Raw genomic sequence first — 57,671 nt, 5'->3', positions numbered from 1 at the left:
GGTAGAACTCGACGGTCGCGTCGAGGTCGAAGCAGGCGATCCCGATGTGGTCGATGCGTGTCAGCATGCGCACAGTTCACCGTACCGGCGGGCGGTCACGCAACGTGCGCGCCATCACACGTTCCGCCTCGTGACCCGGCGACTACCGGTCAGTACATTGACGGTAACCCTCGTTAACCTCTCTTCAGCCGAAGGGGCCGCACCATGACCAGTCAGGAAGCCCGCACCTCCGTGATCGTCGCCGGCGCCCGCACCCCGATGGGGCGGCTGCTCGGCAGCCTGCGCACCTTCTCCGGCGCCGACCTCGGCGGCGTCGCGATCAAGGCCGCGCTGGACCGGGCCGGCATCGCCGGCGACCAGGTCGAGTACGTGATCATGGGGCAGGTGCTCCAGGCCGGCGCCGGCCAGATCCCGGCCCGGCAGGCCGCGGTCAAGGCCGGCATCCCGATGAGCGTGCCCGCGCTCACCGTGAACAAGGTGTGCCTGTCCGGCCTCGACGCGATCGCCCTCGCCGACCAGCTGATCCGGGCCGGCGAGTTCGAGGTGGTGGTGGCCGGCGGCCAGGAGTCCATGACCAACGCGCCGCACCTGCTGCCCAAGTCCCGCGAGGGCCACAAGTACGGCGCGATCGAGATGCTCGACTCGATGGCGCACGACGGCCTGACCGACGCCTACGACGAGATCGCGATGGGCGCGTCCACCGAGCGGCACAACACCCGGCTCGGCATCGAGCGCGCCCCGCAGGACGAGTTCGCCGCGCTGTCCCACCAGCGCGCCGCGGCCGCCCGGAAGAACGGCCTGTTCGACGCCGAGATCACCCCGGTGGAGATCCCGCAGCGCAAGGGCGACCCGGTGGTCTTCGCCCAGGACGAGGGCATCCGCCCGGAGACCACCGTGGAGTCGCTCAGCCGGCTGCGGCCCGCCTTCGCCGACGCCACCGGGGCGGGCACCATCACCGCGGGCACCTCCTCGCAGATCTCCGACGGGGCCGCCGCGGTCGTCGTGATGAGCCGGGCCAAGGCGGAGGAGCTGGGCCTGTCCTGGATCGCCGAGATCGGCGCGCACGGCAACGTGGCCGGGCCGGACAACTCGCTCCAGTCGCAGCCGTCGAACGCGATCAACCACGCGCTGCGCAAGGAGGGGCTGACCGTCGGCGACCTCGACCTCATCGAGATCAACGAGGCGTTCGCCGCGGTCGCCGTGCAGTCGATGAAGGACCTGGGCGTGACACCGGAAAAGGTGAACGTCAACGGCGGCGCGATCGCCCTCGGCCACCCCATCGGGATGTCCGGCGCCCGTATCGTGCTGCACCTGGCCCTCGAGCTCAAGCGGCGCGGCGGCGGCACCGGAGCGGCCGCCCTGTGCGGCGGCGGCGGCCAGGGCGACGCCCTGATCCTCCGCGTCCCGGGCAACTGACGGGAAAAGGGTGCCTACGGTCGGCTGACGGCGGAACGGTGCCTACGGTCGGCTGACGGCGGAACGGCGCCCCCGGACCGGACCTGAGGGCGCCTCGCGGGCGCGGCTTCCGGGGCCCGGAGGCGAACCGAGGACCAGAGAGCGGAAAGAGGTCGAGGTGCAGGCGGACGTCGGGACGCTGGTGGAGCAGGCGCGGGAGGGGCGGCCGCGGGCGGTGGCGCGGCTGATCTCGCTCGTGGAGGGCGGTTCCCCGCAACTGCGCGAGGTGATGGCGACGCTCGCCCCGCTGACCGGCGGAGCCTACGTCGTCGGGCTGACCGGTTCACCCGGCGTCGGCAAGTCCACCTCTACCTCGGCGCTGGTCACGGCGTACCGCAGGTCCGGCCGCCGGGTCGGCGTGCTCGCGGTCGACCCGTCCTCACCGTTCTCCGGCGGAGCCCTCCTCGGCGACCGGGTCCGGATGTCCGAGCACGCTTCTGACCCGGGCGTCTACATCCGCTCGATGGCCACCCGCGGCCACCTCGGCGGCCTGGCCTGGGCCGCCCCGCAGGCCATCCGGGTGCTGGACGCCGCCGGGTGCGACGTGGTGCTGGTGGAGACCGTCGGCGTCGGCCAGTCCGAGGTGGAGATCGCCGCGCAGGCCGACACCTCGGTGGTGCTGCTCGCCCCCGGCATGGGCGACGGCATCCAGGCCGCGAAGGCCGGCATCCTGGAGATCGGCGACGTCTACGTGGTGAACAAGGCCGACCGCGACGGCGCCGACGCCACCGCCCGCGAGCTGAACCACATGCTCGGCCTCGGCGAGGCCCGCGCGGCCGGCGACTGGCGGCCGCCGATCGTCAAGACGGTCGCCAGCCGCGGCGAGGGCATCGACGAACTCCTCGACGCCCTCGACAAGCACCGCGGCTGGATGGAGGAGCACGGCGCCCTCGTCGAGCGGCGCCGTGCCCGTGCCGCCGGCGAGATCGAGACCATCGCCGTCACCGCGCTGCGCCGCCGTATCGGCAGCCTGCACGGCGACGCCCGGCTCTCCGCGCTGGCCGGAAAGGTGACCGACGGCACGCTCGACCCGTACGCGGCGGCGGACGAACTCGTCGCGGGCCTGACGGAGTCGTAGCGGCGCGGGTCCGGCCCGTTCGCGGCCCCACGCCGGCCCGCTCGCCGTGGCCGCGTCGCGCCGGGCGGTCGGGCCGCCGCGTAGGAGCCCTGCGCCGGTTCGTTCGCCCGCCGTGGCCGCGCCGACGCCCTACGCCGGCTCTCTACGCCGGCTCGCCCGTCGCTGCCGCCGCCTCGCGCGTGATGCCGGTCCTGCGCACCGACCTGAGCACCATGAACACCCCGGCCGTCCCCACCAGCCCGCCGCCGCCGACCACCGCGTACGGCGGGACCACCTCGGCGACCGCGCCGCCGGCCGTCAGGCCGACGCCCTGAAGCGTCATCAGGCCGGTGCCGAGCAGGGTCATCGCCCGGCCGCGCATGTCCAGCGGCACCGCCTGCACGAACCAGCGGTCCATGCCGAGCGCGTAGGCGCCGCACAGCCCGGTGAGCACCAGCAGCCCCACCGCCAGCGGCAGCGGGGGATGGACGAAGAACGCGAGCATCGGCAGCAGCGCGACGGCCGCCAGTGGCAGGGTGATCCGGTCCCTGGCCTCCGGACCGAGCAGCGACCCGGCCGCCATCTGACCGACGACGGTGCCGGCCGGCATCGCGGCCAGGAAGATGCCGTAGCCCACCGATCCGGCGCCGGCCTCGGCCGCGAACGGCACCGCCACCCCCTCGGCGACCCCGAAGAACATCGGCGGCACCCACCACATCAGCAGCAGCGCCCTGATCCGCGGCTGCGACAGCAACCGGCCGCTCGCCCCGAGCGACTCGCGCATCAGCGCCGCCCCCCGGGTGTCGCGGGCCGGCCGGGGCAGCGTGCCGAACCGCAGCAGCAGCGCCGAGCACAGGAACGTGCACACGGTGATGTAGAGGGTCTGGCGCGGGGTGAGCCAGGCGACCACCAGACCGGCCACGCCGAAGCCGATGATCTGCGAGGTCTGGGAGACCGTCGAGATCAGCGAGCGGCCCAGCACGTACAGGTCGCCGTCCAGGATCTCGGACAGGCTCGCGCCGCGGGTGCCGGTGAACAGCGGCGAGATGATCGAGACGCCCATCCGCAGCACCAGGAGCGCGGCGATCGGCATGTTCGGGATGACCATCAGGGCGACGCACGACGCCGACAGCAGGTCGCAGGTGACCAGCACCCGCCGGGCGGGGGCACGGTCGGTGATGCCGGACAGCAGCAGGCCGCTCAGCGCGTACGGCAGCGTGGTCAGCGCGAAGACCAGCGCGGTGAGCAGCGCGGAGCCGGTCTGCCGGAACACCATGACCGCCAGGGCGACTTCGCAGAACATCGTGCCGAGCATCGAGAGCACATGGGCGGCGAACATCGCCCGGAACTCCCGTACTGCGAACACCGCGCCGTATCCGGCGCTTCTCTTCTTCTCCCCCTGGGTGTCGGGGGAGTTGTCCGAGCCCGTCTGCGAGGAGTGGTTCCCCTCACGAGACGGGTGCTCGCTGTCCGTTGTCATGACATCACACTGGTGGCACTGGCCCCACCCGTCGTAGTCTTTCGGCTGCTGCCGAATCTTGGGGGGTGTGATGTCGCAGCGCATGCGCTTCACGGCCGAGGAACTGCTGCGCTGCCGCTTCGCGATCTCACCGTTGCGCGAGGCGCAGGGGGCGATCCGGACCCTCTCCCACCCGGACCGGCACGGCTATCACCTTCCGTGGCTGCGCCAGGTCCGTACGGTCGCCGCCGGCCTCGACCTGATCGCGTTCTGGTTGCTCGCTCCGGGCAACGGCCACGGCCCCGACTTCCTCCACCCCGTCCCCGCGGTGCCGTTGGCCGCGCTGGAGGACGAGACCGCCGCGATACGCGCCACCGATCCGGAGGTCGCCCGGCAGCAGATCGCGCAGGCGCTGGCCAAGACCCCGGGCGCGAGGGACTCCCGCCGCGGCCGCGCCATGCTCGCCGACCCGGCCGGCACCGTACGGCAGTTGGCCGGGCAGTACGAACACGTGTGGTCCGCGCTGCTCGCGCCGCACTGGCCGCGGTTGCGGGCGGTGCTGGAGGCGGATGTCGCCTATCACGCGCGGCGGTTGGCCGACGGCGGCATGCAGCGGCTGTTCACCGGGCTGCACCCGCTGCTCAACTGGTCGGAGGGGGCGCTGTCGGTCGGCGGCGGCCTGCCGGAGAAGGAGCGGCTGCCCTCGGCGAGCGGCGGCCTGGTGCTGGTGCCCAGCGTCTTCTTCTGGCCCGAGGCGAGCAGCGCCTTCGACCCGCCGTGGCAGCCGACCGTGGTCTACCCGGCCCGCGGGGTCGGCGGCCTGTGGGCGCGCACCGGGCCCAGCGCGTCCGACGCCCTGGTCCGGCTGCTGGGCGCCAACCGGGCCGCGATCCTCTCCGGCCTCGACGCGCCCACGACCACCACCGCCCTCGCGCACCGGCACGACCTGGCGATGTCCTCGGTCTCCGCCCACCTCGCGGTGCTGCGCGACGCCGGGCTGCTCAGGTCCCGCCGCTACGGCCACCAGGTGCTCTACGAACGCACCCCGCTGGGCATCGCGATGGCGACCGGCGGCCTGCTCTGAAACGTCCCGCGTCCCACGTCCCGCGTCCCGCGCTCATGACGTCCCGCGCTCATGACGTCCCGCGCTCATGACGTCATGCGCTCATGACGTCATGCCGTCATGCCCCTCATGCCGTCACTGCGCCAGGAACCGCTCCACCGTCTCGACCTTCGAGGTGAGCCCGTCCGTCACCGACGGCCGGATGTCGGCCTTGAGCACCAGGGACACCCGGGGCGCGCGGGCCTCGACGGCGGCCACCGCGCGCCGTACGACGTCCATCACCTCGTCCCACTCGCCCTCGATCGAGGTGAACATCGCGTCGGTGCGGTTCGGCAGCCCGGACTCGCGGACCACCCGCACCGCGTCCGCGACGTACTCACCGACGTCCTCGCCGACGCCCAGCGGGGTCACGGAGAAGGCGACGATCACGCGGAGGTCACCGCCTCGGCGTCCTGGTCAGAACCGGCCGGGCCCTCGGCCGCGGCCTGCTCCTGGGCCGCCCGCGCCGTCGCCACCGCGGTCTCGCACTCGCGCGCCAGCATCCGCTCCGCGAAGAAGCCGCCGGTGGGCAGCACCGACAGCACCAGGTAGAGCGCCGAGCGGCCGAGCGGCCAGCGCGCCCGGTTCCAGGCGTCCGCCCAGAAGAGCACGTAGATGATGAACAGGATGCCGTGCACCATGCCCATCACGGGCACGGCGTTGAAGTCCGTGGTGCTCTTCAGCACCACGCACACCAGCAGGATCACGAAGGACGCCGCCTCCGGGGCGGAGATCAGGCGCAGCCGGCGCAGAGCGGCGGCGGTCTTCAGTTCCACGGGGACCTCGCTGTCGAAAACGGTCGGGTGCGATGTGCGGACGGGCGGATGCGAAGCCTTTGTGAAGGCGATCACAAACTCTTCTCCATTATCACCGGACCGTATCGATGACCCGCGTCCGGGGTGGGCAACCGCGCGACGGGCGATAACGTCCCTCTCCACGGAGCGCCGTCCGGCCACGGGGCCGGCGCACCGCGTCACCACCTGTACCTTCCGTTTCCGAGCGACCACCACCCACGGGGACCGACACCGATGAGCAGAGACTGGGACCGCAGGCACTGCGCCAGCAAGGGCCACATCACCTACGCGCCCGACGAGCCGGGCCTGCGCGAGCGGCTCCAGGCCAGGACCGCCGTGGGCACCGTCTGGCGCTGCCTGCGCTGCGGGGACTTCGTGCTCGGCGAGCCGCACGGCTCGGGGCCGGCCGAGCAGGCGCCGCTGGTGCCGCGCGGCCGGGCGCTGCGCGACCTGTTCATCCTGCGCTTCCTCGCCGTGGAGCGGGTGCTGCGCGGGGTGCTGGTGATCCTGGCCGCCTGGGCGGTGTGGAAGTTCTCCAACTCCCAGGACGCGGTGCGCCGGCTCTTCGAGCAGGACCTCACCGTCTTCCGCCCGGTCGCCAACCACTTCGGCTACGACCTGGACCACTCCCCGGTCGTCGGCACCATCCAGAAGACCTTCGACTACAAGAAGTCGACCCTGCACGTGGTGGCGGGCGGCCTGCTCGGGTACGCCCTGATCGAGACGGTCGAGGGCGTCGGGCTGTGGTTCGGCAAGCGCTGGGCGGAGTACCTGGCGGTCATCGCCACCGCCGCGTTCCTGCCGATCGAGGTCTACGAGCTCACCGAGAAGATGAGCGGGTTCAAGGTCGGCACGCTCGCGCTGAACGTCGTCGCGGTGCTCTACATCCTCATCGGCAAGCGGCTGTTCGGGCTGCGCGGCGGCCACGCGGCGTTCGAGGCGGCCCGGCGCGGGGAGTCGCTGATCGAGGTCGAGGCGGCGGCGGGCGCGGCGGACACCGCGGGCACGCCGGTCGGCGGGCTGTTCGGCGGTCAGGACGACGCCGGCAAGGCGCCGCTTCCGGTCCGGCGCCGCCCGTCGGCCGATACCGTGTGACCCATGGCCAACTTCCGGTTGCAGGGCACCCGCGTGCTCGCCGTCGACCTGGCGGGCGACGCGGTCAAGGCGAAGAACGGCGCCATGGTCGCCTACGACGGCGAGATGACCTTCAAGAAGATGACCGGCGGCGGCGAGGGCCTGCGCGGCCTGATGACCCGCCGCATCACCGGTGAGTCGATGGCCGTCATGGAGGTCAAGGGCCACGGCACCTGCTACTTCGCCGACCGCGCCACCGAGATCAACCTGGTCCGGCTCAGCGGCGAGAAGCTCTACGTCGAGGCGTCGAACCTGCTGGTCACCGAGCCGTCGCTGCGCACCGGCACCACCTTCACCGGGCTGCGCGGCGCCTCCCAGGGCAACGGCCTGTTCACCACCACCGTCGAGGGCAGCGGCCAGGCCGCGATCATGTCCGACGGCCCGGCGATCGTGCTGCGGGTCAGCGCGCAGACCCCGCTCGTGGTCGACCCGGGCGCGTACATCGCGCACACCGGGGGCCTGCGCCAGCAGCTCCAGGCCGCGGTCGGCTGGCGCACCCTGATCGGCGAGGGCTCGGGCGAGAGCTTCCAGCTCCGCTTCGAGGGCGAGGGCCTGGTCTACGTCCAGCCCAGCGAGCGCGTCACGGTCGGGGGGCAGCTGTAGTGCCGTTCACCCGGATCAACTCGAAGATGGTCGAGGCGCACATCGCGCCCGGGCAGCGGGTGTTCAGCCAGCGCGGCGCCATGCTCGCCTACCGCGGCCCCGTCACCTTCACGCCCAGCATCACCGGCGGCCAGGGCGGGGTGATGTCCATGATCGGCCGCCGCGTGGCCAACGAGGCCACCCCGCTGATGACCGTGGAGGTGCCGGTCGGGCCCGGTGGCCCCGGCGGGACCCCGCCGGGCTCGGTGATGTTCGGCCACGGCGGCCACCACATCCACACCGTGGACCTCACCGGCGAGACGCTCTACGTGGAGGCCGACCGGCTGCTCGCCTTCGACGGCTCGCTCCGGCAGGGCACGATGTTCATGGGCTCGCAGGGCGGTGTGATGGGCGTGATCCGCGGCCAGGTCACCGGCCAGGGCCTGTTCACCACCACGCTGGCGGGAAAGGGCTCGGTCGCGTTCATGGCGCACGGCGGCGTCATCGAGCTGCCGATCACCGCCCGGGGCCCGGTCCATGTCGACCCGCAGGCGTATGTCGCGCACAGCGGCGACGTCCGCAACAAGCTGACCACCGCGCTCGGCTGGCGCGAGATGGTCGGCCGCGGCTCGGGCGAGGCGTTCCAGCTGGAGCTGTCCGGCAACGGCACGGTGTACGTACAGGCGTCGGAGGAGAAGCTGTGACGTCCCCGGAGTTCCACGGACACGCGGGCGCTTCCACGCCTCCGCCCCCGCCCTCGTCGCCGCCTTCCGTGCCGCCGCAGGCGCCGCCCGCGCCGCCGGGCGGGCCGGTGGTCCATGACGCGTGGACGCTGCCGTCGAACGACAACGTCAACCCGTACGCCTTCAGCGTGGACCTGGACGGCCAGTGGTTCCTGCAGAAGGGGAAGATGATCGCCTTCTTCGGGCAGATCGACTTCCAGGCGATCGGCGCGGGCCCGCTGGACCACCTCATCGCGGAGAACTTCCACTCGCCGATGCACGCCGCCGAGTGGGTGGTCGCGCAGGGCCGCGGCAAGATGCTGCTCGCCGACCGGTCGTACGACATCAACTCCTACGACCTCGACGAGGGCAACCTCACCATCCGCTCGGGCAACCTGCTCGCCTTCCAACCCGGCCTGTCGCTGAAGCAGTCGATCATCCCGGGCTTCCTCACCCTCATCGGCACCGGCAAGTTCGTGGCCGCCTCCAACGGCGCCGTGCACTTCGTGGAGCCGCCGATCCGGGTCGACCCGCAGGCGCTCGTCGGCTGGGCCGACTGCCCCTCGCCCTGCCACCACTACGACCACGCGTACCTGCGCGGCGTGCTCGGCGGTATCCGGGCGATGACCGGGATAGGGGGCGCGTCGGGCGAGGAGCACCAGTACGAGTTCGTCGGCGCCGGGCAGGTGCTGCTCCAGTCGACCGAGTCGGTGCTCGCCGAACGCGCCACCGGCGCGGGGCCCGAGCCGGGCACGTGACGACCTGACCGACGCCCGGGCGCACCCCGGGGCGTAACCCCCGCGTCCGCGCGCTCGTTCCTCAGGGTGACCACACGGCTACCCTGGTGATCGAACGAGGTGCAACTCCCGGTAGCATAGGGGCCATGGGGACCATGGAGACCGAGACCGCGGGTGACACGACCACCTGGCTCAACGAGGACGAACAGCGGGCCTGGCGCCTTCACTTGGACGTCAGCCGCCTGCTCATGTACCAACTCGAGCGCGACCTCCAGCCGTTCGGCCTGACCAACAACGACTACGAGATCCTGGTCAACCTCTCCGAGGCCGCCGACCGCCGGATGCGGATGAGCGATCTGGCGAAGTGCACGCTCCAGTCGAAGAGCCGGCTCTCCCACCAGATCACCCGGATGGAGACCGCCGGCCTGGTCCGCCGGGTGGACTGCGAGTCCGACCGCCGCGGGCTGTACGCGGTCCTCACCGACGAGGGCTGGGCCACCATGCGCCAGGTCGCCCCGCGCCATGTCGCCTCGGTCCGGGAGCACTTCATCGACCTGCTCGCCCCCGGCGCGCTCGCCGCCTACCGCGAGGCCCTGCAGCCGGTGGCCGATCAACTGCGCGCCGCACGCCTGCGGTAGTGCCCACACGGTGGACACCTGTGCCCGGTATGTGACCGGCGGGTAGGCTCGGGGGCGTGCCAAAGCCGTTGAGCCTGCCCTTCGACCCCATCGCCCGCGCCGACGAGCTGTGGACGCGGCACTGGGGCGGCGTGCCCTCGATGTCCGCCATCACCTCCATCATGCGCGCCCAGCAGATCCTGCTCGGCCAGGTCGACGCGGTGGTCAAGCCGTACGGCCTCACCTTCGCCCGGTACGAGGCGCTGGTGCTGCTCACCTTCTCCAAGGAGGGCGAGCTGCCGATGTCCAAGATCGGCGAGCGGCTGATGGTGCACCCCACCTCCGTGACCAACACCGTCGACCGGCTGGTCTCCGCCGGCCTCGTCGACAAGCGCCCCAACCCCAACGACGGGCGCGGCACCCTCGCCTCCATCACCGGCAAGGGCCGGGAGATCGTCGAGTCCGCGACCCGCGACCTGATGGCGATGGAGTTCGGCCTCGGCGTCTACGACCAGGAGGAGTGCGGCGAGATCTTCGCGCTGCTGCGCCCGCTGCGGATAGCGGCGGGCGACTTCCAGCCGGAGGGATGAGGGCCGGCGCCCGAGCGGTGAGGCGTGGGGGCGGGCGCCCGTGCACGCCGGGGTGGGGGCCCTGAGCAGCACGGGGTCTGCGGGGCCGCCCCGGAGTCGGGGGGAGTTTCCGGGCGGTTTACGCTCGTACCCATGAAATCCAGCGTGTTGACCCGCTACCGGGTGATGGCCTACGTGACGGGTGTGCTGCTGATCGTGCTCACCCTCAGCGTCATCGCCGAGTACGTGCTCCACATCGACGGCGCGAGCACCGCCACCGGCATCGTGGGCTTCGCCCACGGCTGGCTCTACGTGGTCTACCTCATCTTCGCCTTCGACCTGTGCACCAAGGCGAAGTGGCCGCTGGGCCGGATGGTCTGGGTGCTGCTGGCCGGCACCGTGCCGACCGCGGCCTTCTTCGTCGAGCGCCGCGTCAGCCGCGAGCTGGCCCCGAAGGTGATCGGCGCCGAGAAGGCCGCCGAGCCGGTCGAGGTCTGACCGGTATTTCACCCTGACCTGCCGCTCCGTCGCAGGTCAGGGGCGTATCCCTCGGCTTCACCCGAGTGCGGGTCGGCTTCCCGTCGACATTTAGTAGGACGTCCAAGTAAATTTGAGGCATGGACGCCCACGAGATCGAGACAGGCCGCCGGCGCTGGCAGGCGCGCTACGACTCAGCGCGCACCCGGGACGCCGACTTCACCACCCTCTCCGGTGACCCCGTGCAGCCGGTGTACGGGCCACCGCCCGGCGCCGACGTGCCGGGCTTCGACCGCATCGGCTGGCCGGGTGAGTACCCCTTCACCCGCGGCCTGCACGCCACCGGCTACCGCGGCCGGACCTGGACCATCCGCCAGTTCGCCGGCTTCGGCAACGCCGAGCAGACCAACGAGCGGTACAAGATGATCCTGGAGGCGGGCGGCGGCGGCCTGTCCGTCGCGTTCGACATGCCGACGCTGATGGGCCGCGACTCCGACGACCCGCGCTCGCTCGGCGAGGTCGGGCACTGCGGCGTGGCGATCGACTCCGCCGCCGACATGGAGGTGCTCTTCGGCGGCATCCCGCTCGGCGACGTCACCACCTCGATGACGATCTCCGGCCCGGCCGTGCCGGTCTTCTGCATGTACCTGGTCGCCGCCGAGCGTCAGGGCGTGGACCCCGGCGTGCTCAACGGAACTCTCCAGACCGACATCTTCAAGGAGTACATCGCGCAGAAGGAGTGGCTCTTCGCGCCCGACCCGCACCTGCGGCTGATCGGCGACCTGATGGAGCACTGCGCGCGCTCCGTCCCCGCGTACAAGCCGCTGTCGGTCTCCGGCTACCACATCCGCGAGGCGGGCTCCACGGCCGCGCAGGAGCTGGCGTACACCCTCGCCGACGGCTTCGGCTACGTGGAGCTCGGCCTCTCCCGCGGTCTGGACGTCAACACCTTCGCGCCCGGGCTCTCCTTCTTCTTCGACGCGCACCTGGACTTCTTCGAGGAGATCGCCAAGTTCCGGGCCGCCCGCCGGATCTGGGCCCGCTGGATGCGCGACGAGTACGGCGCCACCTCCGACAAGGCGCAGTGGCTGCGCTTCCACACCCAGACCGCGGGCGTCTCGCTCACCGCCCAGCAGCCGTACAACAACGTGGTGCGCACCGCGGTCGAGGCGCTGTCGGCGGTGCTCGGCGGCACCAACTCGCTGCACACCAACGCGCTGGACGAGACGCTGGCGCTGCCCAGCGCGCAGGCCGCCGAGATCGCGCTGCGCACCCAGCAGGTGCTGATGGAGGAGACCGGGGTGGCCAACGTGGCCGACCCGCTCGGCGGCTCCTGGTACGTGGAGGCGCTGACCGACCGGATCGAGGCGGACGCCGAGAAGATCTTCGAGCGGATCAGGGAGCTGGGCGCCAAGGCGGTGCCGAGCGGGCAGCACCCGATCGGCCCGATCACCTCGGGCATCCTGCGCGGCATCGAGGACGGCTACTTCACCGGGGAGACCGCCGAGTCCGCCTTCCGCTACCAGCGGGCGCTGGAGAAGGGCGAGAAGAAGGTGGTGGGCGTCAACTGCCACACCGGCTCGGTCACCGGCGACCTGGAGATCCTGCGGGTCAGCCACGAGGTGGAGCGCGAGCAGGTGCGGGCGCTGGCCGACCGCAAGGCGGCCCGCGACGACACGGCGGTGCGCGCCGCGCTCGACGCGATGCTCGCCGCCGCCCGCGACGGGTCCAACATGATCGAGCCGATGCTGACCGCGATCCGGGCCGAGGCCACGCTCGGTGAGGTCTGCGGCGTGCTGCGCGACGAGTGGGGATCGTACACGGAGCCGGCCCGATTCTGATCGGACGTCACCCGAACAGACCAACACCCCCTTCCTGAAGCCGAGTTGATCACGGGATGCTACGGGCTGCAACGCCCGTAACCTCGTACGCACTCAACCGGCATCTCCGAGGAAGGAACCTGGTGTCCCTCGAAGCGACCGTCGGTGACGACGGGTTGATCTACATCCGCGAGACAGAGCGGCCTGAGGTGGTGGCGGTGACCACGCCCGCGAAGTGGGAGGCTTTCGTGAAGGGCGTCAAGGCCGGCGAGTTCGACCACTTCGTCGCGGGTGTGGAGGCGGAGGCAGGCTGAGGCGGCGGCGGGCCGGGGTGGCACGGGCCGATGTGGCGCGGGCCGATGTGGAGGTGGACCGAGGGGAGGCGGGCCGGCGGGAGCGCGCGCCGGCCTGGACACCGGGCCGGCGCCGCATTGGCCCGGACGGGCGGTGGACCCGGCCTCAGCAGCCCGGGTTCGCGGTCAGGCCGCCCACCAGCAGCCGGGCCAGCCGGTCGGCCCACTCCTGGTCGACCGGCTCCGAGCTGACCATCACCCGGTGCACCACCGCGCCCGCCACCACGTCGAAGATCAGGTCGTCGCGGGCCGGGTCCGCGGCGCCCTCGTCGCCGGGCAGCTCGCCGCGCGACTGCGCGCGGGCCCGGCCCAGCAGCACCAGGTGCTTCTGCCGGTCGACGATCGCCTCCCGGATGCGCTCCCGCAGCGCCTCGTCGTGGCTCGCCTCGGAGACCACCGCCATCAACGAGGTCCGGGTCTCCGGGCGGTTGAGCAGTCCGGCGAAGCGCAGCACCACGCCCTCGATGTCGGCTCGCAGGCTGCCGCGGTCCGGCAGCTCCAACTGCTCCTCGAACAGCGCCGCGAGCGCGTCCACCACCAGCTCGTTCTTGCCCGCCCAGCGCCGGTACAAGGTGGTCTTCGCCACGCCCGCGCGGGCCGCCACGTCGCCGAGCGTCAACCCGCCGAAGCCCAACTCCACCAGCGCCGCGCGGGTCGCGTCCAGGATCGCGCGGTCCGCCTCGGCACTTCTGGGCCGGCCGGTTCGTTTGTGCGAGTGGGCCGGGGGAGTGGGGGGCATAGGCCGGACCATACCGGCCAGTAGCCTTCGTGGGTCGAGTGACGGTTGTCACAACGCCCGCCACCGCGCGGCCGGTGCCCGGCAGTTACGCTACGACTCGTAGCGAAAGGGTGGACCACGCGGCCCACCGACGCGACAGCCACACCGTACGGACGGGGATTCCGTACCCAGCACGTTCCGCGGCGGTCTCACCGCCGCGCCGGGGACCATCCTCGGTGCCCGCAAGCCGGCGGGTCCCGGGGTCTGTACACGCTTTGCTCCGCGAGGGGGGAGGATTGCCTCATGCAGCCACGGAACATGTCCATGAGCGGCGTGGTCGACCTCGCCGCGGTGAAGGCGGCCACTGAGGCCAAGGCGAAGGCCGAGCAGGCCAGGGCACAACGCCAGGAGGCCGGCCCGGGCGCCGCCCCCGCCTCCCCGCTCGTCATCGAGGTGACCGAGGCGACCTTCGAGAGCGATGTCCTGCAGCGCTCCGCCGAGGTCCCGGTCGTCATCAGCTTCTGGGCCGATCAGGCCGAGCAGAGCAAGCAGCTCAACACGGTGCTGGAGCGGCTGGCCGGCCAGTACCGGGGGCGCTTCGTCCTCGCCACGGCCGAGGTCTACGCCAACCAGATGCTCTTCCAGCAGTTCGGTGTCCAGGGGGTGCCGGCGGTCTTCGCGGTGCTGGCCGGGCAGGCGATGCCGCTCTTCCAGGGCGCCGCCCCCGAGGAGCAGATCACCGAGGTGCTCGACCAGGTGATCGCGGTCGCCGAGCAGCGGTTCGGCATCGTCGGCGCCGAGGTGGACCCCGGCGACGCGGCCGAGGAGCCCGCCGAGGAGGCCCCGCCCCGCCCCGCCACCCCGCAGGAGCTCGCGCTCGGAGCGGCGCACGAGGCGCTGGACGCGGGCGACCTGGCCGGCGCCGTCCAGGCGTACAAGAACGTGCTCGCCGACGAGCCGGCCAACGCCGAGGCCAAGTTGGGCCTGGCGCAGGCCGAGTTGTTGCAGCGGGTGGAGGGTGCCGACCCGCAGCAGGTGCGCCGGGCGGCGGCCGACGCGCCCGACGACATCGACGCCCAACTCGCCGCGTCCGACCTCGACCTGGTCGGCGGTCACGTCGAGGACGCCTTCGGGCGGCTGGTGGACACCGTGCGGCGCACCGCGGGCGAGGACCGCGACCGGGCGCGGCTGCGGCTGTTGGAGATGTTCGAGGTGATCGGCCCGGACGACCCGCGGGTGGCCGCGGCGCGTACCGCCCTTGCCAGGGTGCTGTTCTGACCGGCGCGGCGGGCTTCGCGTACTCAGGGATTTAGCGACACGGCGGCCGCACTTTATCAAACCGTGACAATGGGCGGCCGCTGTTACTTCCGGTAGGAAGCCCGCCCCCCTTTGCGAGTTGTTGTCCGGTGATGCCGGATTCGCTCCTCCCGAATTCGGTCACACAGCGTCATATAAAGCGCCCTGGCGATCATGTTGGTGACGCTCTGCCGTTACTCGCTGGTAACGAACCCCCTTGTGCACCGGCTCCGAATGGACCACGATCGGCCAAGCTCGGTCCCGTAACCGTGCGTCCGGCCGCCAGTCGGTACGACGGGTAACGGGTCCCCGCCGGGCGGGGTGTGCGGTGATCGCCGCCGCCCCGGGACAGGGGGGTCTCCGTCCACGGATGGAACCGGATGGAGCCTGTCCCGCAAGGTTGCGCGAGAGCGTGGCCAGTGGTTGTCGCTCGGGGGTGATCGCCGGCGTTCGGACACCGCCGTCCGTACTCCCCTGGGAGGGACGGCTCATCGACCACCGGCGCTCTCCTTTCCGAGGACGTAGCACTTCTCCCATCCCGGGCCGGGCCTGAACGATCCGGCCGGAGATGTACGTCCGAGAAGGAGGAAGTATGGAGTCGCTCGTTCGTGGCGGTACCAGATGGCGGCGGTTCGCCGTCGTCATGGTGCCGAGTATCGCGGCCTCGGCCGCGATAGGCGTGGCACTGGCGCAAGGGGCGCTGGCCGCGTCCTTCAGCGTGTCGGGCCAGGAGTTCAAGGTGCACGCCGACACCTTGAACGGCACCGGGTTCATCCAGTACGGCGCGGTCGACGTCCAGCACGACGGCAAGGCTCAGCCGGTCGCGGTGTCGGCCTTCAAGTCGGCCACCATCACCGGCCTTTGCCAGTCGGTGGTGCTGCCGAACGTCCCGCTGGTCGGCGATGTGACGTTGCGGCTCACCGCGGGAAACCACGGCAAGAAGGTCAAGGCCAGCAACCTCTACATCGACCTGAACCAGCTCAACGCGGATGCGACCTTCTACGACATCAACATCGGTGTCGCGGCGGGGGACAGCCACAAGGGCCCCGGGATCGCGTCGGGCGACAAGGCCGACCCGGGTTCGTTCGCGCAGGAGGCCGACCGGGCCGTCCTGACGGACGTGGATCAGACCGCTTGGGCGACCAGTGCCGGCACCTTCAAGCTCGCCGGTCTGAGCATGAGCGTGAAGAAGGGCTCCGGTTCCGGAGTCGAGTGCTACTAGGCGACCTGGCGAAAGCCGCGCCGAGTGGCCACGGGCGAGTCGCGCCGGTCGCGGCTCGCCCCGGCCGCCGAACGTATTTCCACCGCACCAAGCCAGTCCCAGGGAGCTGTTTTCGATGAGCGCCGAGTCGACAGGACTGAGTGCCCGGTTCCGCTACGGACGCCTGGCGTTCCGCCACTGGAGGTGGCAACGCCCCTTCTGGGCCGGACTGCTGACCCTCCTCGCGGGCCTGCCCATCGCGTACTTCCCGTACGCGGACCTCACGCTCGGCCAGTTGACCGTGCGGATGTCCACCACCACCGGGTCCGCCTCGCTGATCATCGGTGTCCTGCTGTTCGTGCTGGGCCTGACCATGTGGTTCCAGCCCGCGGTACGGATCTTCTCCGGCGTCGCCTCGATCCTGCTCGCCCTGGTGTCGCTGCCGAAGTCCAACGTCGGCGGCTTCCTGATGGGCTTCCTGCTCGCGCTGCTCGGCGGCGCGCTCGCCGTGTCCTGGGCGCCCGGCGTCCCGGCGACCGACGAGCCCGGTGAGAAGGCCGAGTTGCCCGACGGCGACCCGGGCCCGGCGGGCGAGGACCAGGGCACCCCGGACACCACGCGGCCGGACGAGCCGTTCGTGCCCGCGCAGGCGCGGGGCGACGAGCCGCAACGTGCCGAGGAGCCGGTGCTCGCCGGCGGCCGCGGCGACGAAGAGACCACCAAGGAGAACGGGAGGCACCGTGCTGGGTGACGACGCTCAGCCGGCCACGAGCGACGGGCCACGCGTCAGGGCGACCTCGGGGCCGCGCCACGCGGCTCCGCGCAAGTCGCTGCTGACCAAGCTGCATGTCCCCGCCGGGAAGGCGGTGGCGCTCGCCGCGATGCCGACGGCGGTGCTGATGGGCATGGGCCTGACTCCGCACCTCGCCCAGGCCGACGAGCCCTCGACCCCGTCCTTCGCACCCGGCGCCTGCGTCTCCCAGTCCGACACGCCGTCACCGACGGCGAGCGGGCAGGACACCAAGGACGCCAAGAAGGCGGACAAGAGCGGAAAGGACGCGAAGTCCGGGTCGACCGGCAAAGACGGCGCCAAGGACGGCTCGGGCACGCCCTCGCCGTCGGCCAGCCCGGAGGGCGACAAGCCGTCCCCGAGCGCCAGTCCGAGCGCCTCGGGCGACAGCGCGGCCAAGGACACCAAGTCCACGGCCACCACCGCCCCGACGCCCACGGCGAGCCCGACCTCGTCGTACAACCCGCTGGACCCGCTGGGCCTCGGCGACCTGCTCAACGGGCTGCTGGGCGGCGGCAAGAAGACCGACCCGACCCCCGCGCCCACCACGACGAGCCCGACCCCGGCGCCGACCACCTCCGCGCCGAAGCCGGACCCGTCGCCCAGCGGCGGCTCGGATGCGGGCGGCGCGAAGGACAGCGGCAAGAAGGCCGCCAAGGACGCGGGCAAGAGCACCACGGACGCCGCCAAGAAGGCCGCCAAGGCGCTCAAGGACGCCACCGCGACCCCGAAGCCGACGGCCAGCCCGTCGCCCTCGTCCACGGCCGGCTCCGACGGCAAGCAGGGCTACCCCTGCCCGACGTACGACGCCAAGGCGCTCGACGACGCGAAGACCGAAGGGGGCATCCCCCTTCTGCCGGACCAGCCCTGGGTGCTCAAGAGCAGCATCCTGACCCTGCACGGCCTCAGTTACGACGGCATCGTGCAGGTGAAGACGGCCAGCGGTGAGATCAAGGACGTCCTGAAGTTCACCACCAGCGGCATCGACATCGGCGACCTCGACCAGTTCGTGGTCGGCGCGAACGGCAAGGGCCACACCGAGGTCAAGGCCGCCAAGGGCTCCACGTCCACGATCACCGGCGGCACCACGACGCTCTACACGGAGTCGCTCAGCGGCAATCTGCTCGGCCTGATCCCGATCACCTTCACCCCGAAGGCGCCGCCGCCGCTGACCCTGCCGGAGCTGTTCTTCACCGACGTGACGGTCATCAACGCCGGCCAGTTCGGCGGCAACCTGCACGTGCCCGGCATGCAGGTGCTGCCCGACCAGCCCTAGCGTTCCCACGGTCCGGCGAACAGCAGCGGCCACGTACCCCCTCCCACAGGGGTGCGTGGCCGCTGGTCGTCGCGCCGTCAGTTCCCGAGGTGGTGCACCCGGACCAGGTTGGTGGTGCCGGGCACGCCGGGCGGGGAGCCGGCCGTGATGATGACGGTGTCGCCCTTGGCGTACTCCGAGAGCTTGAGCATCTCCCGGTCCACCAGCTCCACCATCGCGTCGGTGTTGTCGACGTGCTCGACCACGAACGTCTCGACGCCCCAGGTCAGCGCGAGCTGGTTGCGGGTGGCGGGGTCGGTGGTGAACGCGACCACCGGCTCGGGCACCCGGTAGCGGGCCAGCCGGCGGGCGGTGTCACCGGACTTGGTGAACGCCACCAGGGTGCGCGCGTCGAGGAAGTCGGCCAGCTCGGCCGCCGCGCGGGCCACCGCGCCACCCTGGGTGCGGGGCTTCTTGCCCGGCGCCAGCGGCTGGAGCCCGCGGCAGAGCAGTTCCTCCTCGGCGGCCTCCACGATCCGCGACATCGTCTTGACCGTCTCGATCGGGTACTTGCCGACCGAGGACTCCGCCGACAGCATCACCGCGTCCGCGCCGTCCAGGATCGCGTTGGCCACGTCGGACGCCTCGGCGCGGGTCGGCCGGGAGTTGGTGATCATCGACTCCATCATCTGGGTCGCCACGATCACCGGCTTGGCGTTGCGGCGGCACAGCTCGATCAGCCGCTTCTGCACCACCGGCACCCGCTCCAGCGGGTACTCCACCGCGAGGTCGCCACGGGCCACCATCACGGCGTCGAACGCCATGACGACGTCCTCCATGTTCTCCACCGCCTGCGGCTTCTCCACCTTGGCGATGACCGGGACCCGGCGGCCCTCCTCGTCCATCACCCGGTGCACGTCGCGCACGTCCTTGGCGTCCCGGACGAAGGAGAGCGCGACCATGTCGACGCCCATCCGCAGCGCGAACCGCAGGTCCTCGATGTCCTTCTCGGACAGCGCGGGCACGTTCACCGAGGCACCGGGCAGGTTGATGCCCTTGTGGTCGGAGATCACGCCGCCCTCGACCACCAGCGAGCGGACCCGGGAGCCCTCGACCTCGATGACCCGCAGGGCCACGTTGCCGTCGTTGATCAGGATCGGGTCGCCCTGCGAGACGTCGCCGGGCAGGCCCTTGTAGGTGGTGCCGCAGATCGTCCGATCCCCGGGCACCTCCTCGGTGGTGATGACGAACTCGTCGCCGGCCACCAGCTCGACCGGTCCGTCGGCGAAGGTGGCCAGCCGGATCTTCGGCCCCTGGAGGTCGGCGAGGATGCCGACCGCTCGGCCGGTCTCCTCGGCGACCTTGCGCACGCGCTGGTACCGGTTCTCGTGCTCGGCGTGGCTGCCGTGGCTGAAGTTGAGGCGGGCCACGTTCATACCGGCGTCGACCAGCGTCTTGAGCTGGTCATACGAGTCGACGGCGGGACCCAGGGTGCAGACGATCTTGGCTCGGCGCATGGGCGCTATCCTATCGGTTTGTTCCGCTCCGGAATAATCTGGGTGTCAGTCCTCAACCGCTCACCAAGTGGTAAGTATCCCGCGCGATCTCGAACTCCTCATCAGTGGGGACCACCGCCACCGCCACCCGGCTGGCGGCGGTGGAGATCAGCCGGGCGCCGCCGGCGCGGACCGCGTTGTGCACCGGGTCGAGCGCGATGCCCAGGGCCTCCAGGTCGCGCAGGGCGGCGGCGCGGACCGCGGCGGAGTTCTCGCCGACGCCCGCGGTGAACGCGATCGCGTCGACCCGCCCGAGGACCGCGGTGAACGCGCCGACGTAGCGGCGCAGCCGGTGGACGTAGACGTCGAAGGCGAGCCGGGCGGCCGGGTCGCCCTCGCCCATCCGGCGGCCGATCTCCCGCATGTCGTTGTCGCCGCACAGGCCCAGCAGGCCGGACCGCTTGTTGAGCAGGGCGTCGATCTCGTCGCTGCCCAGGCCGCCGACCCGCTCCAGGTGGAAGACCACCGCCGGGTCGATGTCGCCCGAGCGGGTGCCCATCACCAGGCCCTCCAGCGGCGTCATGCCCATCGAGGTGTCCACGCACTCCCCGCCCCGCACCGCCGACGCCGAGGCACCGTTGCCCAGGTGCAGCACGATCACGTTGACCTCGGCGGGCTCCCTGCCGAGCAGCGCGGCCGTGGCCCGGGAGACGTAGGCGTGCGAGGTGCCGTGGAAGCCGTAGCGGCGGATGCCGTACCGGTCGGCGGTGGCCGCGTCGATCGCGTAGCGGGCCGCGGCCTCCGGGATGGTGGCGTGGAAGGCGGTGTCGAAGACCGCCACCTGCGGCAGGTCGGGGCGCAGCTCGCGGGCGACCTTGATGCCGGTGATGTTCGCCGGGTTGTGCAGCGGCGCGAGCGGCACCAGCTTCTCGATCTCGGCGACCACCTCGTCGGTGATCAGGGTCGGCTCGGTGAACCGGGTGCCGCCGTGCACCACGCGGTGCCCGACCGCGGCGAGCGCCGGCGAGTCCAGGCCCAGGCCCTGCTCGTCGAGCTGCCGCGCGACCTGCCGCAGCGCCTCGGCGTGGTCGGCGACGCCGCCCTCCTCGCCGATCCGCTCCACCACGCCGGCCGCGGGCCGGGAGTGGTCGGCCATGTCGAGCAGCTGGTACTTCACCGACGAGGAGCCGGAGTTGAGCACGAGTACGCGGGTCGCCGCTGTCACCGGGGGTCCCCCTGGGCCTGGATCGCGGTGATCGCGACCGTGTTGACGATGTCCTGCACCAGCGCGCCCCGGGACAGGTCGTTCACCGGCTTGCGCAGCCCCTGCAGGACCGGGCCGACCGCGACCGCGCCGGCCGAGCGCTGCACGGCCTTGTAGGTGTTGTTGCCGGTGTTGAGGTCGGGGAAGACCAGCACCGTGGCCTGGCCGGCCACCGCGGAACCGGGCAGCTTGGTGGCGGCGACCACCGGGGAGACCGCCGCGTCGTACTGGATCGGGCCCTCGACCAGCAGGTCGGGCCGCTGCGCGCGGACCAGGTCGGTGGCGGCCCGCACCTTGTCCACGTCGGCGCCGGAGCCGGAGGTGCCGGTGGAGTACGACAGCATCGCCACCCGCGGCTGCACGTCGAAGCGCGCCGCGGTACCCGCCGCCTGGATCGCGATGTCCGCGAGCTGCTCGGCGTCCGGGTCCGGGTTCACCGCGCAGTCGCCGTAGACCAGCACCCGGTCGGCCAGGCACATGAAGAACACCGACGAGACGATGGCCGCGCCCGGCCGGGTCTTGATGATCTCGAAGGCCGGGCGGATCGTGGCGGCCGTGGAGTGCACCGCGCCCGAGACCATGCCGTCGGCCAGGCCCTCCTGCACCATCAGGGTGCCGAAGTACGACACGTCGGCGACCACGTCGTACGCCAGCTCGTAGCTGATGCCCTTGTGCGCGCGGAGCTCGGCGTACAGGGCGGCGAAACGGTCCCTCAGCGGCGAGGTGTGCGGGTCGACGATGTCCAGCGCCGGGTCGTCCAGGCCGATGCCGAGGTCGCCGGCCTTCTTGCGGACCACGTCCTCCTCGCCGAGCAGGGTCAGCTCGCACACGCCCCGGCGCAGCAGCACCTCGGCGGCCCGCAGGATGCGCTCCTCGCCGCCCTCCGGCAGCACGATCCGCCGCTTGTCGGACCTGGCCCGCTCCAGCAGCGCGTGCTCGAACATCATCGGGGTGACCCGCGCGGAGCGGGCCACCGACAGCCGGTCGGTCAGCTCGGCGGTGTCCACGTGCGTCTCGAACAGGCCGAGCGCGGTCTCCGCCTTGCGCGGGGTGCCCGCGCCGAGCTTGCCGTCCAGGCCGAACAGCTCGGTCGCGGTGAGGAACGACCCGGTCGGCACCGCCACCACCGGCGTGCCGGGGGCCAGCCGGTCGGCGAGCTGGAGGATGTCCGGGCCGGGCTTCTCGCCCAGGGTCAGCAGCACGCCCGCGATCGGCGGCGACCCGGCCGAGTGCGCTGCCAGCGACCCTATGATCAGGTCGGCGCGGTCGCCCGGGGTGACCACCACGCAGCCCGTGGTCAGCGCCGGCAGGAACGTCGGCAGCATCGCACCGCCGAAGACGAAGTCCAGCGCGTCCCTGGCCAGCCCCGCGTCGTCGCCGAGCAGCACCTCCGCGCCCAGCGTCTCCACGATCTGCCGGACCGTCGGCGCCGACAGCGCCGGCTCGTCGGGCAGCACGTACACCGGTACGTCCAGGCTGCGCCGCAACTGGTCGGTCGCGGCGTCGAGCTGCGCCGGGTCCACCCGGTTGGCGATCATCGCGATCACGTCGCAGCCGAGGTTGGTGTAGGCGTGGTGGGCGTTGCGGACCTCGGCGACCACCGACTCGGCGCTCTGGTCGCGGCCGCCGATCACCGGCAGCACCGACGCGCCGCACTCGTTCGCCAGCCGGGCGTTGACCCCCAGCTCGGCGGGCAGGTTGGTGGCGGCGAAGTCCGAGCCGAGGATCAGCACCGTCTCGAAGCTCCGGGCGACCCGCAGATAGCCCTCGACCAGCCGCGCGGTCAGCGCCTCCTGGCCCTGTTCGGCCTGGAGCGCGGCGGCCTCCTCGTATCCCATGCCGAAGAACGTCGCCGGGTCCTGGGCGAGCCGGTAGCGGCCGCGCAGCAGTTCGAAGATCCGGTCGGGGGTGTCATGGACCAGCGGGCGGTAGATCCCGACCCGGTCCACCTGCCGGGTCAGCAGCTCCATTATTCCGAGCTCCACGACCTGGCGGCCGTCGCCACGGCCGATGCCCGTGACATAGACGCTGCGCGTCACCCCTGTGCTCCGTTCCTGCCGAACCCGTGCCGCGGGCCGGCCCCGGCCCGCGCGGTGTGTGTAGGTGCGTACGTGCGCAGATCGCGCGTACGTACAGCAGACGCTAACGCGCCAACCGGGCGAATGCCCGACCAGGGCGGGGCATACCGGGGACGCGTCGGGGGACGGACGGTGCGCTGGGCCGTTCGGCTCAGCCGGCCGGGCGCGCCCCGGCGGCTCCGGCGGGTCCGGCCGGCGGAACCGGATGTGCACGTAGAGTGAGGGGGAGTGAAGAGGGAGGGCGGTGCCATGGAGGTCCTGGCCACCGGAGTGCAGCGCGACGAACGGCCCCTGCTGGAGCGCGCCTTCGCGCCGCGGCACGAGGTCCGCTGCCTGGAGACCGTCCTGACCGCCGACACCCTGCCGCTCGCCGCGGGCTACGAAGCGGTGTCGACCAGCGTCAACGCGGTCCTGGACGCGCCCGCGCTGGAGGCGCTGGTGCGTGGCGGCACCCGGCTGATCGCCCAGCGCTCGACCGGCTACAACAACATCGACCTCGCGCACGCCGAGCGGCTGGGCCTGACCGTGGCCCGGGTGGCGCGCTACTCCCCGTACGCGGTGGCGGAGTTCGCGTGGGCGCTGGCGATGGCGCTCAACCGCCGGATCGTGCGGGCCGCCTCGCGCACCCGCGACTTCGACTTCCGGCTGGACGGCCTGCTCGGCCGCGACTTCCACGGCCGCACCGCCGGGGTGATCGGCACCGGGCGGATCGGCTCGGCGTTCGCCTCGATCGCGCGCGGCTTCGGCATGCGGCTGCTCGGCTGGGACATCTCGGTCAGCCCGCAGTGCCAGGAGATGGGGATGGAGTACGTCGAACTCGACCGGCTGCTGCGCGAGTCCGACCTGATCAGCCTGCACGTGCCGCTGATGCCCTCCACCCACCACCTGCTCGGCGCCCGGCGGCTGTCCGAGCTGAAGGACGACGCGATCGTGGTCAACACCAGCCGCGGCGCGCTGATCGACTCCGGGGCGCTGGTGGACACGCTGCGCGAGGGCCGGCTCGGCGGGGTCGGGCTCGACGTGTACGAGGAGGAGGCCGGCGTCTTCTTCTACGACAAGTCCCTGGAGGTGATGACCGACGACACCCTGGCGCGGCTGCTGACCTTCGCGCAGGTGCTGGTCACCTCGCACCAGGCGTACTTCACGGTGGACGCCGTGGAGGAGATCGTGGCGGCGACCGTCCGCAATGTGGACGACTTCGTCGTCGGGCGGATCACGGAGTGCACGCTGATCCCGAAGTCCCCGTGACGCCGGGGGCCCGTTCTGCCGACCCGCGAGGCCGGTGCGGACCCGCGCCCGACCCGCGAACCGCTATCCGTGTCTCCTGGAGATATCGCCCATGCGCATCGGAGTGCTCACCGCCGGAGGCGACTGCCCCGGCCTCAACGCCGTCATCCGATCGGTCGTGCATCGTGCGCTGACCGGCCATACGGACGAGGTGATCGGCTTCGAGGACGGCTTCGTCGGCCTGCTCGAAGGCCGGTTCCGCGAACTCGACCTCAACTCCGTCAGCGGCATCCTGGCCCGCGGCGGCACCATCCTCGGTTCGGCCCGGCTGGAGCGCGCCCGGCTGCGCGAGGCCGCCGACAACGCCGACGAACTGTGCGCCGCCTACGGCATCGACGTGCTGATCCCGATCGGCGGCGAGGGCACGCTGACCGCCGCCCGGATGCTCGCCGACGCCGGGATGCCGGTGGTCGGGGTGCCCAAGACCATCGACAACGACATCAACGGCACCGACCGCACCTTCGGCTTCGACACCGCCGTCACCGTCGCCTCCGAGGCGATCGACCGGCTCCAGACCACCGCCGAGTCGCACCAACGGGTCATGGTGGTCGAGGTGATGGGCCGGCACGCGGGCTGGATCGCCCTGGAGGCGGGCATGGCCAGCGGCGCGCACGGCATCTGCGTGCCCGAGCGGCCCTTCGACCCGGCCGACCTGGTGGACATGGTCGAGAAGCGCTTCGCCCGCGGCAAGAAGTTCGCGGTGGTCTGCGTCGCGGAGGGCGCGCACCCGGCGAAGGACACCATGGACTACGGCGTCGGCGCCATCGACAAGTTCGGCCACGAGCGCTTCACCGGCATCGGCACCACCCTCGCCCGCGAGTTGGAGACCCGGCTGGGCAAGGAGGCCCGCCCGGTCATCCTCGGCCACATCCAGCGCGGCGGTGTCCCCACGCCGTACGACCGGGTGCTGGCCACCCGCTTCGGCTGGCACGCGGTCGAGGCCGCGCACGCCGGTTCGTTCGGGCACATGACCGCGCTGCACGGCACCCGGATCGTGATGGTGCCGCTCGCCGACGCCATCACCCACCTCAAGACCGTTCCCGAGGACCGGATGGACGAGGCCGAATCGGTGTACTGACCGCCAGGGCCGTCCACTTGAGGCCCGTCACCCGAGTCCGTCGTCCGAGTGCCTTCACCCGCCGGTCAAGTCCCGTACAACTCTTCGCCACGTTCGGCAGTCTCCCAAGCAAAGCACCGTTCAAGTGGTGCGTGGAGGGGAATTGCCGTGCTGAAGGCCAGTATTGTCGTACCCGTTTACAACGCCGGAGAGTACATAGACCGTTGCGCTCCGTCGCTGACCGGGCAGACCATCGGGCCGGACGCCTATGAGGTCATTTACGTCGACGACGGTTCCACCGATGACTCGGCACAGCGGCTGGCCCGGTTGGCCGAGGAGTTCCCGCACGTCAGAGTGCATGAGCAGGAGAACTCCGGCTGGCCGGGAAAACCCCGCAACGTGGGGATCAGACTGGCCCGGGGCGCGTATGTGCACTTCGTCGACCAGGACGACGAACTCGCCCCCGACGCGCTGGAACGGCTGCACGCGCTCGCGGTGCGCAACGGCTCCGACATCGTGTTCGGAAAGGCGCACGGCGAGATGCAGGGGCCCGGGAACATCTTCCGGCACACCCGGGAGCGCTGCTCGGTCCAGGACACCGAACTCTTCGAGACGCTCACCCCGCACAAGATGTTCCGCCGCGACTTCCTGCTGGAACACGGCATCGAATTCCCCGAGGGCCGGGTCCGGTTGGAGGACCAGCTCTTCCTCGCCCGCGCCTACCCGCTGGCCAGGACCGTCTCCATCCTCGGCGACCGCCCCGTCTACCACTGGCAGCGGCGCGGCGACGGCGGCAACAACAGCAGCCGGCCGCCCAGCCCCGAGGACTACTACGGGCACCTGCGCAACGTGGTGCGCGCGGTCAAGGAGCGCTCCGAGCCCGGCGAGGTCCAGGACCGCATGCTGCGCCGCAACTACCGGGTGGAGATCCTCCGTCCGGTCACCGAGCCCCGGGTGCTCCAGCGCACCGGCAAGCAACTGGAGCGCCACTTCCGGATCGTCCGCGACCTGGCCCGCGAGGAGTTCCCGCCCGGTGTCGCCGCCGGACTGCCCGGCATCGCGGGGCTGCGGGCCCACCTGCTGGAGCAGGGCAACCTCGACGGGCTGGTCGCACTCGGCCGCCGTTCCCAGGACATCCGGCTGCGCGTCGAGGTCGGCGCCGCGCGCTGGCACGGCGGCCGGCTCACGCTGCCGCTGCGGGTCTGGCTGGCGCACGCCGACGGCAGCCCGGTCACCCTCGCCCGGCAGGACGACGGCCGCCTCCTGCTCGACCCCGGGCTGCTGGCCGACATACCCGGCCAGGACACCTGGGAGGTCAAGGACCCCTTCGCGTACGCGCACGGCGAGGTGCTGGTCAAGGACCCCCGGCAGACCCTGTACTGGTACCCGGAGAACGACCTGCGCCCGCGGCTGGAGGACACCGGGGACGGCCGCTGCCACGTCGTGCTCGCCGCCGACACCGTCATCGACCCGCTCACCCTCGCCGGCGGCGGCCCCCTGGACCCCGGGCGCTACGAACTGTGGCTGGACGTCCAGTCGCTGGGCGTGGGCCGCCGCCCGCGGGTGACCCTCCCCGCGAGCGCCCGCAGCGCCGGCCACCCGGGCCGGCACGCCGCCCGCCTCGCCATCGTCGGCACCCCGCCGCGCATGGTCGTGGCCGGCTGGAACGGCCCGGGCGGCCAGCTCCAACTGCGCGTCTCCCCGCCGCAGAAGACCTCCCTGCGGCGCGCCGTGCTGATGCGGGCGGCCGCCGACGAGCGGCTGCGTTCCCCCGCGAAGGCCGTCTTCCGCCGCCTGCCGCCGTCCGCCCGCGCCCATCTGCGCCGCACGCTGCGACCCGACGTCTGACCCGCGGGCGGCCGGCGCGGCGCGGCCACCCGCGGCGCGGCCGGCTCAGTCGATGGCCGGCCGCAGCCAGACCGTGGCGAGCGGCGGGACGGTCACCGCGATGCTGTGGCGCCGGCCGTGCCAGGGCGACGGCTCGCTCTTGACCGGCCCCTCCACCCGCACGCCGCTGCCGCCGTACCGGGTCTCGTCGGTGTTGAGCACCGCGGTCCAGACCCCTTCGGGGCAGCCGAGTCGGTAGTCCTGGCGGACCACCGGGGAGAAGTTGCTGACGCACATCAGCGGGCGCCCGGCGGTGTCGTAGCGCAGGAAGGACAGCGTGTTGTCCTCCGCGGCGCCGCCGTCGATCCACTCGAAGCCGCCCGGGTCGGTGTCGCGCTGCCACAGCGCGGGCGTCGCGGTGTAGACCGCGTTGAGGTCGCGCACCAGGTCGCGCACCCCGCGGTGGTCGCCGGCCGCGGAGTAGGTCTCGTCCAGCAGCCACCAGTCCGGGCCGCTCTCGTGCGACCACTCCGCGCCCTGGGCGAACTCCTGCCCCATGAAGAGCAGTTGCTTGCCCGGGTGGGCCCACATGTAGCCGAGGTAGGCGCGGTGGTCGGCCCGCCGCTGCCACCAGTCGCCGGGCATCTTCTCGACCAGCGCCCGCTTGCCGTGCACCACCTCGTCGTGCGAGATGGGCAGGACGTAGTTCTCGCTGTACGCGTACACCATCGAGAACGTCATCTCGTTGTGGTGGTACTTGCGGTGCACCGGCTCGTGCGCCATGTACTCCAGCGTGTCGTGCATCCAGCCCATGTTCCACTTCAGGCCGAAGCCGAGGCCGCCGAAGCCGGTCGGGCCGACCTGGTGGGTGGGGCGGGTGACGCCGTCCCACGCGGTGGACTCCTCGGCGATGGTGACCGCGCCGGGGCAGCGCCGGTAGACGGTGGCGTTCATCTCCTGGAGGAAGGCCACCGCGTCCAGGTTCTCCCGGCCGCCGTACACGTTGGGCAGCCAGTCGTCGCCCTCCCGGGAGTAGTCGAGGTAGAGCATCGAGGCCACCGCGTCGACCCGCAGGCCGTCGATGTGGAACTCCTCGCACCAGTACACCGCGTTGGCCACCAGGAAGTTGCGGACCTCGGTGCGGCCGAAGTCGAACTCCAGGGTGCCCCAGTCGGGGTGCTCGGCGCGGCGCGGGTCGGCCGGTTCGTACAGCGGCTCCCCGTCGAACCGGGCCAGCGCCCACTCGTCCTTCGGGAAGTGCGCCGGGACCCAGTCCATGATCACGCCGATGCCGGCCCGGTGCAGCGCGTCCACCAGGAACCGGAAGTCGTCCGGCGAGCCCAGCCGCGAGGTCGGGGCGTAGTAGGAGGTGACCTGGTACCCCCACGAGCCGCCGAAGGGGTGCTCGGCGACCGGCATCAACTCCACGTGGGTGAAGCCGAGTTCCTGCACGTAGGCGGGCAACTGCTCGGCCAGGCCGCGGTAGTCCAGGCCCGGCCGCCAGGAGGGCAGGTGCACCTCGTACACCGACAGCGGGGCGCGGTGCAGCGGGGTGTCCGCGCGGTGCGCCATCCACTCCGCGTCGTTCCAGTCGTACGACGACCGCGTGACGATCGACGCGGTGGCCGGCGGGAGTTCGGTGGCGCGGGCCATCGGGTCGGCCTTCATGCCGCGCGAGCCGTCCGGGCGGGTGATCTCGTACTTGTAGGCGGTGCCGGGGCCGATGCCCGGGACGAACAGCTCCCACACGCCCGACGAGCCCAGCGAGCGCATCGGCAGTCCGGTGCCGTCCCAGAAGTTGAAGTCCGCGGCCAGCCGCACCCCGCGCGCGTTCGGCGCCCACACCGCGAAACGGGTGCCGGTCACCCCGCCGTGCGTCATCGGCTCCGAGCCCAGCGCCTTCCACAGCTGCTCGTGCCGGCCCTCACCGATCAGGTGCAGGTCCAACTCGCCGAGCGAGGGCAGGAACCGGTACGGGTCGTCGACCACCAGCTCGCCCGCGTCGTACGTCACCGCGAGCTGGTACCGCGTCGGCACGTCGGCGAGGGGGAGCAGCGCGGAGAACAATCCGTCGCCCTCCGCGGCCAGTTCGCTGCGTTCCCCGTCCACGACGACCGCGACGGATCGGGCGAACGGGCGCAGGGCCCGGAACCGGAGTCCCCCCGGCTCGGGGTGCGCTCCCAGCAGCGCGTGCGGGTCGTGGTGGGCGCCGTTGAGCAGCCGCCACTTCTCGTCAGGGCTGAGCCCGGAGCCGTCGCCGGCGGTGCCCTCGCGGTTCGGGGTGGCCGCTCCCCGATCTCCCGGGGTGCCCCCGGCGCCCCTGCCGGCGGCGGCGCCGTTGCCGTTCGGGGTGGCCGCCACCGTCCCGGTGGGGCGGTTCGGTTCGTCCCGGAGCACCTGCCCGGTGGGGGGCTTGTCGCGCGGTTCCCCGCGGGCCGGGCCGCCCGAGGCGGCGGGATGGGGGGTGGTGGCGTCGTAGCCGCGGGCGGCGGCTTCCGGGAGGGCGCCGTCACCGGCGGACGGCTGGCGCGGGGGCTGTGCGGCGGGGGTCACGGCGAGCACTCCTCGGATTCGGACGCGGACAGGGGGGACGGGGCCGGCGACGCGGCCAGGCGGGCCAGGGCGGAGAGCGGGATGGGCAGCCAGGCGGGACGGTGCCGGGCCTCGTACCGGGCCTCGTACACCGCCTTGTCGGTTTCGAAGGCCCGTATCAGCACGGGCTGTTCGCGCGGGTCGGTGCCGGCGACCCCGGCGTACCCGGCGCAGAACGCGTCGCGGTGCCGGGCGGCCCAGGGGCCGTTGCCGCTGTGGTGGGCGGCGTAGTCGAAGGACCTCAGCATGCCGGCGACGTCCTGGACCGGCGGCGCGGGGCGGCGCCGCTCGGCCAGCGGGCGGGCCGGCTCGCCCTCGAAGTCGATCAGCACCCACTCGCCGTCCGGCCCGCGCAGCGCCTGGCCGAGGTGCAGGTCGCCGTGGATGCGCTGGGCGATCACCACCCCGCCGGGACCGGTGCCCGCGCCGAGCTTGGCGAGGTCGTCGTAGGCGGAGCGGAGCGCGCCCGCGAAGGGGCGGACCGCGGGCACTTCGGCGGCGGTCTCCTCCAGCCGCCGGGTCATCGCGGCGGCGACCCGCTCCAGCGCGCGGCCGTCGAGCCGGTGCACCGGCAGGGCCGAGGCGAGCGCCTGGTGCACTTCGGCGGTGGCCCGGCCGAGCGCGGCCGCCTCGGCCCGGAAGTCGCCGTCCTCGGCCACCGACGCCAGCGCGAGCGCCCACCCGTCGGACGAGCCGGGCAGGAAGCGCTGGAGCACCCCGAGGGTGGTCGGCTCCCGGCCCTGCGCCGGGGCGCTGTCGCCGTCGTCGCCGTCCAGCCCCTCGAACCACGCCACCGGCTCGGCCACCCGCCGCGACCCGGCCCGGGCCAGCGCGAGCGACAGTTCCAGGTCCGGGTTGGTGCCGGGCGAGACGCGGCGGAAGAGCTTGAGGATGTAGCGGTCGCCGTAGACCACGGAGGTGTTGGACTGCTCCGCGGTCGACACCCGGGGGGCCAGCCCGGGCGGGAACTCGGCGGTCGGCTCGGTGGTGAAGCGCAGGCCTCCGCTGCGGCCGGGCAGTTTGAGCCGTTCCAGCAGAAGTGCGGCCATTCGGGGGTCGTGCGGTGCGTCGTAGAGGGTCAGCCCGTCGTACGGGCCGCCGACGGCCGGGCCGAGGGCGGTGCGCACCAGCGCGGACGGCAGCAGCGGATGCGCGCCGAGCAGGAGTTGGTAGCAGTCCGGCGGCCGGCCGGGCTGCTCCACGTCGACCAGGACGTGCAGCAGGCCGAGCGGACCGAGTCGGCCACCCGGGGGAACCAGTTCGGTCGCGGCGGCCAGCCGGAAGTCACCGATCGGCAGGCCTTTGCCGGCGAACCAGCGCTGTCTCGGCAGCCAGCCGCGCAGCAGCGGGTCGAGGGAGCGAAGCAGCCCCGGCACGAGATCGCGGCCGGTGACGGCGGGGACACGGGTCCAGGAGCTGTCCGACATGACGTCCTTTCCCCGGGGGAGTCGCGCACCCTGCCGCTGGGTCGAGCGGCGGATGCGCCAGCCTCCCGGATGACGGGTTCGGGCTGTCCGGCGACACGGGGAGCCTGCCCCGGCCGGGTGACAGGAAACCGCCGTACGGGCTGCTGCGGGTTTCGCTTGATCGTCCCAAAGGTGCGGGCCCCCCGCACCTCGGGCGCGGGAACGTAACCTCCCGGCGGTCGGACGTAACCGTCCGGGTGACGGAACGTTACGCCGAGGGGCCGGTCGAGCCCGGGGGAGCCGGGGGAGCCGGGGGAGCCGGGGGAGCCGGGGGAGCGGCCCAGTGGGGGCCGGTCCGCCCGGCCCCCGCCGTCAGGACGGGTCGCGCCGCAGCCGGAACCAGTAGAAGCCGTGCCCGGCCAGGGTGAGCAGGTACGGCAGTTGGCCGATCGCCGGGAAGCGCACCCCGCCGATCAGCTCCACCGGGTGGCGGCCCGCGAACTGCCGCAGGTCCAGCTCGGTGGGCTGGGCGAAGCGGGAGAAGTTGTTCACGCACAGCACCAGGTCGTCGCCGTCCTCCCGCAGGAAGGCGAGCACCGCCGGGTTGCTCGACGGCAGTTCGGTGAAGGAGCCGACGCCGAACGCCCGGTTCTGCTTGCGGATCTCGATCATCCGCCGGGTCCAGTGCAGCAGCGAGCTGGGGGAGCTCATCTGCGCCTCGACGTTGGTGACCTGGTAGCCGTAGACCGGGTCCATGATGGTCGGCAGGTAGAGCCGGCCGGGGTCGGAGGAGGAGAACCCGGCGTTGCGGTCCGGCGTCCACTGCATGGGGGTGCGCACCCCGTCGCGGTCACCGAGCCAGATGTTGTCGCCCATCCCGATCTCGTCGCCGTAGTAGAGGATCGGCGAGCCGGGCAGGGACAGCAGCAGCGCGGTGAACAGCTCGATCTGGTTGCGGTCGTTGTCCAGCAGCGGGGCCAGCCGGCGCCGGATGCCGATGTTGGCGCGCATCCGCGGGTCCTTGGCGTACTCCGCGTACATGTAGTCGCGCTCTTCGTCGGTGACCATCTCCAGCGTCAACTCGTCGTGGTTGCGCAGGAAGATGCCCCACTGGCAGTTCGCCGGGATGGCCGGGGTCTTGGCGAGCACCTCGGAGACCGGGTAGCGCGACTCGCGGCGCACCGCCATGAAGATCCGCGGCATCACCGGGAAGTGGAACGCCATGTGGCACTCGTCGCCGCCGGCCGGGAAGTCGCCGAAGTAGTCGACCACGTCCTCCGGCCACTGGTTCGCCTCGGCGAGCAGCACGGTGTCCGGGTAGTGCGCGTCGATCTCGGCGCGCACCTTCTTCAGGAAGCTGTGGGTGCGCGGCAGGTTCTCGCAGTTGCTGCCCTCCTCCTGGTAGAGGTAGGGCACGGCGTCCAGCCGGAAGCCGTCGATGCCCAGGTCAAGCCAGAACTTCAGGGCGGCCAGGATCTCCTCCTGCACCTGCGGGTTCTCGTAGTTGAGATCCGGCTGGTGGGAGAAGAAGCGGTGCCAGTAGTACTGCTTGCGGACCGGGTCGAAGGTCCAGTTCGACGTCTCGGTGTCCACGAAGATGACCCGGGCGTCGGAGAACTGCTTGTCGTCGTCCGCCCAGGTGTAGTAGTCGCCGTACGGCCCGTCCGGATCGCTGCGGGACGCCTGGAACCACGGGTGCTGGTCGCTGGTGTGGTTCATGACGAAGTCGATGATGACGCGCATGCCGCGCTGGTGGGTGGCGTCCACGAACTCCACGAAGTCGGCGAGGTCGCCGAACTCCGGCAGTACCGCGGTGTAGTCCGCGACGTCGTATCCGCCGTCCCGCAGGGGGGAGGCGAAGAACGGCGGCAGCCACAGGCAGTCCACGCCGAGCCATTGCAGGTAGTCGAGTTTGGCGGTGATCCCCTTCAGGTCGCCGACGCCGTCGCCGTTGCTGTCCTGGAACGAGCGGACGAGGACTTCGTAGAACACCGCCCGTTTGAACCATTCGGGATCACGGTCCTTGGCCGGCGTGTCCTCGAACGTGTCAGGAACGGGTTCGTTGACGATCAACTGAGTGACCCTCCGATCGATGGAGACGGTCGCAGCGACAGGACGTGCGCGGGCGCGCGGCCCGGTTCAAGGCGCACATAGTTGTCCCTGCCCCAGTGGTAGGTCTGACCGGATAGCTCGTCGCGTACCGGGAACGACTCGTGCCAGGAGAGCCCGAGCGCCGCCATGTCCAACGACACGGTGGCCTCCTGGGTGTGGAAGGGGTCCAGGTTGACGACCACCAGTACGACGTCGTCGCCGTGCCGCTTGGAGAACGCGAGCAGGGCTTCGTTGTCCACCGGGTGGAACGTGATGTCCCGCAGCTGCCGAAGCGCCGGGTGACGGCGGCGCAGCCGGTTGAGCGTGGTGAGCAGCGGGGCCAGCGAGCGCCCCTCGGCCTCGGCCTTTGCCCAGTCACGCGGCCGCAGTTCGTACTTCTCGGAGTCGGCGTACTCCTCGCTGCCGGGGTGCGCGGGGGTGCCCTCGCACAGCTCGAATCCCGCGTAGACGCCCCAGCTCGGAGAGAGGGTGGCGGCGAGCACGGCGCGGGTCTCGAAGGCCGGCCGGCCGCCGTTCTGCAGGTAGGCGTGCAGGATGTCGGGGGTGTTCACGAAGAAGTTCGGCCGCATGTGGGCCGCGCTGTCCCCGCTCAGCTCCCGCAGGTAGTCGGTGAGTTCGGCGCGGCTGTTGCGCCAGGTGAAGTAGGTGTACGACTGCTGGAAGCCGATCTTGCCGAGGGTGGCCATCATCGCCGGGCGGGTGAACGCCTCGGCGAGGAAGATCACGTCGGGATCGGTCCGGTTGATGTCGACGATCACCTTCTCCCAGAAGACCACGGGCTTGGTGTGCGGGTTGTCCACCCGGAAGATCCGGACGCCGTGCGCCATCCAGTGCCGCAGCACCCGCAGCGTCTCCCGCACGATGCCGGCGAAGTCCTGGTCGAAGGCGATCGGGTAGATGTCCTGGTACTTCTTCGGCGGGTTCTCCGCGTAGGCGATGGTGCCGTCGGCGCGGTGCGCGAACCACTCCGGGTGCTTCTCCACCCAGGGGTGGTCCGGCGAGCACTGCAGGGCGAAGTCGAGGGCGACCTCCAGGCGCAGGTCGCGGGCGCGGGCCACGAAGTGGTCGAAGTCGGCGAGGGTGCCCAGGTCCGGGTGGACCGCGTCGTGGCCGCCTTCGGGCGAGCCGATCGCCCACGGCGAGCCGACGTCGTCGGGCCCGGGGGTCAGGCTGTTGTTGCGGCCCTTGCGGAACGCGGAGCCGATCGGGTGGATCGGCGGCAGGTACACCACGTCGAAGCCCATCGCGGCCACCGCGGGCAGCCGCTCGGCGGCGGTGCGGAAGGTGCCCGAGCGCAGCCGCCCGTCCGGCCCGGCGGTCGCGCCCTCCGAGCGCGGGAAGAACTCGTACCAGGACCCGAACAGGGCGCGCTCGCGCTCGACGTGCAGCGGCATCGGCCGGGAGGCGCTGACCAGTTCGCGCAGCGGGAAGCGGTCCAGCGCCGCCACCACCTCGGGGGCCAGCGCGGCGGCGTGCCGGGCGGACGGGGCGAGGGCGGAGTCGCGCAGCACGTCCACCGCGGCGAGCACCGCGGGCCGGCCGTCGCCCTTGGGCACCCCGGCCGCGGCCCTTTCGTACAGGTGCGCGCCCTCGGCGAGCACCAGTTCGGTGTCGATGCCGGCCGGGATCTTGATGCCCGCGGTGTGCCGCCAGGTCGCCACCGGGTCCGACCACGCCTCGACCGTGTACGTCCAGCGCCCTTCGGCCGTCGGAGTGATGTGCGCCCCCCACCGGTCGGTGCCCGGCGCCAGCTCCCGCATCGGCGTCCACGGTCCGGACCGGCCGGAGCCGTCGCGCAGCACCACGTTCGCGGCCACCGCGTCATGGCCCTCGCGGAAGACGGTGGCGGTCACCTGGAACCGCTCACCGACCACCGCTTTGGCGGGCCTTCTGCCGCAGTCCACACTCGGCTGGACATCGACGACGGGGATACGACCGATCATTTCCTCACCTGACAGCTCGGTACGGGACGGACTCGACTGACGCGCGGGTGACTTCGGTGCACGGGGTATCCGGGACTGCCCGGGGACGGGAGCCTCGCTACTTTTTAACTGTTCTTGGCCGAACCGGCTCGCCTGCGGGGTCCCTCCGGGAGGGGTTCACCCGGGTGGCTGCCGGTGCGGTGCGGTGCGGTGCGGTGCGGTGCTGGTGCTGGTGCTGATGCGGTGCCGGTGCAGTGCTGGTGCGGTGCCGCATACGTCCGAGCCTGCCCACGCTTCCCGGACTGAACGCCCCCTCTGACGCCGTTTCGGTAGCGCGCGGCGAGTGCGCGCGTTCGTGGTGACCGATCCGCCGACCGGCCGCACCCCTTACGCACGCTCGGTGTGAGAGCTTCACGCCCCTTTGCGCGCCCCCGCGTACGCCTGCGGGTGGGCGAACGCCGCCGGTGAGCCGCTCGCACGCCGTCTCGTTCCAGCCACCAGCATCGCACCCCCTCGGTACCACCGCAGCCCTCCCCTGCCTGCGGTGGACGTGCCCGCCGACCGGTCTCGAACGCGCCCGCGCCCAGGCCCGTCAGGCGTTCGCTTCCGTGAGCCTCCGTTCGGGCGTTTGGCCCTGGAGATCGTGGACAACCGGCCCGCCCCCCGGCCCACCGGGCTACGGTCGAAGGCGTGAAGGCAATCCGTCGATTCACCGTGCGCACCGTCCTGCCGGAACCTCTGCGCCCGCTGGGGGAACTGGCCGCGAACCTACGCTGGTCCTGGCACGAGGAGACCAGGGAGCTGTTCCGCAGCGTCCACCCCGAAGGCTGGCGGGCCGCCCAGGGCGATCCGGTCCGGCTGCTCGGCTCGGTCTCCAAGGAGCGGCTGGCCGCGCTCGCCGGCGACCGCCGCTTCCTGCGCCGGCTGACCGCCGCCGCGGAGGACCTCGCGGACTACACCGCCGGGCCCCGCTGGTACCAGGAGCAGAGCGACCTGCCCGCCGCCGTCGGCTACTTCTCACCCGAGTTCGGCATCACCTGGGCGCTGCCGCAGTACAGCGGCGGCCTGGGCATCCTCGCCGGAGACCACCTCAAGGCCGCCAGCGACCTGGGCGTGCCGCTGATCGGCGTCGGCCTGCTCTACCGGCACGGCTACTTCCGGCAGAGCCTGTCCCGCGAGGGCTGGCAGCAGGAGCAGTACCCCGTCCTCGACCCCAACTCGCTGCCGGTCAGCCCGCTGCGCGAGGCCGACGGCACCCCGGCCCGGGTCGCCCTCGCGCTGCCCGGCGGCCGGACGCTGACCGCGCGGATCTGGACCGTCCAGGTCGGCCGGGTGCCGCTGCTGCTGCTCGACTCCGACGTCGAGCCCAACCAGCCCGCCGAACGCGACGTCACCGACCGGCTCTACGGCGGCGGCAGCGAGCACCGCCTGCTCCAGGAGATGCTGCTCGGCATCGGCGGGGTCCGCGCGGTCCGCGCCTACTGCCGGATCACCGGCCACCTGGAGCCCGAGGTCTTCCACACCAACGAGGGCCACGCCGGCTTCCTCGGCCTGGAGCGGATCAGGGAGCTGTCCCACGAGGGGCTCGACTTCGACGCGGCCCTGGAAGCGGTGCGGGCCGGCACCGTGTTCACCACCCACACCCCGGTCCCGGCCGGCATCGACCGCTTCACCCGCGACCTGGTCGCCCGCCACCTCGGCGACGGCGGCGAGCTGCCCGGCGTGGACGTCGGCCGGATTCTCGAACTCGGCCGCGAGACCTACCCCGGCGGCGACCCCGACCTGTTCAACATGGCCGTGATGGGCCTGCGGCTGGCCCAGCGCGCCAACGGCGTCTCCACGCTGCACGGCGCGGTCAGCCGGCAGATGTTCGCCGGGCTGTGGCCCGGGTTCGACCCCGAGGACGTGCCCATCACCTCGATCACCAACGGCGTGCACGCGCCCACTTGGGTGGCGCCGGAGGTGCTGCGGCTCGGCAGCCGCCAGTTCGGCGCCTCGCGCGCCGAGGACGCCCTGATGATCGGCGGCGCCGAACGCTGGGAGGCGGTCGCCGACGTGCCCGACGCCGCGGTGTGGGAGCTGCGCCGCACCCTGCGCGAGCAGCTCGTCGAGGACGTGCGCAGCCGGCTGCGCGCCTCCTGGCGGCAGCGTGGCGCGAACGACGCCGAACTGGGCTGGACCGACCACGTCCTGGACCCGGACGTGCTCACCATCGGCTTCGCCCGCCGGGTGCCCTCCTACAAGCGGCTCACCTTGATGCTGCGCGACAAGGAGCGGCTGGCCGCGATGCTGCTGCACCCGGATCGGCCGATCCAGATCGTGGTGGCCGGCAAGGCCCACCCCGCCGACGAGGGCGGCAAGCGGCTGGTCCAGGAGCTGGTGCGGTTCACCGACGACCCCCGGGTCAGGCACCGCATCGTCTTCCTGCCCGACTACGACATGCGGATGGCCCGCACCCTCTACCCCGGTTGCGACGTCTGGCTCAACAACCCGCTGCGCCCGCTGGAGGCGTGCGGCACCTCCGGGATGAAGGCCGCGCTCAACGGCTGCCTCAACCTGTCCGTCCTCGACGGCTGGTGGGACGAGTGGTACGACGGCGAGAACGGCTGGGCGATCCCGACCGCCGACGGCGTCACCGACGAGGACCGGCGCGACGAACTGGAGGCCGCCGGGCTCTACGACCTGCTGGAGCAGCAGGTCGCCCCGCGCTTCTACGACCAGGGCAGGAACGGCCTGCCGCAGCGCTGGGTCCAGATGGTCCGGCACACCCTGAGCACGCTGGGCCCCAAGGTGCTCGCCGGGCGGATGGTCCGCGACTACGTCCGGCAGCTCTACGCCCCGGCGGCCCGCTCGCACCGGGCCGTGCGCGGCCCGGCCGCGGCAGAACTCGCGCAGTGGAAGCGGCGGGTGCGCCAGGAGTGGCCGCGGGTCGCGGTCGACCACGTGGAGACCGTCGCCGCCGAGGGCGCGGTGGACGACGCCGCGGAGCTGGGCTCCACCCTCACGCTGCGGGTGCAGGTCGCGCTCGGCGGCCTCGACCCCTCCGACGTGGACGTCCAGTTGCTGTCCGGGCCGGTGGACGCCGCGGACCGGCTCACCGCGCCCGCGGTGCAGTCACTCAAGCCGGTGACGCGCGCCGACGTGGCGGGCCGCTACACCTTCGAGGGACCGCTCACCCTGGACCGGACCGGCGCCTTCGGCTACACCGCCCGGGTGCTGCCGGCCCATCCGCTGATGGCGACCCCGGCCGAGCTGGGCCTGGTCGCGGTCCCGCCGGAGACCGAGGGCATGACGGCGGGCGTGCTGCGCTAGCGAAGCGCCCCGGGCAGGGGGGAGGCCCGCACCGATGTGCGTGGTGCGGGCCTCCGCTCAGCCACTGGGGTGAAGCCGGACGGCGGTCCTCAGACCGCGCTGTCGAGCATGCGGATGTTCTCCGCCTGCGGGCCCTTGTTGCCTTGGGTGACGTCGAACTCCACCTTCTGACCCTCCAGCAGCTCCCGGTAGCCGGTGGCCATGATGTTGGAGTAGTGGGCGAAGACGTCGGAGCCGCCGCCGTCCTGCTCGATGAAGCCGAAGCCCTTTTCCGAGTTGAACCACTTCACGGTTCCGGTTGCCATAATCCATCTCCTACGGGGTGGTGCGGGTTTCCAGAACCGCACTGTACGGAATCGGGCCCCTGGGGATGATCACCCCACACCGGTGGAAACCGGCAAAAATCACTCCGGCTGACGGCCGATCAGTCGACCCGGCTGCCGACGCCGATCGCCGCCCAGGTGTCGGCCACCGTGTTGTACGTGGCGCTGCCCGCGCCCCACAGGTCGGCCGCGGCCTGGAGGGACTGGGTCCGGGCCTTGGCGTAGTTGGTGGTCGAGGTGAAGTGCTCGGTCAGCGAGGTGTACCAGAGCTTGAGCGCGTTGTCCCGGCCGATGCCCGGCACCGACTGGTTGTCGTAGGTCGGGCTGTTGTACGACACCCCGTTGACCACCTTGGCGCCGCTGCCCTCGGAGAGCAGGTAGAAGAAGTGGTTGGCCGGGCCGGAGGAGTAGTGCACGTCCAGGCCGCCGAGGCTGGAGGACCAGTAGTCCTTGGAGGCGCCGTCCTTGCTGGGCTTGTCCATGTAGCGCAGCGGTGAGCCGTCGCCGTTGATGTCGATCTTCTCGCCGATCAGGTAGTCGCCAGGGTCGGCGGCGTTGTCGGCGTAGAACTCCACGCCGGTGCCGAAGATGTCGGAGGTGGCCTCGTTGAGGCCGCCGGACTCACCGGAGTAGTTCAGGCCCGCGGTGGCCGCGGTGACGCCGTGGCTCATCTCGTGGCCGGCCACGTCGATCGCGGTCAGCGGGTGGGCGTTGCCCGAGCCGTCGCCGTAGGTCATGCAGAAGCAGGAGTCGTCCCAGAAGGCGTTGACGTAGTTGTTGCCGTAGTGGGTGCTGGAGTACGCGGCCCGGCCGTCGTCGGCGATGCCGTTGCGGCCGAAGGTGTTCTTGTAGAAGTCCCACGTCTCCTGGGCGCCGTAGGCCGCGTCCACGCCGGCGGTCTGCGCGGTGGTGCCCTTGCCGTCGCCCCACACGTCGTCGGTGTCGGTGAAGAGGGTGCCCTTGCCGGAGCTGGCGTGGTTCAGGTTGTACGTGCTGTGGCCGCCGCGGCTGCCGTCGGTCAGCGCGTAGGACGAGCCGGACTTGGTGGTGGTGATGTTCACCTGGCCGCTGTACTCGCTGTTGCCGACGCTGTTCTCTATGCCCTGGTACTGGTAGAGCTTCGCGCCGGTGGTGGCGTCGGTGATGACGTGCAGCTCGTTCGGGGTGCCGTCGTCCTGGAGGCCGCCGACCACCGACTCCCAGGCGAGCGTCGGGGTGCCGCTTGCCGCCCAGACCACCTTGCGGGGTGCTGCCGACGCGGTGGGGGCGGCCGCGCCCGCGGCCTTCGCGGCGCTCAGGGCGTACGACCGGGCGGAGGAGGCGCTCCTGGCGGCGGTCTCGGTGGGCACCGCGATCGTCGCGTCGGTGGCCCGGTCCACGCTGGTGGTGCGGCCGGCCGCGTCCGTCGCCACGACGAGGTCGCCGCCGAGCACCGGCAGGCCGTCGTAGGTGCGCTCGTAGCGGGTGTGCAGGCTGCCGTCGGCGGCCTTGACCACGTCCCGGACGACCAGGCGCTCCTTCGCGCCCAGGTGCAGGGACGTGGCGGTCGCGGCGCTCGCGTCCTGCGCCTGGGCGAGCAGGGTGCCGCGCTGCGCGGGGGACAGCGAGGCGGGCAGGGCGCCGGACCTCGGCTGCGCGTGGCCGCTCGCGGCGGCCGTGCTCGGGTCCGGGGCGGCGGAAGCGGTGTTCGCCGGGAGGGCCACCGCGAGCATCGCGGCGCCGGCGAGCAGGGCGCCGGCCGCGGCACGTGCCGAGTGGGGTGGACGGGGGGTGCGGGACGTGCGGAGGGTGTGTCGCACTCGTCGCTCCTTCTGCGTCGGCCGCGGAGTGGCGGCCGGGACAGTCCGGACAGCAGGGGTTGGTGAGCCGCCGGATGGTGGGGGTGGAGAAGAGGACTGCGTGGTGCGGATGACTCCGTGGTGCTGCTGTGGAACGGGCCACAGAGTGGCATTCTTTACCTGTCCATGTCATGGCTGTGGTGCAAACTTGGCCGAAACTCGTTCGTTCACCGGGGTGTTGGGTTCGCATAACGGACAGAGGGGACGCGTGTTCGCCGCTCGATCGGTAGGGCGTACCCGGTCGCACCGGCGGGCCGTCCGGCCGGAAAACCGGATGAGGGCTGTCACAGGGTGGGCCTAGTGTCGACAAGTGACCTCTCCCACCAGCGATACGACCGCGCCGGAAAACCGCCACCGATCCACCGTCCGCTCCCTGGTCCGCCTGTGGCCTTACGTCAGACCGGTGCGGGTGAGACTGGCGGTCTCGGCGGTCGTCGCGGTGGTGGCGTCCTGCATGTCGCTGCTCATCCCGCTGGTGCTGAAGTGGATGGTCGACGGGCCGGTCCAGGACCGCGACCCGGGCGGGGTCTGGCTCGGCGGCGGGCTGGTGCTGCTGCTCGGGCTGCTGGAGGCCGGCCTGTTCGGCGTGCGGCGCTGGCTGGTGGCCCGCCCGCTGGCCCGCGTCGAGGCGGCCATGCGCAAGGACCTCTACGAGCACTTGCAACGCCTGCCGGTGGATTTCCACGACCGGTGGGCATCGGGCCAGCTGCTCTCCCGGGCCACCATGGACCTGCAGATCCTGCGGATGTTCCTCGCCTTCCCGCTGGTGTTCCTGGTGGTCAACGGGGCCACGATCCTGATCGGCTTCGCGATCCTCTTCAGCCAGTCCTGGCTGCTCGGGCTGCTGCTGCTCGCCCCGGCCGTCCCGCTGATGATCCTGTGCTCGTACTTCGAGACCAGCTACGCGCTCGCCGCCCGCCGGGCCCAGGACCAGGCCGGCGACCTCGCCACCCTCGTCGAGGAGTCCGTGCTCGGCATCCGCATCATCAAGGCGTTCGGCCGGCACCGCAGCCAGGCCGACGCCTTCCGCCGGCAGACCCGCGAACTGTGGGACACCGAGATCCACAAGGCGCGGCTGCTCTCCAACCTCTGGGCGGTCATCATGACGCTCCCGGAGATCGCGCTCGGCGCCGCGCTGGTGGTCGGCTCGCTCCAGGTCGCCGACGACAAGCTGTCGGCCGGCACCCTCGTGGCGTTCCTGTCCACCGCGCTCGCCCTGCGCTGGCCGGTCGAGTCGATCGGCTTCCTGCTCGCGATGAGCAACGAGTCGGCCACCGCCGCCGACCGCTACTTCGAGGTCTGCGACACCCCGACCGTGGCCGACGCCACCGGCACCGGCGACGACGCCCGGCCCGACGGCATCCGGCTGGAGGACGTCCGCTTCCGCTACCCCGACGCCCCGCCGCACAGCCCCGAACTGCTGCGCGGCATCGACCTGCACATCCGCCCCGGCGAGACGATGGCGCTGGTCGGCGCCACCGGCTGCGGGAAGACCAGCCTGACCGCGCTGCTGCCCCGGCTGCACCGCGCCACCGGCGGCCGGATCACCCTGGACGGCGTCGACACCGCGGGGCTGGCCGCCGACCGGCTGCGCGCGCTGGTCGCCGTCGCCTTCGAGGAGCCGACGCTCTTCTCCGCCACCGTGCGGGAGAACGTGGCGATGGGCGCGGGTCCGGGCGGCGCCGACGAGGAGGCGGTGCGGCGCGCGCTGGCCGTCGCACAGTGCGACTTCGTGGACGCGCTGCCCCAGGGCCTGGACACCCAGGTCGGCGAGCAGGGGCTGAGCCTGTCCGGCGGGCAGCGGCAACGGCTCGCGCTGGCCCGGGCGGTGGTCGGCCGCCCGCAGTTCCTCGTGCTGGACGACCCCCTGTCCGCGCTCGACGTGCACACCGAGGCGCTGGTCGAGGCCGCGCTGCGGGACGTGCTGCGGGAGACCACCGCGCTGGTCGTCGCCCACCGGCCCTCGACGGTCATGCTCGCCGACCGGGTCGCCCTCCTCGCCGACGGCCGGATCACCGCCGTCGGCACCCACGCCGACCTGCTGCGCGACAGCGCCGAGTACCGCTATCTGATGTCGGGCGGCGCGCAGGAGCACGACGAACTCGCCGCGCTCGAAGGGAGCGACGCCTGATGACCCCCTCGGCCGCCACCACGACCGGACCCACGCCGGACGCCCCGGACCCCAAGGGCACCCAGGACTCCCAGGACTCCCAGGACTCCCAGGACTCCCAGGACTCCCAGGGTTCCGCGGACCTCACGGGCGCCGCGACCGGCACCCTCCCGGGCCCCGCGACGAGCACCGCGCCCGCCGCGACTGCCGCCGCCGCGCCCGCGACACCCGGCGACGGCGACCCGTTCGACCGGGACGTCCTCCCCGCGCCGCGCAACGCCCAACTCCGGCTGCTGCGCTCCCTGCTGCGCCCGCACTCCAAACGGGTCTGGGCCGCGGCGATCTACCTGCTGATCCAGCAGGCCGCCGTCCAGGTCGGCCCGCTGCTGGTCGCCTACGCCATCGACCACGCCATCCCCGCGGTCCGCGACGGCCGGCACGGCCCGCTGATCGCGGTGGCCTGCGGCTACATCGGCTGCGGCCTCGCGTCCGGCGCGCTGCAACGGGTGTTCATCAGGACCGCCGCCCGGGTCAGCCAGGACGTCCTGGTCGACCTGCGCGGGCGGATCTTCCGGCACGCCCAGACCCTCAGCCTCGACTTCCACGAGCGCTACACCTCCGGGCGGCTGATCGCCCGCGCCACCTCCGACGTCGAGTCGATCCGCGAACTGCTCAACGACGGCCTCGACGAGCTGATCGAGGTCGTGCTCTCCGCCGTCTACATCACCGCCCTGCTGCTCTTCCTGGACTGGAAGCTCGGCCTGCTCACCCTGGTGTCGTACGGCCCGCTGTACCTGGCCATCCGCAGCTACCAGGGCCGCGCCGTCGAGGCGTACCGCAGGCGCTCCACCGCGATCGCCGCGGTCATCGTGAAGTTCACCGAGACGATGAACGGCATCCGCCCGGTCAAGGCGTTCCGCCGCGAGCAGCCCAACGACGAGGCGTTCGCCGAGCTGAACGCGCGGCACTACCAGGCCAACGGCGACGCGATCCTGGAGATGGCGCGCTACGTCGTCTGGTCCCGGCTGATCGCCAACATCACCATCGCCGGGATCGTGCTGTGGGGCGCCTACCGGGTGGCCGGCGGCGGCATGGCGCTCGGTGTGCTCGCCGCGTTCGTGCTCTACCTGCGGCGGCTGTACGACCCGATCGACCGGCTCGGGATGTTCCTCAACTCCTACCAGTCCGCGGCCGCGTCGCTGGAGAAGATCGCCGGGCTGCTCGCGCAGGCGCCGACCGTGCCGGAGCCGGAGCGGCCGGAAGCGCTGCCCGCCCGCGGCGACGACGCGCTGCCCGGCCGCGAGGTCGTCTTCGACGCCGTGCGGTTCGCCTACCGCACCGGCGGCGAGGTGCTGCCCACCTTCGACCTGCGCATCCCCGCCGGGCAGACGGTCGCGGTGGTCGGCGCGACCGGCGCGGGCAAGTCCACGCTCGCGAAGCTGCTCGCCCGCTTCTACGACCCGACCGACGGCCGCGTCCTGCTCGACGGCGTGCCGCTGCGCGACCTCGCCCGGGACGACCTGCGCCAGGGCGTGGTCATGGTCACCCAGGAGGCGTTCCTCTTCTCCGGCACCGTCGCGGAGAACATCACCATCGGGCGGCCCGACGCCACCCGCGAGGAGATCGAGGCCGCGGCGAAGGCGATCGGCGCGCACGACTTCATCGCCGCCCTGCCCGACGGATACGACACCGACGTCCGCAAGCGCGGCGGCCGGATCTCGGCCGGGCAGCGCCAACTCGTCGCGTTCGCCCGGGCGCTGCTCGCCGACCCGGCCGTCCTCATCCTCGACGAGGCGACGTCCTCGCTCGACGTCCCCGGCGAACAGGCCGTCCAGCACGCCATGGACACGGTGCTGCGCGGCCGTACCGCGGTGATCATCGCGCACCGCCTGTCCACGGTGGAGATCGCCGACCGGGTCCTGGTGATGCGGGCCGGCCACGTCGTCGAGGACGGCACCCCCGCCGAACTCATCGCCGACGAGGGCCACTTCGCCGGGCTGCACCAGGCGTGGCAGGACAGCCTGGTGTAGCGCCCGCGCGCCGGCTACGGCGCAGGAGCGAGAGCCGCGCCCATCTCGTTCCTCCACGGTCCGGGGAGGGCGTCCCGGCTGGTCAACGAGCCGGGGTCCTCCCCGGTAGGGCAGCCGGCGGACATGGACGGCGCGGTGACGTGGAGAGAAGGACGTGGAGAGAAGGCGGCCCCGCCGCCGGGACAGGCCCGGGCGGGCGCTGTTCGGGTGGCGGGGCGGGGGAGAGGGGAGCGGGGGTCAGGCGGTCGGAGTGGTGAAGTAGTGGCCCTTGTCGAGGTCTTCGAGGAGGCCGGGGCCGGTCGGCTGCCAGTCGAGCAGCTCGCGGGTGCGGGCGCTGGAGACGGGGCTGTCGAGGCCGATGAAGGTGGACATCCAGGTGAAGTGGGCGTCCGCGTCGTCGGGGGCGATCGAGGCCACCGGCAGGTCGAGGTGGCGCCCGATCACCTCGGCGACCTCGCGGATCGGCACGCCCTCGTCCGCGACGGCGTGCAGCGTCGATCCGGCGGGGGCGCTCTCCAGGGCCAGCCGGAAGAGGGTCGCGGCGTCGGAACGGTGTACGGCCGGCCAGCGGTTGGCGCCGTCGCCGACGTAGCCGGAGACGCCCTTGGCGCGGGCGGTGCCGACGATGGTGGCGAGGAAGCCGTGGTCGCCGTCTCCGTGCACCGTCGGGGGGAGGCGGACGACGGAGGAGCGCACCCCGCGCTCGGCGAGGGCGGCCGTGGCGTGCGCGTTGGCCAGGCGCTTGGCCGGACCGCCGGTCACGTGGTCGCCGACCGGGCTGCCCGCGAGGCCGTCCTGCTCGGTGGCGAGCCGGCCCGGGGACAGCCCGAGCACGCCGGACGCGATGACGAACGGCCGGTCGGAGCCGGCGAGCACCTCGCCGAAGGCGTCGATGGCGAGGCGGTCCGCGTCCGCCGCGGCCTCGAAGCCGCCGCTGAACGCGATGTCGTGCTTGAAGGCCAGGTGGATCACGCCGTCGGACTCGGCGGCCGCGTCGCGCAGCGTGTCGATGTCGTCGATCGTGCCGCGGCGCACTTCCGCGCCGGCCCGGGCGAGGGCGTCGGCCGAGGCGTCGGAGCGGGCCAGCCCGATCACCTGGTGGCCGGCGCCGAGGAGTTCCGGTACGACCGCGGAGCCGATCCAGCCGGACGCGCCGGTGATGAACACACGCATGAGGGGAGCCTCCTGGTAGGCAGGGTTGGCCGGCAGATGCCGGGTCGCGACTGCCGATGTCAGTCACTGCTATCAACCGTAGCACTCGATGTCAGTCACTGCTATCGCGTAGGATCGGGGCATGGGTCGATGGGAGCCGAACGCGCGGGGGCGGCTCGAACAGGCCGCGATGGAGCTCTATCGGGAGCGGGGGTTCGAGCAGACCACCGCCGCGCAGATCGCGAGTCGTGCGGGGCTCACCGAGCGGACGTTCTTCCGGCACTACGCCGACAAGCGGGAGGTGCTGTTCGCGGGGGCGGCTCAGCTGGAGAAGCTCTTCGTGGACACGCTGGCGGGGGTGCCTGCGGCGGCCACGCCGTTGGAGGCGGTGGCGGCGACGCTGGCGGGGGTGGCGGAGGTGTTCGCGGGGCGGTACGAGTTCGCCCGGCAGCGGCAGGAGATCATCCTCGCGAACGAGGAGTTGCGGGAGCGGGAGTTGATCAAGCTCGCGGCGATATCGGCGCGGCTCGCGGAGGGGTTGCGGCGGCGGGGGGTCGCGGAGCCGGCGGCGAGTCTGGCGGGGGAAGCGGGGATCGCGGTGTTCAAGGTGGGGTTCGAGCAGTGGGTGGGGGTTGATGCGGGCGGGGGTGGGGTGCCCGGGGGGAAGGGTGGGCGTTCGCTCGGGGAGTTCGTGGGGGAGGCGCTGGGGGAGTTGAGGGTGGTGGTGGGGGGCTGACCCTCCGGGGTGGTGCGTTCTGTCGGTTCCGGGACCACCTGCCGGTGGGGGGCTTGTCGCGCCGTTCCCCGCGCCCCTGGGTATGTGACGGCTCTTCCGTGAAACGAAGCTCCCCTGGTGGGGGGGCTTGATGTGGGTTCCGGGATCACCACGTGGGTGGGGGGCTTGTCGCGCCGTTCCCCGCGCCCCTGAGTGACTGCGGCTGCTTCCTCGGAAAGAACCTGACCTGGCTGGGGTGGCGTTGCGGGTTCCGGGTTCACCCTGCGGGTGGAGGCTCCCCAGGCGCGCGGGGGACCCGCACTTGCTCAGGGGCGCGGGGAACTGCGCGGGCAACCAGGGGCGGCGTGGGGTCGGGGTCGGGCCTGGGCACTCGCGGCGGGTTGCCGTGGGGCGCGGGGGACCCGTACTGGACCAGGGGCGCGTGGGGGCACCTCCCAGGCGAAGCTCTGGGGGAGAACGGCGCGACGAGGCACCCACCGGGGGGTGGTCCCGGAACCGACGGAACGGGGCGGCCTGGGGGGTTCGGCACCGTGGGGAGCTATTTGCGGGGGAGGTTGCGGACGGCGGGGATGGCGAGGAGGGCGGTGGCGACGAGGAGGGGGACGGCGCCGCCGAGGAGGAGGACGTGGCGGGCGCCGAACGTGGTGGAGGCGGGACCGGCCATGGCCTGGCCGACCGGGACCATGGCGATGGAGCCGGCGACTTCGTAGGCGTGGATGCGGTTGAGGATGTCCCCGGGCACTTGGGTCTGCACGCTGGTCGCCCAGTTGACGCCCCAGTAGGCCGAACTGGCCCCGGCCACGAGCATGCAGCAGGTGATCGCCCAGACGGGGAGCCCGAGGCCGACGGACGTCGGCATGAGCATCGTGCCGAAGAGCGCGAGGGAGCCGGCCCGCAACGGCCGGCTGGACCGTATCCGCATCGCGCACAGCGCGCCGAGCGCGGTGCCGGCGCCGAGCGCGGAGTTGACCAGGCCGTAGGCGCCCGCGCCGTGGGCCGGGATGATCTGGGCGGCGGCCAGCGGGGTGTACGGGCCGACCGTGCACACCATGTAGACCATCCACACGAGGATCACCGACCACATCCAGGTGCGGGCGCGGAACTCCCGCCAGCCCTCGGCCAGGTCGGCCCGGAAGGTCGAGACGGCCGCGGTCAGCCGCGGCGGCAGCGGCGGCAGCCGCAGCGAGATCAGGCACAGCGCGCTGGCGAGGTAGGTGGTGGCGTGGGCGGCGAAGACCACGCCGGTGGAGGTGAAGCCGACCAGCACGCCCGCGAGCGCGGGTCCGACCAGGCTGGCCACGGACTCGGCGGTGCGGGTCGCCCCGTTGGCGCCCTGCACGTCGGTCGCCACCCGCACGATGGTGCTGGCCACGCCGGGCTGGAACATCGCCGCGCAGGTGCCGTTGATCACCGCGATCACGGCCATCTCCCACAGCCGCACCTGGTGGGTGGCGAACAGCACGGCCGCGGTGGACTGCGAGCAGACCCGGACCAGGTCCGCGCCGATCATCAGCGCGCGGGCGTCGAACCGGTCCGCGAACACCCCGCCGAAGACCACGAACCCGGCGAAGCAGGCGGTGGACGCGGCCATCACCAGGCCGATGTCGCCGGCCGAGTAGCCGTAGCCGAGCAGGCCCGCCGACAGCGCCACGGGCAGCATGGTGTCGCCGAGCATCGCGACCGTGCGGGCGGTGAAGAAGTACCGGAAGTTGGCGGACCACAGCGGGCCGGCCGGCGGGCGTACGGAAGGCCCCGAAACGGCGGTGGCGGCTTCGGGGCCGAAATGCGGAGAGCTCACCCCGCCAATATGGACTGGACCACTCGGTAACTTCCACAGGGTTCTGACCTGCGAGATGCCGGGACGGTCCAGGTCGGGCGGGGGCGGCCGGGACCGGGCGGGACGGCCGGGTTCAGCCCGATTCCGGCCGTACCCGCAGCAGCCGTACCGAGCGTGCCGAGATCGTCACCGGCCGTCCGCCCGCGACGAGTCGACCGTCCGTTCCGTCCGCGGCGGGCTGACCGGCCGTTCCGTCCGCGACGAGTTGACCGGGCGTTCCGTCCTCCGCGGTGTCCAGCACCACCTCGTACCCCGACGCCCACGGCGGTCCCGGCAGCGTGAACTCCAGCGGGCGGTGGTCGGCGTGCACGATCAGCAGGAAGCTGTCGTCCACCACCGGCTCGCCGCGCGCGTCCCGCTGCGGGATGTCCCGGCCGGACAGCAGCATGCCCAGCGTCGCGGACGGCGCGAACCAGTCCTCCTCGGCCATCTCCCGCCCGTCCGGCCCGAACCAGGTCACGTCCCGCAGCCCCTCGGGCGCCAGCGACAGGCCGGAGAAGAAGCCGCCGCGGCGCAGCACCGGGTGCGCGTGGCGCAGCGCGATCAGCCGCGCGGCCAGGTCGAGCAGCGCCGCCCAGCACGGGTCCTCGCGCAGCGACCAGTCCACCCAGCCGGTCTCGTTGTCCTGGCAGTAGGCGTTGTTGTTGCCGCCCTGGGTGCGGCCCATCTCGTCGCCGGCCACCAGCATCGGCACCCCGGTGGACAGCAGCAGCGTGGCCAGCAGGTTCCGCAACTGGCGGTGGCGCAGCGCGAGGACGTCCGGGTCGTCGGTGCCGCCCTCCGCGCCGCAGTTCCAGGAGCGGTTGTCGTCGGTGCCGTCCCGGCCGTCCTCGCCGTTGGCCGCGTTGTGCTTGCCGTTGTAGCTGACCAGGTCGCGCAGGGTGAAGCCGTCGTGCGCGGTGACGTAGTTGACCGAGGCGTACGGCCGCCGACCGCCCCAGTCGTAGAGGTCGCTGGACCCCGACAGGCGGTAGCCGAGGTCGCGCACGTCGCCGGTCGCGCCGCGCCAGAAGTCCCGGACGGTGTCGCGGAACCGGTCGTTCCACTCGGTCCACAGCGGCGGGAACGCGCCCACCTGGTAGCCGCCGTCGCCGACGTCCCACGGCTCGGCGATCAGCTTCACCCGGCGCAGCACCGGGTCCTGGGCGATCACCGCGAGGAACGGCGAGAGCATGTCCACGTCGTGCAGCGAGCGGGCCAGCGCGGCGGCGAGGTCGAAACGGAAGCCGTCCACGCCCATCTCGGTGACCCAGTAGCGCAGGCTGTCGGTGATCAGCCGCAGCACGTGCGGCTGCACCACGTTGAGGGTGTTGCCGCAGCCGGTGTAGTCGGAGTAGCCGCGCGGGTCCGGGCCGAGCCGGTAGTAGCCGCGGTTGTCGATGCCGCGCAGCGACAGCGTCGGGCCGCCCTGGCCGCCCTCGGCGGTGTGGTTGTAGACCACGTCGAGGATCACCTCGATGCCCGCCGCGTGCAGCGCCCGCACCATCCGCTTGAACTCCCCGACCTGCCCGCCGCGGCTGCCACTGGCGCTGTACCCGGCGTGCGGGGCGAAGTAGCCGATCGAGTTGTAGCCCCAGTAGTTGTGCAGGCCCCGGCGCAGCAGGTGCTCCTCGTCGGCGAACTGGTGCACCGGCAGCAGCTCCACGGCGGTGACGCCCAGCCGGGTCAGGTGCGCGATCGCGGCCGGGTGGGCGAGACCGGCGTAGCTGCCGCGCAGCTCCGGCGGGACGTCGGGGTGCCGCCGGGTGAACCCGCGCACGTGCAGCTCGTAGATGACCGTGTCCGACCAGGGAGTCTTGGGGCGGCGGTCGTCCTGCCAGTCGTCGTCGTCCTCGACCACGACGCCCTTGGGGACGTACGGCGCGGAGTCGCGGTTGTCGCGCACGGTGTCGGCGACGTCCTGCTCGGGCCAGTCGCGCGCGTGGCCGTACACCTCGGGGACCATCGTGAACCCGCCGTCCACCGCGCGGGCGTACGGGTCGAGCAGCAGCTTCGCCGGGTTCCAGCGGGCGCCGGTCCACGGGTCCCAGCGGCCGTCGACCCGCAGGCCGTAGCGCTGCCCGGGGCGCACGCCGGGCAGGAAGCCGTGCCACACCTCGTGGGTCAGCTCGGTGAGCGGGGCGCGGGTCTCGGTGCCGTCGTCGGCGAACAGGCAGACCTCGACGGACTCCGCGCCGCCCGCCCACAGCGCGAAGTTGGTGCCGGGCGTGCCGTCGGGGCCGGTGTGGAAGCGGGCGCCGAGCGGCTGCGGGGAGCCGGGCCAGACGGTGGCGGGGGCCGGCGGCGCGTCGGCGGGGGAGGCCGGGGCGGCGCCGGTCCCCGGGCCCGCGCTGTGCGTACGGCTCGTGCCGCTCGTCGTGCCCGTGCCGCTCGTCGGGCTGGTACGGGGCCCCGGCGGCGCGGCCGGGGCCCCGGGTATGCCGGGTGTACCGGGCTGCTGGGGCACTTCACGGACTCCCGGGGCCGGGCGGGGGAAGGACTCCGCCCGCCCGGCGGCGCCGAACTCGCGCGTCTCGGACACGTGTCTGCCCTCCAGCGGCTCCGGCACGGCTCTCGGCGTCGCCAGGCGTCCCGTGCCCGGCGGCCGACCGTGTCTTTGCAGGCATTGTTCCCTCGCGGGTGGCCCGTCACCCCGAAGCCGCCGCGCAGTCACCAACCCGGCATCATGTCGTTGACCTTGTGTGACAGGTGTGGCGACGCGCGCACAGCGTGCAACGAAGGGTCCGGTCGCGGTGATCGCCGCGGCGGTGGCGGCACTGGCGGTGCTGACCGCCGGATGCGGCGCGGGCGGCGGCACGGACGACAAGCCGCGCCCGTCGGCGAGCACGGGCCAGGCGACGAAGCCGCCGGCGTTCGTGGGTGTCTACTCCCCGGAGACGGGGACCACCGTCGGCACCGGAATGATCATCTCCCTGGACTTCACCCGGCACATCACCGACCGGGCCGCCGTCGAGCGCGGCGTCAGCGTCACCAGCGTGCCGCCGGTCGAGGTGACCGGCCACTGGTTCGGCGACCAGCGGCTCGACCTGCGCCCGGCCCGGTTCTGGCAGCCGGGCACCCGGGTCACCCTCCATCTGCGGCTGCGGGGGGTGATGGGCACCCCGGGCGTGCGCGGGGTGCAGTCCAAGGACGTGGCCTTCTCCGTCGGCCGTGACCAGCACAGCACCGTGGACGTGCTCACCCACACCATGACCGTGGTCCGCGACGGACACCTGCTGCGCGTGCTGCCGATCTCCGCGGGCAGCGACCAGCACACCACGTACAACGGCATCATGATGATCTCCGAGAAGTACAAGGTGACGCGGATGAACGGCAGCACCGTGGGCTTCGGCGGGGAGTACGACATCCCGGACGTGCCGCACGCGATGCGGCTGACCAGATCGGGCACCTTCGTGCACGGCAACTACTGGTCGCCGCCGTACGTCTTCGGCACGCGGAACGTCAGCCACGGCTGCGTCGGCCTGCGGGACCGCAAGGGCGGCGGCGCGGACACGCCGGCCGGGTGGTTCTACGGGCAGTCCATCGTGGGCGACACTGTGGAGGTGGTGAACTCCCCGGACGCCACGGTCGCCCCGGACAACGGGATGAGCGGGTGGAACCTGAGCTGGCCGGAGTGGACCGCCGGGTCCGCGCTCTGAGCCGCGGCGGGTATCCGTACACGTGCGCACCCGGTACTCCCGAGGTGAATCGGGCGTTGACCGGCCGCGTCTTCGGGTAGACACCCGGATGGCAGTTGGGACGGAACAGTGACATTCCCGTGGCACGGGTACGCGGTTCATATGGTTTTCTTGCGCTGGCAGGGGGAGTTCGGGTGTGTCGCGCGGTAGGGGAGTCAGGACTTTGAAGCCGATAGGTGGGGCCCGTGGTGCCAGAAGGCACGCGGCTGCGGCTCTGGTGCTCGGGGCGCTGATGCTGGTGGTGACCGCTTGCGGTCCCGACGGCAGCGGCAGCAAGGCGAGCTCGGGCAGCGACGACGGCAAGGGCGGTGGCGCCAAGACCAGCGCCCCGGACACGACCGTCTCGAAGGCGGTCGTCGACATCACGCCCAAGGACGGCGCGAGCAACGTCGCGACCACCGGTGTGCTCAAGGTGGCGGCGACGGGCGGCAAGCTGTCCACGGTGACCGTGAAGGACGACAAGGGCAACCCGGTGGACGGCAGCATCACGTCCGACGGGCTGGGCTGGGCGCCGAGCGGCCATCTCAACACCTCCACCGAGTACACGGTGGACGCGTCCGCGAAGGACTCCTCGGGCCGCGAGTCCGACAAGCACGCGACCTTCACCACGGTGGTGCCCAAGGACACCTTCGTCGGGTTCTTCACCCCGGAGGACAACTCCACCGTGGGTGTCGGCATGGAGGTGTACCTCAACTTCAACCGGCCGATCACCAACAAGAAGGCCGTCGAGCAGGGGCTGAGCGTCACCGCGTCGCCTTCCGTGCCGATCGCGGGCCACTGGAACGGCAATACCCAGCTCTTCTTCCGCCCGCAGGACTACTGGGCGGCCGGCACCAAGGTCACCCTCAAGCTCAACCTGGACGGGGTGGAGGGCGCCCCCGGGGTGTACGGCAAGCAGAACAAGTCGGTGCACTTCACGGTGGCCCGCCGCCAGGTCAGCGTGGTGGACGCGGCGAAGCACACCATGACCGTCTACCGCGACAACAAGGCGATCAGGACCATCCCGATCTCCTCCGGCGCTCCGGCACACACCACGTACAACGGCAAGATGGTGATCTCGGAGAAGTACATCAAGACCCGGATGAACGGTGACACGGTCGGCTTCGGCGGGGAGTACGACATCCCGGACGTGCCGCACGCGATGCGGCTGACCAACTCCGGCACCTTCATCCACGGCAACTACTGGGCCGCGACCTCCGTCTTCGGCCACAGCAACACCAGCCACGGCTGCGTCGGGCTGCACGACGTGCGCGGCGCGGGCGACGCGAGCACACCGGCCGCCTGGTTCTACAACAACTCGCTGATCGGGGACGTGGTCCAGGTGACCAACTCCCACGACAAGACGGTGCCGTGGTACAACGGCCTCAACGGCTGGAACATGCCGTGGAGCGAGTGGACGCAGGCGTCCTGACCCGATCGTCATGACCCGACCGTCCTGATCCGACCGTCCCGATCCGACCGTCCCGATCAGGCATCCGGCCTCCGGCCGGGGAGATCGACCGTACGGCCCGCCCTTCGCCGGGGCGGGCCGTCGTCGTACGCTCCGGTCATGACTGAAACCCCGGTGACTCTTGAGGTCGAGGACGGCGTCGGCACCATCCGGCTGGACCGGCCGCCGATGAACGCGCTGGACGCGGCGATGCAGGACCTGCTCAAGGAGCTGGCCGAGCAGGCCGCCGCGCGGGCGGACGTACGGGCGGTGGTGGTGTGGGGCGGCCCGAAGGTGTTCGCGGCGGGCGCGGACATCAAGGAGATGCGGGCGATGTCCTACCAGGACATGGTGGACCGCTCGCGCGGGTTGCAGGACGCCTTCAGCGCGGTGGCCCGCATCCCGAAGCCGGTGGTGGCAGCGGTCAACGGCTACGCGCTGGGCGGCGGTTGCGAGCTGGCGCTGTGCGCGGACATCCGGATCGCCGCGGAGAACGCCAAGCTGGGCCAGCCGGAGATCCTGCTCGGGCTGATCCCGGGCGCGGGCGGCACCCAGCGGCTGGCCCGGCTGGTCGGCCCGTCCCGCGCCAAGGACCTGATCTTCACCGGCCGGACCGTCGGCGCGGCCGAGGCGCAGACCCTCGGCCTGGTCGACCGGGTGGTCCCGGCCGAGCAGGTGTACGCGCAGGCGCTGGCGTGGGCACGGCAGTTGGCCCGCGGCCCGGCGTACGCGCTGCGGGCCGCGAAGGAGGCCGTGGACGGCGGCCTGGACACCGACCTCGCCAGCGGGCTCACCCTCGAACGCACCCTGTTCGCCGGACTGTTCGCGACCGAGGACCGCGAGACGGGGATGCGCAGCTTCGTCGAGAACGGCCCTGGCCAGGCGGAGTTCGCCTGAGCGCGGTTCTGTTCGCGGGCGGTCGCGGGCGCGGTCACGAGTGCTCGCGGCCGCCCGGCCGGGGGCGCGCCGGCGCCGTGTGACGTGGGTGACGCCGGTTCAGATGAATTAGCGGGGTTACCGGGCGAACCCGTCCTGTTACGGCCATCATGAAGACATGGCGGTACGGGGTGGTGCGGAGCAGCCGCGGCAGGCGGCACAAGTGGCTGACGGGGTACCGCTCATGGCCGCGGACGACCCCGGTGAGGCCGATGACCCCGACGACGCAGCCGCCGCCGCGGCCAAGGCACTGGAGCTGATCGGGGACCCCTCGGTCAAGGAGGTGCACCTCGCCTCGCGGCCCGAGTCGGCCGCCACCGCCCGCCGGCTGTCGCTGTCGGTGGTGCGGATGTGGGGCCTGCCGCACCTCGCCGACACCGTGGAACTGCTCGTCTCGGAACTGGTCGGCAACGCGGTACGGCACACCGGTGCGCAGATGTTCGGGCTGCGGATGCCACGGCGGCGCGGCTGGGTGCGGGTGGAGGTGCGCGACCCGTCGCGGGCGCTGCCCTGCCTGATGCCGGTGCGCGAGATGGACACCAGCGGCCGCGGGCTCTTCCTGGTCGACAAGCTCTCCGACCGCTGGGGGGTCGACCTCCAGCCGCGCGGCAAGACCACGTGGTTCGAGCTGCGGGTCATGGACCGGATCTGAGGGGTGCGGCACACTCGTCAGGAGCGGTGCGGGAGACTCGTCGGAACCGCCGGGAACGGGAAGAGGCCCTCCGCGCGTCGGGGGGGATGACAGCGGGGGGCCTCTTCAACATCGCCGCGAAGCAGGGGGGGTGTTCCGCGGCGCCCTGGGAACGGCCGAGCTCGGGTCCGTGGCGGCCGTTGTACTCGACTCTCGCACGGGTCGGGGTGCGAGAGCAAGTTTGGGAAGCGTGTCTCTCGCCACAAACCGGGCATATTACTTGTGGATGAAAGGGTGACATGTGCCACCCACCTTGTAAATGATGGTTAAACTCTCTCATGACCTTTTCATATAGAGAATGCTTATGTGACCGGTGAGACCCTGTAGGGGGTTCACCCTGACTCCATGGTGGGGTAAGCCCCCATAGGAGTTGGGGGATTCGCCGGATGGGCTGGGCCGCGCCGCCGCGAGAGGCTCGGGTGGTCGGTCGGCAACACGAGGAGAGCCTGTGGCAGGCACCATGGCAGCAACGGGGGCGGGCACCGCCCCGGCGGCGATACGCGCCGTACCGGCCTTCGTCCGGTTCGTGGTCTTCGGCGGCGGCGTCACCCTGCTGGGCAGCGGCGCGCTGCTGCTGGTCGGCGACCGCGCGCCGGTCGCCGCCGCCAACGCCGTCGTCACCGTCGTGACCACCCTGCTCGCCACCGAACTGCACACCCGCTTCACCTTCCGGCGCGGCCGGGCGAGCTGGAGCGACCACTGCGCGAGCGGGCTCACCGTCCTGCTGTCGTACCTCTTCACCACCGGCGCGCTGCTCGGCTACGACGCCTTCCACACCGGCGGCGGCGCCCTGGTGCGGCAGGGCGTCTACCTCGCCGCCTCCGGGGCCGCCGGGATCGCCCGCTTCCTGCTGCTGCGGTACGTCTTCGCGCGGACCCGCCGCGCTCAGTCGCCGACCGCGCGCGGCGGGCGGATCGCCGGGGTCGCGGGCCGGGCGGCCGGCGTCGCGGGTCCGGTCGTGCGGGCCGCCCGGAGCGCTTGGGGTGCCTGGGGCGCCTGGGGCGCCTGGGGTGCCGCGCCGCTCGCCCGTGCCGTACGGGCCTTCCAATTCGCGCCGGTCGTCGTGCCGCCGTCGGTGCCGCGGCCGGTTCCGGTTCCGGTGCGCGTGGCCCTGCGGGCGCGGGGGCCGGTCGCCGCGCCGGGCGGGGGAGCGGTGGCCGCGGTGGCGGGTCCGCGCACCGCACCCGCCGGCCCCGTACCCGGGCGGGCCGCGCCCGACGTCCTCGTCGCCGCCGTGATCCCGTCGAGCCGGGCCGCCTCACGGCCCCCCGTCGTGGCAGCGGCCATCGCCGCCACGGCGCCCTGGGCCACGCCCGCGCTGTGGGCCATGGCCACCGCCTCCCCGCGCGAACCGGCGCCCAACTTGCCGAGGATGTTAGCCACATGAAACTTCACCGTCGACTCGCTGATGTGCAGCGCCGCCGCGATGTCGCGGTTGCGCCGGCCCAGCACCAGCTGCGCCAGCACCTCGCGCTCCCTCGGGTGCAGGGACTCCAGCGCGTTCCCGGCCCCCGGTAGCCCGCCCGCCGGTGCGGGCACGGCCGGCGGGTCCAGCGGCACCGTCACCGTCACGGTGCTGCCCCAGCCCGGCAGCGCGTCCACCACCACCCCGCCGTCCAGCGCGGCCAGCCGATCCGGCACCCGGTGCGCCGCCAGCGCCGCCAACTCCAGCCGCCCCGGGCCGTCGTCGCGCACCACCGCCCGCAGCGCCTCCTGCTCCAGCGTCCAGCTCACATGCAGCCGGCTCGGCTCCTCCCCCTGCTCCAGCAGCGCCAGCACCGCGCCGCGCACCGCGGCCCGCGCGGTGTGCGCCACGTCCGCCGGCAGCGTCCGCCGCGACCCGGGCGCCCGCAGGTCCAAGGTGACCGGGCTGTAGCGCAACAGCGCCCGCAACTCGTCGGTCAGCCGCCCGAAGGCCGTGTCCGCCGGCTCCTCGCTCACCGCCCGGTCCAGCTCCAGCCCGGCCCTGGCCTCCACCAGCGCCGCCACCGCCAGGTCCACCGCCGCCCGCCGGGCCGTACGGTCGTCGAGCGAGGGCGTACGCAGGGTGCCGAGGATCGCCGACAGCACGCTGGAGTGCGCGTCCGTCAAGTCCGCGATGGCCCGCGCCCGCGCCCCGGCCGCGGCCCGTGAACTCGCCGTCTGCGCGGGGTCGGCCTCTCCGGTACGGCGCCCGGTGTGCGTGCTCACCAGGTCCCACAGCCCCTGCGCCAGTCCCGCCGCGTCCGCGTCCAGCGGCTCGCCCGAGGTGCGGGCCACCGCCAGCAGCGACGGGCCGCTGACGCCCTGCGGCGCCGTCGCCACCGCGAGCACCGGCCGCGCCTGGCCGGCCAGTTCCGCCTCGCCCAGCCACGGCGTGCCGACCGTCACCCGCTCCACCAGCCGCTGCAACTCGGCCGCCGTGATCCGCCCGGCCACCTC

General features: G+C 72.4%; 45 protein-coding genes (2 of these 45 running past the window's edge). 27 read left to right on the top strand and 18 right to left on the bottom strand.

Annotation, left to right across the window (positions count from 1 at the left end; translation table 11 throughout):
- Window positions 1-67 carry the 5' portion of a methylmalonyl-CoA epimerase gene (gene mce, locus OG896_RS10780; protein WP_329364499.1) on the bottom strand. Its footprint begins 383 nt before the window's first position, so only the first 67 of its 450 coding nucleotides appear in the window; it begins with the start codon at window positions 65-67; the stop codon falls past the left edge of the window.
- 164 nt (window positions 68-231) lie between these two features.
- Here mce and OG896_RS10775 point away from each other — a divergent pair, with 164 nt between their 5' ends.
- Window positions 232-1,416 (top strand): acetyl-CoA C-acetyltransferase, encoded by a 1,185-nt coding sequence (locus tag OG896_RS10775; protein ID WP_329373888.1) that lies wholly within the window; start codon window positions 232-234, stop codon window positions 1,414-1,416.
- Window positions 1,417-1,573: 157 nt separating this feature from the next.
- Entirely contained in the window at window positions 1,574-2,533 is a 960-nt protein-coding gene (meaB, locus tag OG896_RS10770; RefSeq protein WP_329364497.1) for a methylmalonyl Co-A mutase-associated GTPase MeaB, read from the top strand.
- A gap of 142 nt (window positions 2,534-2,675) precedes the next feature.
- On the opposite strand, the gene OG896_RS10765 is transcribed toward meaB, so the two are convergent.
- Window positions 2,676-3,992, bottom strand: coding sequence for an MFS transporter (locus tag OG896_RS10765; RefSeq protein WP_329364495.1), 1,317 nt, complete (start codon window positions 3,990-3,992; stop codon window positions 2,676-2,678).
- A gap of 70 nt (window positions 3,993-4,062) precedes the next feature.
- Here OG896_RS10765 and OG896_RS10760 point away from each other — a divergent pair, with 70 nt between their 5' ends.
- A complete protein-coding gene (locus OG896_RS10760) occupies window positions 4,063-5,055 on the top strand; it encodes an ArsR/SmtB family transcription factor (RefSeq protein ID WP_329364493.1) in 993 nt (330 codons plus the stop codon).
- Between the two features lie 114 nt (window positions 5,056-5,169).
- Here the strand turns inward: OG896_RS10760 and OG896_RS10755 are convergent, their stop codons facing one another.
- Complete coding sequence (locus tag OG896_RS10755) at window positions 5,170-5,463, bottom strand: MTH1187 family thiamine-binding protein (protein WP_329364492.1); 294 nt, start codon at window positions 5,461-5,463, stop codon at window positions 5,170-5,172.
- A complete protein-coding gene (locus tag OG896_RS10750; RefSeq protein WP_329364490.1) occupies window positions 5,460-5,849 on the bottom strand; it encodes a DUF3817 domain-containing protein in 390 nt (129 codons plus the stop codon). Before OG896_RS10750 ends, OG896_RS10755 begins: the two co-directional genes overlap by 4 nt.
- Before the next feature lie 252 nt (window positions 5,850-6,101).
- On the opposite strand from OG896_RS10750, the gene OG896_RS10745 reads away from it, so the two are divergent.
- From OG896_RS10745 to OG896_RS10705, 9 genes are all read left to right on the top strand, one after another.
- Window positions 6,102-6,962: a DUF2127 domain-containing protein gene (locus OG896_RS10745; protein WP_329364488.1), complete on the top strand. Its 861-nt coding sequence runs from the start codon at window positions 6,102-6,104 to the stop codon at window positions 6,960-6,962.
- 3 nt (window positions 6,963-6,965) lie between these two features.
- Complete coding sequence (locus OG896_RS10740) at window positions 6,966-7,604, top strand: AIM24 family protein (RefSeq protein WP_329364486.1); 639 nt, start codon at window positions 6,966-6,968, stop codon at window positions 7,602-7,604.
- Window positions 7,604-8,287 (top strand): AIM24 family protein, encoded by a 684-nt coding sequence (locus tag OG896_RS10735; protein ID WP_329364484.1) that lies wholly within the window; start codon window positions 7,604-7,606, stop codon window positions 8,285-8,287. Before OG896_RS10740 ends, OG896_RS10735 begins: the two co-directional genes overlap by 1 nt.
- Before the next feature lie 68 nt (window positions 8,288-8,355).
- Entirely contained in the window at window positions 8,356-9,063 is a 708-nt protein-coding gene (locus OG896_RS10730; RefSeq protein ID WP_329373885.1) for an AIM24 family protein, read from the top strand.
- Between the two features lie 134 nt (window positions 9,064-9,197).
- A complete protein-coding gene (locus OG896_RS10725) occupies window positions 9,198-9,680 on the top strand; it encodes a MarR family winged helix-turn-helix transcriptional regulator (protein ID WP_329373883.1) in 483 nt (160 codons plus the stop codon).
- 56 nt (window positions 9,681-9,736) lie between these two features.
- Window positions 9,737-10,249 carry a MarR family winged helix-turn-helix transcriptional regulator gene (locus OG896_RS10720; RefSeq protein WP_329364482.1) on the top strand — a complete coding sequence of 171 codons (513 nt, stop codon included), beginning with the start codon at window positions 9,737-9,739 and terminating at the stop codon, window positions 10,247-10,249.
- A 132-nt stretch (window positions 10,250-10,381) separates the two neighbouring features.
- A complete protein-coding gene (locus tag OG896_RS10715; RefSeq protein ID WP_329364480.1) occupies window positions 10,382-10,726 on the top strand; it encodes a DUF3817 domain-containing protein in 345 nt (114 codons plus the stop codon).
- Window positions 10,727-10,845: 119 nt separating this feature from the next.
- Window positions 10,846-12,546: an acyl-CoA mutase large subunit family protein gene (locus tag OG896_RS10710; protein ID WP_329364478.1), complete on the top strand. Its 1,701-nt coding sequence runs from the start codon at window positions 10,846-10,848 to the stop codon at window positions 12,544-12,546.
- A gap of 122 nt (window positions 12,547-12,668) precedes the next feature.
- The gene (locus tag OG896_RS10705; protein WP_402446861.1) at window positions 12,669-12,839 is read left to right on the top strand and encodes a DUF397 domain-containing protein; all 171 of its coding nucleotides are present in this window, start codon (window positions 12,669-12,671) and stop codon (window positions 12,837-12,839) included.
- 145 nt (window positions 12,840-12,984) lie between these two features.
- On the opposite strand, the gene OG896_RS10700 is transcribed toward OG896_RS10705, so the two are convergent.
- Window positions 12,985-13,617, bottom strand: a complete 633-nt coding sequence (locus OG896_RS10700; protein WP_329364476.1) for a TetR/AcrR family transcriptional regulator — start codon at window positions 13,615-13,617, stop codon at window positions 12,985-12,987.
- A gap of 282 nt (window positions 13,618-13,899) precedes the next feature.
- Between OG896_RS10700 and OG896_RS10695 the strand changes: the two genes are divergently transcribed.
- The 4 genes from OG896_RS10695 to OG896_RS10680 all read left to right on the top strand — a co-directional run bounded on the left by OG896_RS10695 (window position 13,900) and on the right by OG896_RS10680 (window position 18,159).
- Window positions 13,900-14,874 carry a tetratricopeptide repeat protein gene (locus OG896_RS10695; protein ID WP_328469682.1) on the top strand — a complete coding sequence of 325 codons (975 nt, stop codon included), beginning with the start codon at window positions 13,900-13,902 and terminating at the stop codon, window positions 14,872-14,874.
- Window positions 14,875-15,484: 610 nt separating this feature from the next.
- Window positions 15,485-16,114, top strand: coding sequence for a DUF6230 family protein (locus OG896_RS10690; protein WP_329364474.1), 630 nt, complete (start codon window positions 15,485-15,487; stop codon window positions 16,112-16,114).
- Window positions 16,115-16,229: 115 nt separating this feature from the next.
- Window positions 16,230-16,844: a DUF6114 domain-containing protein gene (locus tag OG896_RS10685; RefSeq protein ID WP_329364471.1), complete on the top strand. Its 615-nt coding sequence runs from the start codon at window positions 16,230-16,232 to the stop codon at window positions 16,842-16,844.
- The gene (locus tag OG896_RS10680) at window positions 16,834-18,159 is read left to right on the top strand and encodes a hypothetical protein (protein WP_329364469.1); all 1,326 of its coding nucleotides are present in this window, start codon (window positions 16,834-16,836) and stop codon (window positions 18,157-18,159) included. The genes OG896_RS10685 and OG896_RS10680 overlap by 11 nt, the downstream gene beginning before the upstream one ends.
- 77 nt (window positions 18,160-18,236) lie before the next feature.
- Here the strand turns inward: OG896_RS10680 and pyk are convergent, their stop codons facing one another.
- From pyk to pta, 3 genes are read right to left on the bottom strand one after another with little or no spacing between them, the layout of a single operon-like run.
- Window positions 18,237-19,655, bottom strand: coding sequence for a pyruvate kinase (gene pyk, locus OG896_RS10675; protein WP_328469691.1), 1,419 nt, complete (start codon window positions 19,653-19,655; stop codon window positions 18,237-18,239).
- Window positions 19,656-19,707: 52 nt separating this feature from the next.
- Window positions 19,708-20,859 carry an acetate kinase gene (locus OG896_RS10670; protein WP_329364467.1) on the bottom strand — a complete coding sequence of 384 codons (1,152 nt, stop codon included), beginning with the start codon at window positions 20,857-20,859 and terminating at the stop codon, window positions 19,708-19,710.
- Window positions 20,856-22,937: a phosphate acetyltransferase gene (gene pta / locus OG896_RS10665; protein ID WP_329364465.1), complete on the bottom strand. Its 2,082-nt coding sequence runs from the start codon at window positions 22,935-22,937 to the stop codon at window positions 20,856-20,858. Before pta ends, OG896_RS10670 begins: the two co-directional genes overlap by 4 nt.
- Before the next feature lie 288 nt (window positions 22,938-23,225).
- On the opposite strand from pta, the gene OG896_RS10660 reads away from it, so the two are divergent.
- The 3 genes from OG896_RS10660 (at window position 23,226) to OG896_RS10650 (ending at window position 27,168) form a co-directional block, all read left to right on the top strand.
- Entirely contained in the window at window positions 23,226-24,224 is a 999-nt protein-coding gene (locus tag OG896_RS10660) for a 2-hydroxyacid dehydrogenase (RefSeq protein WP_328469697.1), read from the top strand.
- A 91-nt stretch (window positions 24,225-24,315) separates the two neighbouring features.
- A complete protein-coding gene (locus OG896_RS10655) occupies window positions 24,316-25,341 on the top strand; it encodes an ATP-dependent 6-phosphofructokinase (RefSeq protein WP_329364464.1) in 1,026 nt (341 codons plus the stop codon).
- A gap of 147 nt (window positions 25,342-25,488) precedes the next feature.
- Window positions 25,489-27,168, top strand: coding sequence for a glycosyltransferase (locus OG896_RS10650; RefSeq protein ID WP_329364463.1), 1,680 nt, complete (start codon window positions 25,489-25,491; stop codon window positions 27,166-27,168).
- Window positions 27,169-27,213: 45 nt separating this feature from the next.
- Here OG896_RS10650 and glgB read toward each other — a convergent pair whose 3' ends face one another.
- The 4 genes from glgB to OG896_RS10630 all read right to left on the bottom strand — a co-directional run bounded on the left by glgB (window position 27,214) and on the right by OG896_RS10630 (window position 35,200).
- Entirely contained in the window at window positions 27,214-29,700 is a 2,487-nt protein-coding gene (gene glgB / locus OG896_RS10645) for a 1,4-alpha-glucan branching enzyme (RefSeq protein WP_329364462.1), read from the bottom strand.
- Window positions 29,697-31,166 carry a maltokinase N-terminal cap-like domain-containing protein gene (locus OG896_RS10640; RefSeq protein ID WP_329364460.1) on the bottom strand — a complete coding sequence of 490 codons (1,470 nt, stop codon included), beginning with the start codon at window positions 31,164-31,166 and terminating at the stop codon, window positions 29,697-29,699. The genes glgB and OG896_RS10640 overlap by 4 nt, the downstream gene beginning before the upstream one ends.
- A gap of 351 nt (window positions 31,167-31,517) precedes the next feature.
- On the bottom strand, window positions 31,518-33,218 hold the full coding sequence (treS, locus tag OG896_RS10635) for a maltose alpha-D-glucosyltransferase (RefSeq protein ID WP_328469707.1): 1,701 nt from the start codon (window positions 33,216-33,218) through the stop codon (window positions 31,518-31,520).
- On the bottom strand, window positions 33,215-35,200 hold the full coding sequence (locus OG896_RS10630; protein ID WP_329364457.1) for an alpha-1,4-glucan--maltose-1-phosphate maltosyltransferase: 1,986 nt from the start codon (window positions 35,198-35,200) through the stop codon (window positions 33,215-33,217). The genes treS and OG896_RS10630 overlap by 4 nt, the downstream gene beginning before the upstream one ends.
- Before the next feature lie 669 nt (window positions 35,201-35,869).
- On the opposite strand from OG896_RS10630, the gene glgP reads away from it, so the two are divergent.
- Entirely contained in the window at window positions 35,870-38,491 is a 2,622-nt protein-coding gene (gene glgP, locus OG896_RS10625; RefSeq protein WP_329364456.1) for an alpha-glucan family phosphorylase, read from the top strand.
- Between the two features lie 89 nt (window positions 38,492-38,580).
- On the opposite strand, the gene OG896_RS10620 is transcribed toward glgP, so the two are convergent.
- Together OG896_RS10620 and OG896_RS10615 are read right to left on the bottom strand one after the other, a co-directional pair.
- Entirely contained in the window at window positions 38,581-38,796 is a 216-nt protein-coding gene (locus OG896_RS10620; RefSeq protein WP_328469713.1) for a cold-shock protein, read from the bottom strand.
- 119 nt (window positions 38,797-38,915) lie between these two features.
- The gene (locus OG896_RS10615; protein ID WP_329373880.1) at window positions 38,916-40,526 is read right to left on the bottom strand and encodes a M4 family metallopeptidase; all 1,611 of its coding nucleotides are present in this window, start codon (window positions 40,524-40,526) and stop codon (window positions 38,916-38,918) included.
- A gap of 529 nt (window positions 40,527-41,055) precedes the next feature.
- Here OG896_RS10615 and OG896_RS10610 point away from each other — a divergent pair.
- Window positions 41,056-42,783: an ABC transporter ATP-binding protein gene (locus OG896_RS10610; RefSeq protein ID WP_329364455.1), complete on the top strand. Its 1,728-nt coding sequence runs from the start codon at window positions 41,056-41,058 to the stop codon at window positions 42,781-42,783.
- Window positions 42,783-44,792, top strand: a complete 2,010-nt coding sequence (locus OG896_RS10605) for an ABC transporter ATP-binding protein (protein ID WP_329364454.1) — start codon at window positions 42,783-42,785, stop codon at window positions 44,790-44,792. The genes OG896_RS10610 and OG896_RS10605 overlap by 1 nt, the downstream gene beginning before the upstream one ends.
- 237 nt (window positions 44,793-45,029) lie before the next feature.
- Here the strand turns inward: OG896_RS10605 and OG896_RS10600 are convergent, their stop codons facing one another.
- Window positions 45,030-45,965: an SDR family oxidoreductase gene (locus OG896_RS10600; RefSeq protein WP_329364452.1), complete on the bottom strand. Its 936-nt coding sequence runs from the start codon at window positions 45,963-45,965 to the stop codon at window positions 45,030-45,032.
- A 121-nt stretch (window positions 45,966-46,086) separates the two neighbouring features.
- Here OG896_RS10600 and OG896_RS10595 point away from each other — a divergent pair, with 121 nt between their 5' ends.
- Window positions 46,087-46,680 (top strand): TetR family transcriptional regulator, encoded by a 594-nt coding sequence (locus OG896_RS10595; protein ID WP_329364450.1) that lies wholly within the window; start codon window positions 46,087-46,089, stop codon window positions 46,678-46,680.
- A gap of 538 nt (window positions 46,681-47,218) precedes the next feature.
- On the opposite strand, the gene OG896_RS10590 is transcribed toward OG896_RS10595, so the two are convergent.
- Both OG896_RS10590 and glgX read right to left on the bottom strand, forming a co-directional pair.
- Complete coding sequence (locus OG896_RS10590) at window positions 47,219-48,487, bottom strand: MFS transporter (protein ID WP_402446934.1); 1,269 nt, start codon at window positions 48,485-48,487, stop codon at window positions 47,219-47,221.
- A 103-nt stretch (window positions 48,488-48,590) separates the two neighbouring features.
- Entirely contained in the window at window positions 48,591-50,936 is a 2,346-nt protein-coding gene (gene glgX / locus OG896_RS10585) for a glycogen debranching protein GlgX (RefSeq protein WP_443057243.1), read from the bottom strand.
- 271 nt (window positions 50,937-51,207) lie between these two features.
- Between glgX and OG896_RS10580 the strand changes: the two genes are divergently transcribed.
- From OG896_RS10580 to OG896_RS10565, 4 genes are all read left to right on the top strand, one after another.
- A complete protein-coding gene (locus OG896_RS10580) occupies window positions 51,208-52,155 on the top strand; it encodes a L,D-transpeptidase (RefSeq protein ID WP_329364447.1) in 948 nt (315 codons plus the stop codon).
- A 271-nt stretch (window positions 52,156-52,426) separates the two neighbouring features.
- Complete coding sequence (locus tag OG896_RS10575) at window positions 52,427-53,605, top strand: L,D-transpeptidase (protein ID WP_329364445.1); 1,179 nt, start codon at window positions 52,427-52,429, stop codon at window positions 53,603-53,605.
- A gap of 138 nt (window positions 53,606-53,743) precedes the next feature.
- On the top strand, window positions 53,744-54,520 hold the full coding sequence (locus OG896_RS10570) for an enoyl-CoA hydratase/isomerase family protein (RefSeq protein WP_329364444.1): 777 nt from the start codon (window positions 53,744-53,746) through the stop codon (window positions 54,518-54,520).
- 223 nt (window positions 54,521-54,743) lie between these two features.
- Entirely contained in the window at window positions 54,744-55,211 is a 468-nt protein-coding gene (locus OG896_RS10565; protein ID WP_443057242.1) for an ATP-binding protein, read from the top strand.
- Window positions 55,212-56,135: 924 nt separating this feature from the next.
- Here OG896_RS10565 and OG896_RS10560 read toward each other — a convergent pair.
- A protein-coding gene (locus tag OG896_RS10560; protein WP_329364441.1) for a helix-turn-helix transcriptional regulator crosses the window boundary here: on the bottom strand, window positions 56,136-57,671 show its 3' portion. Its footprint extends 186 nt past the window's final position; 1,536 of the gene's 1,722 nt are visible here — the last part of the coding sequence; its start codon lies off the right edge, out of view; it ends in the stop codon at window positions 56,136-56,138.

Source organism: Streptomyces sp. NBC_00669 (assembly GCF_036226785.1).
Taxonomy (GTDB): domain Bacteria; phylum Actinomycetota; class Actinomycetes; order Streptomycetales; family Streptomycetaceae; genus Actinacidiphila.
This window is presented reverse-complemented; position numbering and strand designations above follow the sequence as displayed.

Excerpts from the sequence above, each read along its gene's own strand:
- OG896_RS10765 (WP_329364495.1), bottom strand. The coding sequence starts at position 3,992 with ATGACAACGGACAGCGAGCACCCGTCTCGTGAGGGGAACCACTCCTCG.
- OG896_RS10760 (WP_329364493.1), top strand. The coding sequence starts at position 4,063 with ATGTCGCAGCGCATGCGCTTCACGGCCGAGGAACTGCTGCGCTGCCGC.
- OG896_RS10745 (WP_329364488.1), top strand. The coding sequence starts at position 6,102 with ATGAGCAGAGACTGGGACCGCAGGCACTGCGCCAGCAAGGGCCACATC.
- OG896_RS10740 (WP_329364486.1), top strand. The coding sequence starts at position 6,966 with ATGGCCAACTTCCGGTTGCAGGGCACCCGCGTGCTCGCCGTCGACCTG.
- OG896_RS10725 (WP_329373883.1), top strand. The coding sequence starts at position 9,198 with ATGGAGACCGAGACCGCGGGTGACACGACCACCTGGCTCAACGAGGAC.
- OG896_RS10715 (WP_329364480.1), top strand. The coding sequence starts at position 10,382 with ATGAAATCCAGCGTGTTGACCCGCTACCGGGTGATGGCCTACGTGACG.
- OG896_RS10710 (WP_329364478.1), top strand. The coding sequence starts at position 10,846 with ATGGACGCCCACGAGATCGAGACAGGCCGCCGGCGCTGGCAGGCGCGC.
- OG896_RS10700 (WP_329364476.1), bottom strand. The coding sequence starts at position 13,617 with ATGCCCCCCACTCCCCCGGCCCACTCGCACAAACGAACCGGCCGGCCC.
- OG896_RS10695 (WP_328469682.1), top strand. The coding sequence starts at position 13,900 with ATGCAGCCACGGAACATGTCCATGAGCGGCGTGGTCGACCTCGCCGCG.
- OG896_RS10690 (WP_329364474.1), top strand. The coding sequence starts at position 15,485 with ATGGAGTCGCTCGTTCGTGGCGGTACCAGATGGCGGCGGTTCGCCGTC.
- OG896_RS10685 (WP_329364471.1), top strand. The coding sequence starts at position 16,230 with ATGAGCGCCGAGTCGACAGGACTGAGTGCCCGGTTCCGCTACGGACGC.
- pyk (WP_328469691.1), bottom strand. The coding sequence starts at position 19,655 with ATGCGCCGAGCCAAGATCGTCTGCACCCTGGGTCCCGCCGTCGACTCG.
- OG896_RS10660 (WP_328469697.1), top strand. The coding sequence starts at position 23,226 with ATGGAGGTCCTGGCCACCGGAGTGCAGCGCGACGAACGGCCCCTGCTG.
- OG896_RS10655 (WP_329364464.1), top strand. The coding sequence starts at position 24,316 with ATGCGCATCGGAGTGCTCACCGCCGGAGGCGACTGCCCCGGCCTCAAC.
- OG896_RS10640 (WP_329364460.1), bottom strand. The coding sequence starts at position 31,166 with ATGTCGGACAGCTCCTGGACCCGTGTCCCCGCCGTCACCGGCCGCGAT.
- OG896_RS10630 (WP_329364457.1), bottom strand. The coding sequence starts at position 35,200 with ATGATCGGTCGTATCCCCGTCGTCGATGTCCAGCCGAGTGTGGACTGC.
- OG896_RS10620 (WP_328469713.1), bottom strand. The coding sequence starts at position 38,796 with ATGGCAACCGGAACCGTGAAGTGGTTCAACTCGGAAAAGGGCTTCGGC.
- OG896_RS10615 (WP_329373880.1), bottom strand. The coding sequence starts at position 40,526 with ATGCTCGCGGTGGCCCTCCCGGCGAACACCGCTTCCGCCGCCCCGGAC.
- OG896_RS10605 (WP_329364454.1), top strand. The coding sequence starts at position 42,783 with ATGACCCCCTCGGCCGCCACCACGACCGGACCCACGCCGGACGCCCCG.
- OG896_RS10600 (WP_329364452.1), bottom strand. The coding sequence starts at position 45,965 with ATGCGTGTGTTCATCACCGGCGCGTCCGGCTGGATCGGCTCCGCGGTC.
- OG896_RS10595 (WP_329364450.1), top strand. The coding sequence starts at position 46,087 with ATGGGTCGATGGGAGCCGAACGCGCGGGGGCGGCTCGAACAGGCCGCG.
- OG896_RS10575 (WP_329364445.1), top strand. The coding sequence starts at position 52,427 with ATGCTGGTGGTGACCGCTTGCGGTCCCGACGGCAGCGGCAGCAAGGCG.
- OG896_RS10570 (WP_329364444.1), top strand. The coding sequence starts at position 53,744 with ATGACTGAAACCCCGGTGACTCTTGAGGTCGAGGACGGCGTCGGCACC.
- OG896_RS10565 (WP_443057242.1), top strand. The coding sequence starts at position 54,744 with ATGGCCGCGGACGACCCCGGTGAGGCCGATGACCCCGACGACGCAGCC.